The 57,671-nt window shown below is 45.0% G+C and carries 54 protein-coding genes and 3 pseudogenes (2 of these 57 cut by a window edge); 28 read left to right on the top strand and 29 right to left on the bottom strand.

Translation table 11 applies throughout. The features are described 5' to 3' along the window. The 4 genes from NDI42_RS00855 to rppA all read right to left on the bottom strand — a co-directional run. Positions 1 to 279 carry the start of a Uma2 family endonuclease gene (locus NDI42_RS00855; RefSeq protein WP_190454168.1) on the bottom strand. Its footprint begins 420 nt before the window's first position, so only the first 279 of its 699 coding nucleotides appear in the window; the start codon lies at positions 277 to 279; its stop codon lies off the left edge, out of view. Between the two features lie 71 nt (positions 280 to 350). Continuing rightward, entirely contained in the window at positions 351 to 1,955 is a 1,605-nt protein-coding gene (locus NDI42_RS00850) for an efflux RND transporter periplasmic adaptor subunit (RefSeq protein ID WP_190454165.1), read from the bottom strand. Positions 1,956 to 2,108: 153 nt separating this feature from the next. Then, entirely contained in the window at positions 2,109 to 3,458 is a 1,350-nt protein-coding gene (gene rppB / locus NDI42_RS00845; RefSeq protein ID WP_190454426.1) for a two-component system sensor histidine kinase RppB, read from the bottom strand. Between the two features lie 68 nt (positions 3,459 to 3,526). Further along, on the bottom strand, positions 3,527 to 4,207 hold the full coding sequence (gene rppA, locus NDI42_RS00840) for a two-component system response regulator RppA (RefSeq protein ID WP_190427931.1): 681 nt from the start codon (positions 4,205 to 4,207) through the stop codon (positions 3,527 to 3,529). A 264-nt stretch (positions 4,208 to 4,471) separates the two neighbouring features. Here rppA and NDI42_RS00835 point away from each other — a divergent pair, with 264 nt between their 5' ends. Beyond that, on the top strand, positions 4,472 to 5,302 hold the full coding sequence (locus NDI42_RS00835) for a DUF1206 domain-containing protein (RefSeq protein WP_190454162.1): 831 nt from the start codon (positions 4,472 to 4,474) through the stop codon (positions 5,300 to 5,302). A gap of 251 nt (positions 5,303 to 5,553) precedes the next feature. Beyond that, a complete protein-coding gene (locus tag NDI42_RS00830) occupies positions 5,554 to 5,790 on the top strand; it encodes a hypothetical protein (protein WP_190427927.1) in 237 nt (78 codons plus the stop codon). Positions 5,791 to 5,951: 161 nt separating this feature from the next. Here the strand turns inward: NDI42_RS00830 and NDI42_RS00825 are convergent, their stop codons facing one another. The 8 genes from NDI42_RS00825 to NDI42_RS00790 all read right to left on the bottom strand — a co-directional run bounded on the left by NDI42_RS00825 (position 5,952) and on the right by NDI42_RS00790 (position 11,546). Beyond that, the gene (locus NDI42_RS00825; RefSeq protein WP_190454161.1) at positions 5,952 to 6,593 is read right to left on the bottom strand and encodes a HesA/MoeB/ThiF family protein; all 642 of its coding nucleotides are present in this window, start codon (positions 6,591 to 6,593) and stop codon (positions 5,952 to 5,954) included. A 41-nt stretch (positions 6,594 to 6,634) separates the two neighbouring features. Beyond that, the gene (locus tag NDI42_RS00820; RefSeq protein ID WP_190454158.1) at positions 6,635 to 7,564 is read right to left on the bottom strand and encodes a hypothetical protein; all 930 of its coding nucleotides are present in this window, start codon (positions 7,562 to 7,564) and stop codon (positions 6,635 to 6,637) included. 120 nt (positions 7,565 to 7,684) lie between these two features. Continuing rightward, a complete protein-coding gene (locus NDI42_RS00815; RefSeq protein WP_199311105.1) occupies positions 7,685 to 8,191 on the bottom strand; it encodes a bis(5'-nucleosyl)-tetraphosphatase in 507 nt (168 codons plus the stop codon). Positions 8,192 to 8,201: 10 nt separating this feature from the next. Then, the gene (locus NDI42_RS00810) at positions 8,202 to 8,549 is read right to left on the bottom strand and encodes a hypothetical protein (RefSeq protein ID WP_190454155.1); all 348 of its coding nucleotides are present in this window, start codon (positions 8,547 to 8,549) and stop codon (positions 8,202 to 8,204) included. A gap of 93 nt (positions 8,550 to 8,642) precedes the next feature. Next, positions 8,643 to 9,851, bottom strand: coding sequence for an AAA family ATPase (locus NDI42_RS00805; protein ID WP_190454152.1), 1,209 nt, complete (start codon positions 9,849 to 9,851; stop codon positions 8,643 to 8,645). A gap of 86 nt (positions 9,852 to 9,937) precedes the next feature. Then, on the bottom strand, positions 9,938 to 10,498 hold the full coding sequence (locus NDI42_RS00800; RefSeq protein ID WP_190454148.1) for an RNA 2'-phosphotransferase: 561 nt from the start codon (positions 10,496 to 10,498) through the stop codon (positions 9,938 to 9,940). An 18-nt stretch (positions 10,499 to 10,516) separates the two neighbouring features. Then, positions 10,517 to 11,065 carry a DUF6939 family protein gene (locus NDI42_RS00795; protein ID WP_190454146.1) on the bottom strand — a complete coding sequence of 183 codons (549 nt, stop codon included), beginning with the start codon at positions 11,063 to 11,065 and terminating at the stop codon, positions 10,517 to 10,519. Positions 11,066 to 11,381: 316 nt separating this feature from the next. Next, positions 11,382 to 11,546 carry a hypothetical protein gene (locus tag NDI42_RS00790; RefSeq protein ID WP_190427913.1) on the bottom strand — a complete coding sequence of 55 codons (165 nt, stop codon included), beginning with the start codon at positions 11,544 to 11,546 and terminating at the stop codon, positions 11,382 to 11,384. A gap of 140 nt (positions 11,547 to 11,686) precedes the next feature. Between NDI42_RS00790 and NDI42_RS00785 the strand changes: the two genes are divergently transcribed. Further along, the gene (locus tag NDI42_RS00785; RefSeq protein ID WP_190427911.1) at positions 11,687 to 12,037 is read left to right on the top strand and encodes a hypothetical protein; all 351 of its coding nucleotides are present in this window, start codon (positions 11,687 to 11,689) and stop codon (positions 12,035 to 12,037) included. A 76-nt stretch (positions 12,038 to 12,113) separates the two neighbouring features. On the opposite strand, the gene NDI42_RS00780 is transcribed toward NDI42_RS00785, so the two are convergent. The 3 genes from NDI42_RS00780 to NDI42_RS00770 form a co-directional block, all read right to left on the bottom strand. Continuing rightward, positions 12,114 to 12,365 (bottom strand): hypothetical protein, encoded by a 252-nt coding sequence (locus NDI42_RS00780; protein ID WP_199300854.1) that lies wholly within the window; start codon positions 12,363 to 12,365, stop codon positions 12,114 to 12,116. Between the two features lie 67 nt (positions 12,366 to 12,432). Next, positions 12,433 to 12,984, bottom strand: coding sequence for an NYN domain-containing protein (locus NDI42_RS00775; protein ID WP_190437330.1), 552 nt, complete (start codon positions 12,982 to 12,984; stop codon positions 12,433 to 12,435). 186 nt (positions 12,985 to 13,170) lie between these two features. Next, positions 13,171 to 14,604, bottom strand: a complete 1,434-nt coding sequence (locus tag NDI42_RS00770) for a vWA domain-containing protein (RefSeq protein ID WP_190454144.1) — start codon at positions 14,602 to 14,604, stop codon at positions 13,171 to 13,173. Between the two features lie 496 nt (positions 14,605 to 15,100). On the opposite strand from NDI42_RS00770, the gene NDI42_RS00765 reads away from it, so the two are divergent. After that, on the top strand, positions 15,101 to 16,372 hold the full coding sequence (locus tag NDI42_RS00765) for a DNA cytosine methyltransferase (protein WP_190454142.1): 1,272 nt from the start codon (positions 15,101 to 15,103) through the stop codon (positions 16,370 to 16,372). Positions 16,373 to 16,455: 83 nt separating this feature from the next. On the opposite strand, the gene NDI42_RS00760 is transcribed toward NDI42_RS00765, so the two are convergent. Next, positions 16,456 to 17,004 carry a rhodanese-like domain-containing protein gene (locus NDI42_RS00760; RefSeq protein WP_190427905.1) on the bottom strand — a complete coding sequence of 183 codons (549 nt, stop codon included), beginning with the start codon at positions 17,002 to 17,004 and terminating at the stop codon, positions 16,456 to 16,458. Between the two features lie 497 nt (positions 17,005 to 17,501). Between NDI42_RS00760 and mutL the strand changes: the two genes are divergently transcribed. Both mutL and NDI42_RS00750 read left to right on the top strand, forming a co-directional pair. Then, a complete protein-coding gene (gene mutL, locus NDI42_RS00755; protein ID WP_190454139.1) occupies positions 17,502 to 19,226 on the top strand; it encodes a DNA mismatch repair endonuclease MutL in 1,725 nt (574 codons plus the stop codon). A gap of 52 nt (positions 19,227 to 19,278) precedes the next feature. After that, on the top strand, positions 19,279 to 19,620 hold the full coding sequence (locus NDI42_RS00750) for a hypothetical protein (RefSeq protein ID WP_190454134.1): 342 nt from the start codon (positions 19,279 to 19,281) through the stop codon (positions 19,618 to 19,620). Here NDI42_RS00750 and NDI42_RS00745 read toward each other — a convergent pair. After that, complete coding sequence (locus tag NDI42_RS00745) at positions 19,601 to 20,479, bottom strand: IS630 family transposase (RefSeq protein ID WP_190454131.1); 879 nt, start codon at positions 20,477 to 20,479, stop codon at positions 19,601 to 19,603. The genes NDI42_RS00750 and NDI42_RS00745 overlap by 20 nt on opposite strands. Before the next feature lie 228 nt (positions 20,480 to 20,707). After that, positions 20,708 to 22,015 carry a cation:proton antiporter gene (locus tag NDI42_RS00740; protein WP_242017598.1) on the bottom strand — a complete coding sequence of 436 codons (1,308 nt, stop codon included), beginning with the start codon at positions 22,013 to 22,015 and terminating at the stop codon, positions 20,708 to 20,710. A 127-nt stretch (positions 22,016 to 22,142) separates the two neighbouring features. Here NDI42_RS00740 and NDI42_RS00735 point away from each other — a divergent pair. The 5 genes and pseudogenes from NDI42_RS00735 to NDI42_RS00715 all read left to right on the top strand — a co-directional run. After that, a pseudogene (locus NDI42_RS00735) lies at positions 22,143 to 23,522 on the top strand (cytochrome P450). Between the two features lie 313 nt (positions 23,523 to 23,835). Then, positions 23,836 to 24,069 carry a hypothetical protein gene (locus NDI42_RS00730; RefSeq protein WP_348231350.1) on the top strand — a complete coding sequence of 78 codons (234 nt, stop codon included), beginning with the start codon at positions 23,836 to 23,838 and terminating at the stop codon, positions 24,067 to 24,069. 225 nt (positions 24,070 to 24,294) lie between these two features. Continuing rightward, positions 24,295 to 24,666: a hypothetical protein gene (locus NDI42_RS00725; RefSeq protein WP_348231349.1), complete on the top strand. Its 372-nt coding sequence runs from the start codon at positions 24,295 to 24,297 to the stop codon at positions 24,664 to 24,666. Positions 24,667 to 24,752: 86 nt separating this feature from the next. Further along, on the top strand, positions 24,753 to 25,787 hold the full coding sequence (locus tag NDI42_RS00720) for a glycosyltransferase family 4 protein (protein ID WP_190454125.1): 1,035 nt from the start codon (positions 24,753 to 24,755) through the stop codon (positions 25,785 to 25,787). A gap of 65 nt (positions 25,788 to 25,852) precedes the next feature. Continuing rightward, positions 25,853 to 25,999, top strand: a pseudogene (locus NDI42_RS00715) (glycosyltransferase family 4 protein); the annotation flags it as partial. A 200-nt stretch (positions 26,000 to 26,199) separates the two neighbouring features. Here the strand turns inward: NDI42_RS00715 and NDI42_RS00710 are convergent. Beyond that, positions 26,200 to 27,699 (bottom strand): glycoside hydrolase 100 family protein, encoded by a 1,500-nt coding sequence (locus NDI42_RS00710; protein ID WP_190454122.1) that lies wholly within the window; start codon positions 27,697 to 27,699, stop codon positions 26,200 to 26,202. Between the two features lie 146 nt (positions 27,700 to 27,845). Beyond that, positions 27,846 to 27,968, bottom strand: a complete 123-nt coding sequence (locus tag NDI42_RS00705; protein ID WP_348231348.1) for a hypothetical protein — start codon at positions 27,966 to 27,968, stop codon at positions 27,846 to 27,848. 163 nt (positions 27,969 to 28,131) lie between these two features. On the opposite strand from NDI42_RS00705, the gene NDI42_RS00700 reads away from it, so the two are divergent. Beyond that, positions 28,132 to 30,429, top strand: coding sequence for an amylo-alpha-1,6-glucosidase (locus NDI42_RS00700; RefSeq protein ID WP_190454120.1), 2,298 nt, complete (start codon positions 28,132 to 28,134; stop codon positions 30,427 to 30,429). Between the two features lie 38 nt (positions 30,430 to 30,467). Here NDI42_RS00700 and NDI42_RS00695 read toward each other — a convergent pair whose 3' ends face one another. After that, entirely contained in the window at positions 30,468 to 30,776 is a 309-nt protein-coding gene (locus tag NDI42_RS00695) for a DUF2973 domain-containing protein (RefSeq protein ID WP_190427891.1), read from the bottom strand. A 43-nt stretch (positions 30,777 to 30,819) separates the two neighbouring features. Beyond that, entirely contained in the window at positions 30,820 to 31,149 is a 330-nt protein-coding gene (locus NDI42_RS00690; RefSeq protein ID WP_190427890.1) for a DUF2605 domain-containing protein, read from the bottom strand. Positions 31,150 to 31,390: 241 nt separating this feature from the next. Here NDI42_RS00690 and thrS point away from each other — a divergent pair, with 241 nt between their 5' ends. The 4 genes from thrS to NDI42_RS00670 all read left to right on the top strand — a co-directional run bounded on the left by thrS (position 31,391) and on the right by NDI42_RS00670 (position 35,547). Further along, on the top strand, positions 31,391 to 33,244 hold the full coding sequence (gene thrS, locus NDI42_RS00685; protein ID WP_190454117.1) for a threonine--tRNA ligase: 1,854 nt from the start codon (positions 31,391 to 31,393) through the stop codon (positions 33,242 to 33,244). Between the two features lie 163 nt (positions 33,245 to 33,407). Further along, on the top strand, positions 33,408 to 33,989 hold the full coding sequence (locus NDI42_RS00680) for a hypothetical protein (RefSeq protein ID WP_190454114.1): 582 nt from the start codon (positions 33,408 to 33,410) through the stop codon (positions 33,987 to 33,989). A 59-nt stretch (positions 33,990 to 34,048) separates the two neighbouring features. Further along, a complete protein-coding gene (thrB, locus tag NDI42_RS00675; protein ID WP_190454111.1) occupies positions 34,049 to 35,014 on the top strand; it encodes a homoserine kinase in 966 nt (321 codons plus the stop codon). 23 nt (positions 35,015 to 35,037) lie between these two features. Continuing rightward, positions 35,038 to 35,547, top strand: coding sequence for a hypothetical protein (locus NDI42_RS00670; RefSeq protein WP_190454108.1), 510 nt, complete (start codon positions 35,038 to 35,040; stop codon positions 35,545 to 35,547). Between the two features lie 51 nt (positions 35,548 to 35,598). Here NDI42_RS00670 and NDI42_RS00665 read toward each other — a convergent pair whose 3' ends face one another. From NDI42_RS00665 to NDI42_RS00650, 4 genes are all read right to left on the bottom strand, one after another. Then, a complete protein-coding gene (locus NDI42_RS00665; RefSeq protein WP_190454105.1) occupies positions 35,599 to 36,432 on the bottom strand; it encodes a M48 family metallopeptidase in 834 nt (277 codons plus the stop codon). A gap of 176 nt (positions 36,433 to 36,608) precedes the next feature. After that, the gene (locus NDI42_RS00660; RefSeq protein WP_190454102.1) at positions 36,609 to 37,304 is read right to left on the bottom strand and encodes a TIGR00266 family protein; all 696 of its coding nucleotides are present in this window, start codon (positions 37,302 to 37,304) and stop codon (positions 36,609 to 36,611) included. A 47-nt stretch (positions 37,305 to 37,351) separates the two neighbouring features. Then, complete coding sequence (locus NDI42_RS00655) at positions 37,352 to 38,029, bottom strand: TIGR00266 family protein (protein ID WP_190454099.1); 678 nt, start codon at positions 38,027 to 38,029, stop codon at positions 37,352 to 37,354. Positions 38,030 to 38,112: 83 nt separating this feature from the next. Further along, positions 38,113 to 38,778 (bottom strand): TIGR00266 family protein, encoded by a 666-nt coding sequence (locus NDI42_RS00650; protein WP_190454096.1) that lies wholly within the window; start codon positions 38,776 to 38,778, stop codon positions 38,113 to 38,115. 144 nt (positions 38,779 to 38,922) lie between these two features. Here NDI42_RS00650 and rsmA point away from each other — a divergent pair, with 144 nt between their 5' ends. The 7 genes from rsmA (at position 38,923) to pth (ending at position 45,379) form a co-directional block, all read left to right on the top strand. Then, positions 38,923 to 39,738 carry a 16S rRNA (adenine(1518)-N(6)/adenine(1519)-N(6))-dimethyltransferase RsmA gene (rsmA, locus tag NDI42_RS00645; protein WP_190454094.1) on the top strand — a complete coding sequence of 272 codons (816 nt, stop codon included), beginning with the start codon at positions 38,923 to 38,925 and terminating at the stop codon, positions 39,736 to 39,738. Between the two features lie 55 nt (positions 39,739 to 39,793). Next, complete coding sequence (ispE, locus tag NDI42_RS00640) at positions 39,794 to 40,738, top strand: 4-(cytidine 5'-diphospho)-2-C-methyl-D-erythritol kinase (RefSeq protein ID WP_190454091.1); 945 nt, start codon at positions 39,794 to 39,796, stop codon at positions 40,736 to 40,738. A gap of 5 nt (positions 40,739 to 40,743) precedes the next feature. Further along, positions 40,744 to 41,079 carry a DUF3082 domain-containing protein gene (locus NDI42_RS00635; RefSeq protein ID WP_190454087.1) on the top strand — a complete coding sequence of 112 codons (336 nt, stop codon included), beginning with the start codon at positions 40,744 to 40,746 and terminating at the stop codon, positions 41,077 to 41,079. Between the two features lie 511 nt (positions 41,080 to 41,590). After that, positions 41,591 to 43,255 carry an HD family phosphohydrolase gene (locus tag NDI42_RS00630; RefSeq protein ID WP_190454083.1) on the top strand — a complete coding sequence of 555 codons (1,665 nt, stop codon included), beginning with the start codon at positions 41,591 to 41,593 and terminating at the stop codon, positions 43,253 to 43,255. 551 nt (positions 43,256 to 43,806) lie between these two features. Beyond that, positions 43,807 to 44,031 (top strand): DUF2811 domain-containing protein, encoded by a 225-nt coding sequence (locus tag NDI42_RS00625; protein WP_190427856.1) that lies wholly within the window; start codon positions 43,807 to 43,809, stop codon positions 44,029 to 44,031. A 66-nt stretch (positions 44,032 to 44,097) separates the two neighbouring features. Continuing rightward, positions 44,098 to 44,685, top strand: coding sequence for a protoporphyrinogen oxidase HemJ (gene hemJ, locus NDI42_RS00620; protein ID WP_190437436.1), 588 nt, complete (start codon positions 44,098 to 44,100; stop codon positions 44,683 to 44,685). A gap of 46 nt (positions 44,686 to 44,731) precedes the next feature. Beyond that, positions 44,732 to 45,379 carry an aminoacyl-tRNA hydrolase gene (gene pth / locus NDI42_RS00615; protein ID WP_242017595.1) on the top strand — a complete coding sequence of 216 codons (648 nt, stop codon included), beginning with the start codon at positions 44,732 to 44,734 and terminating at the stop codon, positions 45,377 to 45,379. Between the two features lie 91 nt (positions 45,380 to 45,470). Here the strand turns inward: pth and rpsU are convergent, their stop codons facing one another. The 3 genes from rpsU to NDI42_RS00600 all read right to left on the bottom strand — a co-directional run bounded on the left by rpsU (position 45,471) and on the right by NDI42_RS00600 (position 48,026). Then, positions 45,471 to 45,653 (bottom strand): 30S ribosomal protein S21, encoded by a 183-nt coding sequence (gene rpsU, locus NDI42_RS00610; RefSeq protein WP_190427852.1) that lies wholly within the window; start codon positions 45,651 to 45,653, stop codon positions 45,471 to 45,473. Between the two features lie 530 nt (positions 45,654 to 46,183). Further along, on the bottom strand, positions 46,184 to 46,501 hold the full coding sequence (rbp, locus tag NDI42_RS00605; protein ID WP_190454081.1) for an RNA-binding regulator: 318 nt from the start codon (positions 46,499 to 46,501) through the stop codon (positions 46,184 to 46,186). A 244-nt stretch (positions 46,502 to 46,745) separates the two neighbouring features. Continuing rightward, entirely contained in the window at positions 46,746 to 48,026 is a 1,281-nt protein-coding gene (locus tag NDI42_RS00600; RefSeq protein WP_190454078.1) for a hypothetical protein, read from the bottom strand. A gap of 433 nt (positions 48,027 to 48,459) precedes the next feature. Between NDI42_RS00600 and NDI42_RS00595 the strand changes: the two genes are divergently transcribed. The 5 genes and pseudogenes from NDI42_RS00595 to NDI42_RS00575 form a co-directional block, all read left to right on the top strand. Further along, on the top strand, positions 48,460 to 49,815 hold the full coding sequence (locus tag NDI42_RS00595) for a UDP-N-acetylmuramoyl-tripeptide--D-alanyl-D-alanine ligase (protein WP_190454075.1): 1,356 nt from the start codon (positions 48,460 to 48,462) through the stop codon (positions 49,813 to 49,815). Positions 49,816 to 49,888: 73 nt separating this feature from the next. Beyond that, positions 49,889 to 50,448, top strand: a pseudogene (locus NDI42_RS00590) (3'-5' exonuclease). Positions 50,449 to 50,743: 295 nt separating this feature from the next. Next, positions 50,744 to 51,745 carry a BMP family protein gene (locus NDI42_RS00585; RefSeq protein ID WP_242017594.1) on the top strand — a complete coding sequence of 334 codons (1,002 nt, stop codon included), beginning with the start codon at positions 50,744 to 50,746 and terminating at the stop codon, positions 51,743 to 51,745. Between the two features lie 63 nt (positions 51,746 to 51,808). Then, positions 51,809 to 55,021: a PAS domain S-box protein gene (locus tag NDI42_RS00580; protein ID WP_190454068.1), complete on the top strand. Its 3,213-nt coding sequence runs from the start codon at positions 51,809 to 51,811 to the stop codon at positions 55,019 to 55,021. 188 nt (positions 55,022 to 55,209) lie between these two features. After that, positions 55,210 to 57,671: the 5' portion of a sensor histidine kinase gene (locus tag NDI42_RS00575; protein WP_199311100.1), read on the top strand. It continues 10 nt past the right edge of the window; 2,462 of the gene's 2,472 nt are visible here — the first part of the coding sequence; its start codon is at positions 55,210 to 55,212; the stop codon falls past the right edge of the window.

Raw genomic sequence — 57,671 nt, 5'->3', positions numbered from 1 at the left:
GATGTAACTTGGTCGTAACTTACCATTCTTGAGCCGCGGTACTCCCAAACTCAGGAAACTATCGGGAACTATGGCAATTCTGGGATTTGTCCCAGATGTATGGTAAATGCCCATATTTACGCCGAAAAACCAGTCGTTACGACTAGCCCACAGCAAATTTAAAATTATCCTCAGTAAGGTGGGGATTAGGATTTGCAATTCATGATCCACTGGAGTGTCGTCAGAATCTGGTAGTTCGTCACTTGAGGGTAGATTTTGCAGCGGATTGTAGTTTACCATAATCGCTCTTTTAGCGCCTTCATGTCTGGATCTTAGCTTGCTCAGGCGTTCAGGCTAGAGATAGGCATAATCTACCGTTTTGGGGTTAGTTGCTGGGGATCGGAATCCTGAGTTTTCGGCATTTCGGGAATTGAGAATTCTACCAAACTGACGGCTTTTTTGGTGCGACGACCTAACCAAAAAGCACCAGATGCGATCGCTCCCCCACCACCTACAACCCACAACCAGGGAAGGAAATTTTGGATTATTGACTCTTTTTCTTCACTTTTCCCTTTTTCCGCCCCCCGAATTGCGCCCTGTTGTTGGGAGCGATTGCCTTTTAAAGATTCGGCGTAAAGTTGAATTGCGCCTTGGGTGACGATGCGATCGCCATCAAACAAGCCACTCTTAATTTCAACCAAGTCTCCCAAAGTTCTGCCCAAAGCGATTTCAGCAGGCTCGAAAGTTGTACCATTTTCCACATAAACTAGCTGCCTGCCATTGGCTTCTACTACAGCTGAAGTTGGCATCACTAACACAGCAGTTGGTGTCTTATCAGTCAAAACTTCTAATTGGGCAAACATTCCCGGTTTCAACTGTCCATCAGCATTATCCAGTTCGGCTTTGACTGGTACAACCCGCGTTTCACCTTCTACAACCGAGCCAATTACGGCAATCTTGCCTGTAAAAGTACGATTCGGCAAACTAGCAACCTTTGCGATCGCTTGTTGCCCAATTTTCACTTTTTCTAAATCTTTTTCGTAGATATTCGCCGTAGCCCAAACCCGACTATTATTGAGGATAGTCATCAACTTTTCCCCCGCCTCTTCCACCGATTGACCAAGGGTGATTTCCCGATCAGCAACAGTTCCAGAAATCGGTGCAGTCACCGTCACCAGTCCTTTGTCATTAGCGCGAGTTCCCAACTGTTGCAGTCGAGTTTGATAAGTGGCGTTACTCAGGCGGATACGAGATTTTGCCACTTCTACCGCTGATTTAGCGCGTTTAAGTTGCGCTTCAGCTTCCAGAACTTCCCGGCGGCTAGTGGCTTTGGTAACTGTCGCCAAAGCTTCTGCCAGTTCGGTTTCGTCTTCCAGCACCTGGCGGCGCGGAATTGCTCCCTGTGATGAGAGTTCCCGATCTCGGTTATACCGTTCCTCAGCCAATGCTAACTGGCTGCGGGCTTGTTTTATGTCTGCTGCGGCTATCTGCAAGTATCTCTGATAATTTTGTTCGGCTAACTTTAAATCAGCTTCAGCTTGTTGCAAATCTGCCTCTGCTTCTGCCCGTTTTTCCTGAGAATTGACGCGCAATTCTACTAAGTCAGGTGCGGCGATGACGGCGATAACTTTGCCTGCTTGGACAACGGCACCAGGTTCTACTAAAAGTTCAACAATTTTACCTGGAGTTGGTGAAGTAACTTCTACTTTTTGGCTGGGCAAAGTTTCAATTTGACCTGTAGTTTTAATGCCAAAATTCATCTGCTGCTTCGTGACAGGTTTAACTTCAATTCCCATCCGCTTTACTGTTTGAGCATCCACCTGAATTCCCTGTTGAGTCCCCGGATTTGCTTCTGTTTCTTGATGAAATTCGTCTCCATGTCCACCATGAGCTAAAACAAACTTTGGCGTTATAAGTAACAACAAAAATAGAAATATTCCTGAAACAGAACGCATGGCCATAAGGTGGAAGCGCATGGCTAGAAATTCCTTATATCACAGCATTTAACAAGTTTTGCAAAAGATAATGAAATCAGGATGAAATCACTACTGCCGACACCCTGTAGGGTACGGTTACACGAGCGAAACCTGCCAACGCGGGCTTCGTGGGCAATGGCAAAAGCTTGATATTTAGGCTGAATTGTGCATAGGCAGTTTAACGGTAAAAGTGCTGCCTTTGCCCAATTTGCTCTCAACGTGTATGCTGCCGTTGTGGGCAGTAGCGATCGCTAGCGCAATCGGCAATCCCAAGCCAGAACCGCCACTGTTTCGGGAGCGATCGCTATTCACGCGATAGAATCGGTTAAAAATCAGCTTTTGTTGTTGCGCTGTAATGCCGATGCCTGTATCTTTTATGTGAATCAGCGCAGTGCGATCGCTACTTTCTAAAGTAACCATCACCTCTTCCCCGACGGGCGTGTATTGAATAGCGTTAATAACTAAGTTACAAAGCAGACGATACAGCTGTTCCTCGTCACCATTTACATACAAAGGCTCGCCTACATTGCCGTTGTCAGCCATAAGATTAACATCAGATGCGATCGCCAGCGCTGCCAATTCTTCTGTCACATCACTGACTAAATCATTGAGACAGGTGAGACGAACTTTTATAGGCGAAACCTGCTGATCCATGCGAGATAGTAATAACAAATCCTTAACAAGTTCAGATAGGCGGTGATTCTGACGCTCAAGAGTTATAAGGGTGTCTCTCGCCTCTCTTCCACTTAGTTTATTTATTCTCAATGAAGATTCTACCGTCGCTTGGATTGCAGCTAGAGGTGTCCGTAACTCATGGGCAGCATCCGCTGTAAATTGTTGAATCTGGCGATAAGATTGGTAAATTGGTTGCATCGCTAGTCCAGCCAACAACCAACTAGAACCGCCTACCAAAATCATTGCCACTGGCAAGCCTAATAATAAGATAAATTTCAAGACAGCAAGTTGATTGTCAAGGTCTTTAAGACTTCGCCCCACCTGAATGTATCCCCAAGAGTGATTATCTTGGGTATGCAGAGACAGAGAAATTTGATGGTAGCGAGTACCTTGGCGATCCTTGTGAATTTGCCACAATTCCCGTTTTGATGTTTGATATAATCCCTCTGGCTGAAGTCCTGCCAAAGCAATTAAGCGTCCTGAACGATCCAATAAACGCACGTAGTAGTCGCCTTGGTGAATTGCGCCTATTGCGTGACGCTGTGTATTTTCTAATTGGGTAACGCAGCCGTTAAGAGCAAGACAAATATCTGGTAAGAGTTTTTGAGTAATTGGTTCCAAGCGTCCAGGCTGCTTCAAAGTTGGTTCAATGCTATCGTGTAGCGTTCCGGCGACAGATTCTAATTCTCGATCGAGTGCGTTCCAATTAGCATGAGCGATCGCGCGGTAAACAGCAAATCCACACAAACTCAGAATCAAGCCCATGATGCCAACATACCAGCCAGCCAGTCGCCAGCGCGTTAGCTGAAATAGTTTATTTTGATTCACGTTAATAGTTGCTAAGGTCAGGATGGCTAATTGTTTATTGATATTAGCCATTAGTTATTAACTAATGACTAATGACTATTTAAACGATATCCCACACCATAGACAGTTTCGAGGACGCGATCGCATCCATATTCAGCTAATTTACGACGCAGCAGCCGCATCTGAGCCGCCACCACATTACTCATCGGTTCTGCGCCCAATTCCCAAAGCTGATTTAGAAGTTGGTCGCGAGTAACAATCTGCGTCGGATGCTTCATAAAATACTCTAACAGTTGAAATTCCTTAATAGTCAGAGGAATAGCTTGCTTATTCTGATAACAAACCGTATGAGTAGTGTAATCTAAAGTCAAACTGCCAACTTGCAGAGCTGGGGCTTGAAGTTGAGGCGATCGCCTTTGCAATGCCCGCAGCCTCGCTAACAGTTCTGCCATGCCGAACGGCTTGATTAAATAATCATCAGCACCAGCATCCAACCCAGCAACTTTATCTTCCATACTGTCTTTAGCAGTTAGCATCAAAACTGGTAGAGGATTATTTTGCTGCCGTAGCTTTACACATAACTCGATTCCTGATAATCCTGGTAGTAACCAATCGAAAATAGCCAGCGTATATTGCGTCCACTGGCTTTCTAAAAATTCCCATGCTTGCGTGCCATCCAGAACCCAATCAACTATATACGCTTCCTGGCTTAAGGTTCGTTTAATTGCCGCACCCAAATCAGGCTCATCTTCGACTAAAAGTATCCGCATCAGATGTTTTACTAAGTTGTATAAACGACTGGTGAGAGAGAGAAAAGTCGCTTAAGTTTATTCAGCACTCAGCACTTTTCAAAATATTAGTTAAGCACTTAGATAGATGTGGTAAAAAGTGATTTTTGTTAAAAAATGGTTGGAACACCATTTTGGTTTATCTTTGCAAAACTTAAAATTTTATGACTGATTAAAGGCAAGAGTTTCAAAATCCAAAATGGCATAACCCACCAATTACTGATAGCCAAGCAGAGACATAATATTATGAACACCGGACAAAAAGACCCCATAACTGGCGCTAATTCTTCTGAGTGGGTGGAGAGACTGGCACGTTTGGGCTTTGGAGCTAGAGGAGTGGTTTACGCCACCGTGGGAGTGCTGGCGGCGCAGGCGGCGTTTGGTGCAGGCGGCAAAACCACTGATACTAAGGGTGCGCTGCAAAGCATTGTGACGCAGCCGTTTGGGAAATTCTTACTAGCTATAGTAGCTTTCGGCTTGCTTGGTTACGTGCTGTGGCGTTTCGTGGAAGCGATCGCCGATCCAGAAAACAAAGGCACCGATGCCAAAGGTCTTGCGCTGCGTCTGGGATACGCTGGTAGCGGCTTGATCTATGCTGGGTTAGCCTGGAGTGCAATTAAGCTGATCCTGGGTTCGGGAGGCGGGGGTAATAGTAATTCTTCCCAAGACTGGACAGCACGCTTATTAGCGCAACCCTTCGGTCAATTTCTAACTGGGCTTGTGGGAGCCGCCGTGATCGGCATGGGCTTCTATCAATTTTACAGAGCTTACAAAGCCAAATTCCGCAAAAAGTGGAAAATCAGCGAGATGAGCCAACAAGAGGAGAAATGGGCGACACTCGCTAGCAGATTTGGTATTGCTTCTCGTGGTGTCGTTTTTAGCATTATCGGTCTTTTTCTACTCCAAGCGGCGCGGCAGTCCGATGCCACTCAAGTTGAGGGACTAGGTGGTGCCTTGGCAGCACTAGCACGACAGCCTTTTGGCCCTTGGCTTTTAGGAATTGTTGCCTTCGGTCTAATCGCTTATGGTATTTATAATTTCGTAGAAGCGCGGTATCGGCGGATTCAGACTAGGTAAATTAATGTAAACAGCTCGGCTCTTCCGAGTTTATCTCGTTCCCAGGCCGCAGCCCAGGAACGAGATTTTAATGCAGAGGTAATGGCAATAGGCTTTAAGGTGGTTCAATAGATAGTTAGGTGTTTTTCTATAGCAATTCGAGGGTTGGGTGCGATACATCTGTAGGGACATGGCATTGCCATTTCCCGTTAGAACCGCGATATATTCCACCCAACTGAGAAACACTATAAATTCAGCTATTTGTAAAAGCTATGCTCAACAAACATGATGAGTTGTTACTAAAGGATCTAAAGCTTCAACCACTTTGGCTGCTCCAGTTATATGTAGTTCTAGGAGTGGTTGCAGCAATTTCTGGATTCGTTATTGAGAGCGGAAATCTCTCAAAAGCTGCTTGCCTAGGAGGTGGTTTCCTGATCGCTTTGGGAGCTGAAAAATTGGTAACGCACCGAATCAGAAAAGCTGCACTTTCTCTGGTTAATAGAAATTAACGCTGTTTTTCATGCTCAGGACTTACGCAGTTAATTAGTGAATGCCTGGTTCTGTCGTGGGGGCATGGCATTGCCATGCCCCTACAGCGTGTTGACGTGCGTAAGCCCTAATGCTTTTTCTCGCACTTCTCGACCTAAGTGCAATATCAAAGCTGTAAAATTCAAAAGTTATCAAATGGTTTGACGGCAAAATCTCCCAGCGTCACTGTGAAACTTTCTTTATTCCCACTAACAACAAAAGTGACAATAACTTCGCAAGCCACCGCCACAGTTAACATTACCAAATTTCTTGCCAGGGGGTAGTCGCAAACATCATCATTTGCTGGGGAAGGAACGCGATAAATTTCGTTCCAGATAACCTCAGCATAGTCGGAAGCTAAGCCGACGTGTAGGCAAGGAATATTTGCATTGGTGCAATAATCTTTGACAACTTGACGACTGGTGCTGTTGTCAAAAGTATCAATGACAATACCGCTACCAGCAAGCAATTGGGCGACGTTTGCCGATGTTAATTCTTTGGAACGCCCATCGACTGCGACACCCAAGGCGCGATAAATAGTATTGGTGAGAATTTTCACTTTGTACGCACCAACGTCTGAACGGTAGTAAGGCTGGGTGGAGAGGTTGCGTTCTTCAATGCGATCGCGATCGATTGTCACCAGTTTACCAAAACCCGAACGCGCCAGATTTTCCGTAATATTTGCACCCAGCGCCCCCGCACCGCAAATAGTCACCGGGAAATCGCGCAACTGTGCCATTAATGCGGGTGTTCTGTGGAGTTGTTCGTGAAAGAAAATAGACATATTGGTAATGGCTAATGGCTAATTGCTAATTGCTAATAACTTCAGAAATCCCAGTTATCTCGTGCTTCGATGACACCTACCAGAGATTGCAAGTCAAAATCGCGATCGCGTCCGCTCAAGCAAATGCCAGAACTGATAACTGTAAGCTCCTTTTTGTCAATAGCAGAAGTGTGCCACTCACCGTTGCTAGTAGTCCACTCGATCTGCCAATAGTCACCGCGATCGCGGAATTCCCGCAAATCGCCTCCACCCATCCGCAGCGCTTCCTGCAAGCGTCCTTCATCACCGTCCGCCTTACGTCGCGGTCTTTCCACGCGCCGCGCCTGTTTTGTAGTTTGTCGCGTCCGTCGCTGACGTTCCATTGATTGCTGTTGCTGTCTTCGGCGCTGGTATTCTTCCGTCTGCTGCAACGCCAAATCATACACAGTACGCATCTCTGGAGTCATCCCAGCAAAGCGAATATTTTGATCCGACAAAGAGCGCAGATGCGATCGCAGTTGTTCCCCAACCAGCGGATCGCCACGTCGATCGACTTCATCAAACCACCAGACACCACCATCCCAACGCGCAATTATCGGCTCAAAAACCCCTCCCTCCGTCACCAAATGCACTATTGCTGGCTTAGCGACACCCAAACGCTGCTGCATATCAGATTCATTCACAGGATAAGCCAGCCACGTCTGCCCTTGCAAAACATAAGCCAGACGCAAACGTAGCGGCTTTAGCAACTTGAGATATTCCGCCACCTGCACAAGGCTGGGTTCCTCCACCATTTCGGCAGTTTTTTCATTTACTGGCTGAAAAATGCCCCATCCTTCAAAGTCTTGTGGCTGAGGGGAGAAAGTGTAGATAATGTTTGCAACACGCGATCGCACCTTTCCCCCACGCACACACGGCGCGAAAAACTCAGTATCGCGCAACTGCACTTCCTGTGCAGCTATTTCATTTATCAGTTTGCGGATATCTGCCATAGTCTTGCCTTCTTTAGTATTAAATTGGGTAAATTTTGTTGGCTGGGTTGAGAAACGAAACTCAGCACACTACAAATTTAGTCATTTTTGAGCCGTAAGAAAGTAAGTTTACTGATACTTTTACCTAAAAATTCTAGATTCATCCTCCATAAAATACAAATTCAACTGTTCCAGCAAAGGGTCGATAGTTTGTTTCTGAATTGCATGAGGCGGATTCCATTCCACCCAGGTAAAATTGCCGTGTTCGCTACAAATTACATTTACTTCGTGTTTCAGCCATCCTAAAAAAATCACCACCGTCTTATTAACTGTTTCACCACCGTATCTCTTGTAGCGGAGTTGATAACTATGGCTGAAGCGAAATTGCGGATCAAAATCTAAGTCGCTGGCTGCAATACCCGTTTCCTCATATAGTTCGCGTATAGCACAACCCCACTCATCCTCGCCAAATTCAATATGACCTTTTGGCAAATCATAACGATGGGTATGCTGCATCAGCAGAAAACTTAAACGCGGCTCCCTTCTCATTACGATTACGCCGCAGGACTTGACTTGTCGCATATTTAGGATGTTTTTACTTTTGAGAGTATGCTGTGCGCGATCGCTCACAGCGTAAACTTGGGCCACAGCCTCCAAATTATATTTTCAATACTTTTTCTGCACTTTCGATAACAAAATTCTTTCCAATTTCTTTAGGATTCCATCCTTGGCTTTGAGCATAGTTTATGACGTGCTTTACAATCTTCGGAGTTATAGAAACTGTTTGCTCATCATCAGCCCACAAAAAGCCGAATAAAACTTTTGCCTCAAATAAGGCGGAAATTTTCTTTCCTCTGCATTCGCGATGCTCAATAGTCAGAGATATTGCTATGTCTACATCTTCGGAAGACCGAGAGAATTTCCCAAACCTTACCCGCTTCGCTGTCCAATAATACTCCCCATTTTCTACATATATTTTTCGCCTTCCCTTCTTTGATAGAGTCATAGTTAGTATCAGAACTATTTACTTCTGTCAAATATTGAGATGTTGTATACAACGTCTCTACACCTCTGCGTTCTCTGTACCTGAAGTGGTTCGTTACACAAATCTGTGAATAAATTCATGAGTTAAATCAACCCTTCCCTTGCGTAAAACGGCGGGATCTAATCTTTCCGTCGTGTTGCAAGTCATCAAAATCACCAGCTTTTGTTTAGCCTGAATACCAGATTCATCAATTACACTTTGATACAAAGTTCCATCCAGCAAACTCAAAATATGCTCAGTTTTATTATTATTCTGAGCAGCATCTAAGGCTCTATTTTTAGCTAAATTGTCAGCTTCATTGATAATGATACAAATTCGCTCCAAGTAACTTGGTGGAACAAAATTCTCAACCGCGTCGTGATCCAGAATAAAAATGACATATCCTAGAGGCGCGAGAATTTCCTTAGCTACAGCTTGCGTCCAAGCAGTTTTACCCGTACCAGGATCTCCATTTACTAACACAGCCAACTGATTTTGGTCGAGAATCGCCTGCTGTACTGTATCAGTAAAGCCTTGAATATCCTCTGGAAAAGACCGAATTGGAAACTGACTGTGAATCTGTCCCACGCGGCTTTGGTAGCCACTCAGCATCACCGCCAAATTATAAGTTGCTTTATTAATCAGTGGCGCTAGTTCTTTAGCCATCAAGGTATAGCGTCGCCGTCCCCTGTCTAAGTTTTCGATTTCTAGCCAAACTTGTTGCTTAGACCAGAAAGCATAAACTGTGTTAATAATGTCGAGGCGTTCCCAATTAACAAACCGATCTACAGGATAATAAAAATGTCTGTCTAGATAATATTGGGTAATCATATCCGGACGATCCACTAAATCCAGAATTTTGAAAATAGTAATCTCCTGTAGTCGGTTCAAAACGTAATCAATGGGAATACTATTGCGGCTTACGAATTGGATGACAGGTGCATCAACCCATAAAACATCTTTATACCGATAATCTGGGGTAGGAGGTTCCGGAGTGATGTAGTTCCAAAACTCATCCACTTCGTATCGCGTATTCTCAGAAAAGACATTTAATATATTTGCCCACCAGGTATATTCGTTGCGTCCCATAGCATCAGCAATATCGCTGGCTAAGTCCAAACCTTTTTGTGTTAGCTCCTTAGAGTCGTTAAACAAAAGATGCCACAGAAACCCCCAGTCAAGCTGTCGGTTTAATGGTCGCCATCCAGCGCCCAATAAACCTTTCGCTTGCGGGTTTTTGGGTGTAGAATTGTCTTCTTGATTTCCAAAATATCCTGAGCCCATAGTTTCAGTTATTCTCGCTTTGTGATGTATTTATGGGGAAGCGATCGCTAGTTTTACGCTAGTTTTACTAAAACACTTTCTTGTATTTATCCAACAGCCTTTAATATCTGTTGCAGATATTCGGGTGAAACGCTATCCACTAGCCAAACCCCATTCTCAGAACAATAAAATTCATATCCTGCTTTGTGCATTGCAGCAGCATCTACCGCAAAAACTACTGGGCGGCCATGACGTTTACCTACAGCTTCTGCTGTCGCAATATCCGGCGATAGATGGACGTGATGCCGTGACATTTTCCGAAGACCATTCTGTATAATTGATTCGACTGATTTGTGTCCTGTACCGTGGTATAGCACATCTGGAGGTACAGCGGGTTCCAATTGCAAATTAATTTCTACACTATGTCCTTGGTTAGCACGAATTAAGGTACCTGTAGAGTCATAAGAAAAGCGTTTTTTATCATTTTGTGCGACTACCTCATCTAATTCGGCGCGGGTAATGGGAAATCTGTGCTTTTTACAGGCTGTTAAAAGTTCATCTACCGAAATCCAGCCTCCAAGCGCAAGTTCAAGACCAATCTCCCCAGGATTGTGCCGCAGAATATAACTGAGATATTTGCTGATTTTAACTTGGCGTGAATTGTTCATTCAATAAATCTTTTCATTTTAACAATGCCAGTTACCTTCCAGGTATCGCTTGACTAAACCTGCGTGTGATAAAGGACTAGATAAGTCGTCTAAGTCGCAGTTGGTTTCATAATCTAATAACAAAACTGTTTGTTCTGCACTAAGTTGTTTCAGTTCGTCAAGTTGGTTCCCAAGACAATTTTCTAGCACCCATTTATATGAAGGTAGGTAAATAACACAACGTGCGTCTGCATAGGAAAAAAGTTTGTCTCCTGTTAACCCTGCACGATGTCCTAATACTTTTCCATAAATTCTTGTCGTGCGCTTGATACCCTTCATATTAGTTATGCTGAGTTTGCTCTTGTCTACGTCAGCAGACTCAAAAACTTTCAACCCTTGCCAAATCCCTTCTACACTCATGCTGAAGTGTCCCGGCGAAAAAGGAACGGGAATTCCACCATGCGGGTAAAAAGGGCTGAAGCGCAGCCAAGGTTCTGAACCACGCGAGGTAAGGTCAACGATAGCGGCTTCCCTATAGCGTTGACGCAAATCGCGGGAGGTGCGGCGACTTTTTACAAAAAGCGGCATTGTAAAGTGCCTAGGCTTAGAGTGGAAGAGGATACGAGTATTTGTATTATAAGGTACTACAGAAAAACCGGACAGATTCCCGATGTCTATGGTTACTCTCGTTCCCAATCTCGGACTGGTAACGCAATTTTGGAGGCAAAGCCTCCCTTCCAAAGTTCTAGAAAACTTACTTATGGGGCTTTACTTAACTTCTACCATTCCCAGTCAGAAATTGGGAACGAGAAACGCCGAATCAATCCAAAATCGTCAATCTAAAATCCAATCGATTGACGACTTGTACTTTAAAGACATTCATAAATCACCTATTGTAATTTTTTCAATACCACAGAATTTGCTTTTGAAACAAAGTTTGGAGTTTTTTGCCCTTTCCCTTAACACGACAAGTGCGTTTTAGCACCGCCAAATCCTCCGGATGCTTTTCCAGCACCTGCTCCCACACGGCAAGGGCTACCTCTTTGTAGGCTGTTTGTAAGTCACTCATGCTGTATCCCTCATAACATCTTGACCAACACATCTACCAAAGGTTAGATTGAAAAAAATGTGTTCTTCTGACCCACCTAAAGATGTGTGCCTTATTGAGTGACGTTGCTAGAGGACTATTTGTTGAGGAGAAATTACAAAATGTTTCATAAGTCGTTTCGTAATGCTATGGTGGCTGTTGCTCTATCGCTACCAGTAGTTTCGCTGACAGCCCATAATGCCTTAGCTGACCAGCGCGACTTCACAGTTATCAATAAAACCAGTAGTCCCATCCGTCACCTGTACGTCTCATATACTGGCGAGGACAAATGGGGTGAAGATATCCTGGGTAAGGATCTTCTAGCCGTTGGCGAGTCTACGTTGATATACTTCACTGGCGATGATAAGGTATGCAGCTATGACATCAAAGCTGTATTCGAGGATGGAGAAGAGGCGGAAGACTATAAGGTGAATCTTTGCGAGACTGAGACTTATAGCTTTACTGAGAATTAAGGAAGTTGGTAGGGTGGGCTTCTTCCCACCCAACACAGCTGCAACGCCAGTAAAGTTCCGCTACTCGTGAGATTGGCTAATGCAACTCAGTACCGTCCTTGCGGAGTAAGTAGCGACGCTGCTTTGCAGCCGCTTCGCTAACGCTAATTAATTTCAGCACCACTCGCCCAATTTCAGGATGCGTTCTCTCCACCATCGGCTGTACGACAACGCTTTCCATCATGCAATCTGGGCTAATTACACTGTCAGCATTGTTAAACTGAGACACCGCTTCCCAACTGTAAGCACCGATATAGAGGACTGGCACTCTGGCTAAAGAAAAAGACAAATTTCATCTGAATAAGCCGTACATTATTTGAAACATTGTGTTGTTGAATATCTCGGTATAACTGGTTTTACTCTCTAATCATTGCCCAATTTTTTTCAAGCATTGTTTCTTTAGTTAGGATTTTAGGTTCATCACAAGCCTCGCGCAGTCTATCGGGCAAATCGCCGCACACGGCTAACACTCCTGTTCTGCAACCAAAGTCTTCAATCCGCTGTAAAGCTTTGACAAAATCAGTGTCTGTACTAACTACTAGGGCGTAATCATAATTTTTAACCGCTGCATGATAAACGATATCTGCTACCAGTAAAGCATCAACTCCTTTTTCTTTGATATTGCCATCCTTAGTTGGAATCCCTTCACCATAAACTATTCGTATCCCCTCGGTAATATGGGAACCGTGAAAATCCTTAGCTTTTTTCAGGTGTTGTTCAATGGTATAGAGATAGACCCGAACAATTTGGCGACTATCTGTAAAATGAGTAAAGATTTCTGCAAGGTTTTGATTTAAGCTCAATTTAGCAGCTTCTAAACGGTAAAAGAGGTTTGTACCGTCAATAAACACCATAGCCTTTTGAAACTGTATAGGTGGAATAGGAGTCGAAAGATTGTAAATTCCCATACTACTAAGACTCTTTCAAAACTAGGTTAGGACTTGTATTCATCTAGATTTATACCGTAATTCAGTAATTGAATATTTGACTATTTGTTGAATGCACTTAACAGAGCCTATAAAGCAGGCTGAAATCAGATTTGACCCCAATCCCAGCCTACCCCAGCCTGTCTGTTAGGGGTTGGTTTCCAACCCCTACTGGTCATCCCGTACTGGCAATGGTGTCTCCAGAATTTCCATCAGCAACTCTAGCCGCGAAGGACGAGACAGGAGCGGGATAAGATTCGGCAACGAGTAGTAGTCACCCGCAAAGGTGAAAGTATCTACCTGCGCGTGTCTTTCCTGCAATCTGCGTTCCATCCAGTCATAGGGATAACCTACTTTGATGATGAGGACGCTTGGCTCTACTTTCAGGTCGCGCTTGTAAGCTTCATAAGTTTCCACAAAGTGGGGCGCTTTGTTTTCCCCTTCGTCTGTCACTAGGATGATTTGCTCGACACGTTGCTTTCTTAGGCGCATCGCTTCCAACGCGCAACCGATGCTGGTAGCACCGCTGGCTTTGATGTGCTGGAATGCACGTTCCCAGTCGCTTAACTGCTTCCCCGCCGCTTTGATGGGGTATGGCATGGTGTCAAAGGCGTAGACGAACAAATCTGCCGCAGCAATGCCGGAAATTAGGGCGGCGATGCGCTTACCAACTTCGATGGCATTTTCCATTGAGCTAGATTTATCGACTAGGAGAGCAGTTGGCTGGGAAATTTTGCCGCGCTTTTTTACCTGTTCGTCCATGACGCGCTCTAACTTGGCGGCTGTATCTGCGTCTAGGTTGGCGACATCTGCCGCAACGCGCCCTTTTAAGGCAGCTACTCGCCCATCAGTTTGCGCTTTCTCCAGTTTCTCGTCGATGAGTGCTTTTACCTGGGGGTTTTCCATCGCACCGCGAGTTTGGAGTGACTTGAGGTTGTTTATTACCTCTTGGGGTGTCATGGAGTTAATTAGGGCGACTAGAACGGTGGGGGTCATCTGTTTGATGGCTCCCACTGCAACTGTGTAGGGGATTTTGTGTTCTACAATCAGCTGCGCTTGCTCTAGGGGTGAGGATGCGATCGCCATCAGCTTTAGCGCAAAGGCTAAACTATCTTCTGGCGGGTTGTCTTTGAACAACACCGCATCAGCGCGATCGCTAGGGCGTATATGCAAGCTAGCATAAAGATGCTTCATCGCCTGACGCGCTCGTAGTGCCGCACGGTCAAAGAACGCAGGATTTTTTTCCCGTTCCTTTAAATAGCGTCGCACAGCAGTACGAGTAGAACGCGGCAATTTACCCCGATACTGCTTCAAAAAGTCTACAATCCGCGCTACCTGATAAGGCGGAAACTCTTGCAACAGCACAAACCCCGCATCCCGGTGTTCGGTCAACTTGCTGGTGAGTAAATTGCCAACAAATACCTCTTTGTGGTCGCGGACATCACCTTGGCGTTGATACCATACTGCTAAATGTCCATAAAAAATCGGGTCGCCCTCCACCATATTCTGATGAACTTCAGCTACTTTCTCTAGCTCCCGGTGGGGTGTGGTGAGCAGACTATTTAGCATATCTAAACGCACGTCGCGCTCTGTTGCTTGCACAGGAATCACCTCTATATAAGTCACCCCGTACAAGTTGAGAAAGCTCTTAGCTACTTTGTAAATAAGTATGTAAGCTTTCTCGGTTTGGATACGGGGCGAACGCTTGAAAAATTGGAAATTATATGCTTTGCGCCAGGAGAGTAAAGCTGTTCACTTTCTCTGATGCTCTACCACTGAGCTACATCTCCAATTGGAGATAATGGGATTTGAACCCATGACAACCAGAACCCTAGGTGTGTATGCTTCACTCGTTAGGGCGCAAAGCGGTAAATAATAAGCTGCGAATTAGCTGATGTCGCTTTTAGGCGGCTACTCGCAGATGAGTTCAAATTTAACTACTCTTTTATACTACATAAATACTACAAAATCGTCAAGGGACTGGAAAAAATAATTTTCACTCTCGTCGGCAAAAAAAGTCCCAAGTCAGAATATATATATAGACAGGCGGTAAAATACAAATTCCCTGGCTTTGCCAGAACTCCTTCATGGGAATAGTATGCTTGATTTCTGTCGCCGCCCAGTTGCCGTCGATTTATTTGCTGGTGCGGGGGGATTTTCCCTGGGAATTGAGCAGGCTGGGTTTGATGTGGCGGTGGCGGTTGAGGTTGACCCGATTCACGCCGCAACTCATGCTTATAACTTTCCCCACACCAAAGTTTTGTGTACAGACGCGAGGAAGTTATCAGGTAAGGCAATTAAAGAAGCGGCGATACAAGCTAGTGGGGAGATTGACTTAGTAATCGGGGGGCCACCTTGCCAAGGTTTCTCTTTGATGGGGAAGCGGTGTCTGGAAGATGAGCGCAACGACTTGGTATTTGAGTTCTGTAGATTAGTAGTAGAACTGCAACCCCGCTATTTTGTCATGGAGAATGTACCGGGGATTGCTCAGAAGGAACACGCGATTTATCTGGATTTGATTAATAGTGAGTTGGAAGCAGCGGGATACTACATCACGCAACCTGTGAAGGTGTTAAAAACGGCAGAGTTTGGAGTACCGCAGAATCGGAAACGTTTGATTTTATTGGGTTCTCGTGCTGGAGAACGCCAGCTTGAATATCCTAAACCCCTAATTCCTAATCCCCAATCTCTATTTACCACAGTCAGGGATGCGATCGCAGACTTGCCCAACCTGGATGAGTTTCCCGAACTCCTGACAAGCGATGAAGTCTTGCTTGAACGGCGACAGCTTAAAAAAATGCGCTCCCTAGCCAGCCTCTATGCACAGCAGCTAATGGAAGCTTCCCCCGACGTTAATAATTTTGCCTATCGTCGGCTAAGTTGTGGGAATCTGTTGACGGGATCTCTGCGAACCCAGCACTCTACTACCTCAATTGAGCGTTTCCAGAAAACTCTACCTGGTGAGTTGGAATCTGTAAGCAGATTTAGACGCTTGCATTGGGATAAACTTTCACATACTTTAAGAGCCGGAACTGGCTCTGGAGGCGGTCGCTACACCTCTCCCCGTCCGATTCATCCGGATTACCACAGAGTTATTTCTGTACGTGAAGCGGCGAGATTGCATTCTTTTCCAGACTGGTTTCGCTTTCACACAACAAAATGGCACGGGTTCCGACAAATTGGGAACTCCGTGCCACCATTGTTGGCAAGGGCTGTGGGTCGTCAAGTTATTGCCTCGCTGGGCATTATCCCACCCAAGCCAAAAGAGCCTATAGAATTAGGGAACACTCAACTACTCCGGTTTAATCCGTGGGAAGCTGCTCGGTATTGGTCAGTCAGTAGTCAGGGAATTGTCAAGTTGGAAAGCTGAAACGTTCTCAGGTTCTAACAACGCCTCCAACCTACCCTTTGAGCTACAAACCTGCAAAGACCAATCAATCCAACCAGCCAAACTTACATATTTGCTTTCGGCTTATTTGCCTCATTTTTTACTTCAGATAGAACATTGTATCCTTCTGGCCCTGGAGGATTTGTAGATTCAGCAACACCTTCTGTAGGGCCGCCGACTGCTTTCCATGCAGGAAAACCGCCTTTGAGTTCAGAAACGCACTGGAACCCAGCAGAGCGCATTTGGGAAGCTGCTTGAGCGGTTTGCTCGTCAGATTCGCCATAGACATAAATATCGCGAGTGGGCTGAAGACTTGTTTTGGCGCGGTCTACCAATTCCTCTAGGGGCATGGGCATGGCTCCCATGATGTGACCGTTGTTAAAAGTATCGCGATCGCGCACATCTAAAATTGTTAGAGCAGGCTCGCCCCATTCTAAACGGGCTTTCAGGTCGCTTACGCTCGATTGGGGTTTCAGTCCCGGTGGGGTGGGCGTAACTTCTGGTAGGGCATCTTTCGCTTTTAAAATGGTTTCTTCAACCTTGTTGGTAGCACTTTCCACAGTATCTGCAACTTTTTTTGAAGCATCTTCAATTTTATTTTGAATATTGTCCATGAGAAAATTTAACCAATCACATCAATAGAAATGTAATAGGAAGTTAACTTTTTATTTATCCTTCTCCAGAAAGAAGGTTAAAATAATCTTTCTTTAGACAGAGTTGACTATTAATTTCTCTGTTGTTGTAACCTACCAAATCTTTAGTTTTGTTAATCTGGCCTGACGCAGTTGGTCTATATTTTTACGAATTGTAACAGTTTGGGGATCATGTGTTCCAAGGATGCGATCGCTCAGTTCTTAAACTTGGAGATACAGCAGTTTCGCTTGGGTGTAGTCTCGTTGAGAAAGGTAGAGAGTTGCCAGATTATCCAGACTGGAGGCTAATTATGTTTCTAAACGGATCAGTCTTGCCTGAGTAGAGAAGACTACAAAAGGCAGCAAAAAATCTAAATTTCTCTAAGCTGCGGGAAATGATTCTAATAACTCGCTAGACATCGCGCTATGCTGTATTGGGTGCTAACTACTTACGTCATGGCGCATTCCCAAGTTGTCCGGTGTCTGTTATTCAACCTTTACCCACAGAAGTAGTCCATTTGATAGCAGCTGGAGAGGTAATTGACTCTCTGGCTGCTGTAGTGCGGGAACTGGTGGAAAATTCTTTAGATGCTGGTGCAACGCGCATCAGTGTTTCCCTGTCGCCGGAACAATGGCGAGTGCGGGTGGCAGACAATGGCTGCGGCATGAATTTGGTAGACTTGAAACAAGCAGCAGCTGCCCATAGTACCAGTAAGATCCGCGACTGCGAAGACCTCTGGAAGATTACCAGTCTGGGGTTTCGCGGGGAAGCGTTGCACAGTTTGGCAGCTTTGGCAGAATTGGAGATTTACAGCCGTTGTGCGGGAAGCACTGAAGGTTGGCGAGTGGTTTATAACTCGCAGGGGGAAGCGGTGCAGGTGGAGACAGTTGCGATCGCTCCCGGTACAGTTGTCACCGTAGCAAATCTGTTTGGCAACTGGTTGGCGCGTCGTCAGGCAATGCCAACACAAGCACAACAGCTAAGAATAGTACAAGCTACAATTCAACAAATCGCCATTTGTCATCCCCACATCACCTGGCAAATACAACAAAGCGATCGCCCTTGGTTCGCTCTCAGCCCAGGAACCAGCGCGAAACATATTCTGCCCCAAATTCTCCGAGAAGTGCGTTTGAACGATTTACAGCAACTCTCGGTTGAAGTTCCTACTCACTCAGAAAGTAGTGCACAGAGGGAGAAAACCAATCCCCAACCCCCAATCCCCAATCTAAAATCTAAAATCGACTTGGTGCTAGGATTACCAGACAGATGCCATCGCCGTCGTCCAGACTGGGTGCGGGTGGGGATGAATGGACGCTTGGTGAAATCTCAGGAACTAGAGCAAACTATATTGGGGGCTTTGGTGCGAATTGTGCCACGCGATCGCTACCCAATTTGTTTTCTCCATCTGAGGATTTGTGCTAGTCAAATTGACTGGAACCGTCACCCCGCCAAGTCAGAAATTTATTTACACCAGCTTTCTTACTGGCAAGATCAGGTGAAATCGGTAATTGAGCAAGCCTTACGCCTCAACGTGGAGGCAATTCCTGAAAAAACCCTCACGCAACGGGTAGGAAAATTGCTCAAAGCGTCGGAAGCGCATAGTAGCTATAATGCAAGCCGTTCCATTCAACCGACACCAACTCAAGCTAGTGAAATAGGGTTATTGCCACTAAAAGCCATTGCCCAAATTCACAACACCTATATTGTGGCAGAGCATCCCGCTGGGGTGTGGTTGGTAGAGCAGCACATCGCCCACGAACGGGTTTTATACGAGCAATTGTGCCAAACTTGGCAACTCGTACCCCTAGAACTACCAGCGATTTTAAATCAACTTTCACCCGCTCAGCTCGATCAACTTGAACGCATCGGTTTAGATGTAGAACCTTTTGGCGAACAACTTTGGGCGGTACGCACCGCACCCGCACCGTTGCGATCGCGCTCAGATTGTGCAGATGCTCTCTTGGAACTCAGTCTGGGAGGGGATTTGGAAGCTGCACAAGTGAGCATAGCCTGCCGTAGTGCTATCCGCAACGGTACGACTCTCAGCTTGCTTGAGATGCAAACCCTGTTAGAACAATGGCAGCAAACACGCCATCCTCGCACCTGTCCCCACGGGCGACCAATTTATTTATCACTAGATGAATCAGCCCTCGCCCGTTTCTTCCGCCGTCATTGGGTAATTGGCAAAAGTCACGGTATTTAGGAATATTTGGTAATTTATATTGCTTTTTTATTCCTCTAGTCAAAAAAACAATATGTATATTTTGTGTGATGGCAATTGGGACAGACCAGAAATAGAGATATCTGATTCATCACAAGACCTAATTAGACTTGGAGGGCTTCTCTTAAGCATCGATGGAGATTTTAAGTTACAGGCAAACCCAAGAAAGTCCGAATTCTATCCAGAGAATCTTGAAGCTGTCTCAATGAGGTTAATTACAAGCACAAATGCAGAACAATTAGATTTAATAAAAGTTTTTATCGATAACAAAAATCTTGTGATTGAAGGCTCTAAATTAGGCTTTTATAAGCTGGGCAGTTCTTTAATAAACTATTTTATAGCCATAGCCACTTTCATTAGGACGCTGCTTGCTTGAGAACGATTTCTATCGCATCGCGTAAATTATTCGATTTGGCTAACAGTTTGCGAATCCGGTTTTTTAACCATGCCCAAGACTTTTCAATCCGATTGAGGTCTGGCGAATAGGGTGGCAGATAGACCACCCGACACCCTGCGGCTTCAATCAATTGGACAATCCGACCGCCATGATGAAACGTCGCATTATCCACAATCACCCACTCCCCCGGACGCAAAACCGGAATCAAGCACGTCTCTAGCCAGGTTTCAAACACGGTGCGATTGCACGCGCCCTCGACCGTAAATGGCGCAATCAATCCACCATCCCGATATCCAGCGATCATGTTAATCCGTCCCTGCCGCCGACCCGATTTGAGGTCGTAGAAGCGTTCCCCGACGGCTGAGTATCCGTAACCGTAGTTATCCCGTTCATCCATGCCCGACTCATCGACATACACCAAGTGGGGGGCTTTCGGGTTCTCCAGTTCTACTAAGAAGGCTGCCCGTTTGGCTTCATCCCGTTGGCAATACCCATACGTTTTTTTTTTACGAGTGTGTCCAATCTTCCGTAACGCCCTCGAAATCGTGCGCTGACTGATCTCTCCCTCCCATAGCTGTGCCATCTCGGTTTGGGTTTTATCCCCATGCTCTTTGACGAAGACCCGAAACTTCTCCCAATCGCTGATTTTGCCTTTCTGTTGTGATGCTTGCCTTGGCTTTGGCTTAACATCTCCCGTTTCGGCTTGGCGCTGAAACCACAAGTTAATGGTATTGCGGCTGATATTGAACAGTTGGCTCGCCTCACTTTTCTTGAGACCGTCCAACTCAATCGCTTGCATTACTTTTTCCCGGAAGTCATCACTGTAAGGTTTAGCCATTGAAATAGGTAGACGCAATGGGAATCCTTCTAGCTTACGTCCTAACCTGCATGGCTATAGCTATACTAAAAATAGTCAAAACGGTAATCATTTTCATTTAGACTACGTCCAAGGAGATCCTCTACTAGCACCTACTAACTGCCATATAATATTTTTGTGTAATAGTCAATTTAATTAGCATACAAAGTTTCTCGTTACCAGGTCAAACCTGGTAACGAGGTCGAAGCTTTAACTGTTAGCTTCTACCTCCTCATTATTCTCTACTTTCTTGATTTTCCGCTCATACCAGTTCATCAAAGGAGTTGCGCTAATCCCATGTAGAAGTACAGAAATCACGATAACAATGTAAGTAATCCAGGCTATTTGTTCGCCCAAAGTGTCTTTTAATCCTTCGCCAAAGGCATAGGAAAGATAATACAAAGAGCCGACACCGCGAATGCCAAACCACCCAAATAGCGAGCTGGTTGCAGGGCCAAAGTTACGTCCGAGCAAGCTAATCCAAATTCCCAAAGGACGAATTGCAAATAATAACAATACTGCCACTAAGATTCCTTGACCCGCGTAGTCGCGCATTGGTGCATATCTTAGTATTGTCCCCAATATCAAAATTGTTGCTACCTCCAGCAGTTTTTCAATTTGCTCGGTAAATTCAAATCGAGATTTTTGCTTTTCTGAATCTTCGTAAGTGCGCTGAACCACCACTCCAGCAACAAAAACCGCGAGAAAGCCATAACCGTTAACAACTTCTGTGAAGGAATAGGTCAGCAAAATTGTACTCAGCGCCACGAAATCTTCCATCAAGTTATCGACAGGGCGGAATTTTTGCAGTCGCTTGTCAATCCAGCCAACGCTTTTTGCTACAACAATTCCCATCACGATGGCGGCGGCGATCGCCCAAAGTAAATCAACAACTACCCACTCTTTAAACCAATTTTCCCAGTTGTTATCTTTTAAGGAGTGAATGCCGAAATAAACAAAGGGAAAAGCTAAGGCATCATTCAACCCGCCTTCAGAAGTCAAACCAAAGCGCAGCTCATCCCGATCGTCCATATTTTCCATCTGGACTTCTGAGGCTAATACTGGATCTGTGGGGGCGAGAATTCCTCCCAATAAAATAGCAGGCCCCCAGGGAATTCCTAACAGCCAATGACCGACCCCAGCGATCGCAAAAATTGAAATCGGCATCAGCAACCCAATCAGCCGCGCCGTGATATTCCAAGACCACAAATTCAGCGGACGATTCATCTTCAGCCCGCAGCTAAATACTGAGACAATCACCACAAATTCCGCCAGTCGTTCCAGAAACTCGGCATCTGGTCGGATCTGAACCAACTTAGTCCCGTATGGCCCCAACAAAATACCTACAATCAGGTAAATGATGGCATAGGAGAGAGGTAAACGGGCAATCCAGCCCGAACCCAACGTCACCATAAGCAGGAGTAGACCAATAACCAGCAGGTCAAGAATATATATATCTACAGGAGGGAAAAGCGCTTGGAGCATACAGTTAGCGATCGCACGATTGGCAACAAACATCTGAGCTTACTGCGAAGTCTCCCCGCTCTAAATCATCCTGTGTGATTATTTGTTATCCAGGTTGTGTATACCGTTGTACTTATGCCAACTTAGTTGGTGATGGACAATCAATATATTCTTAAAAACTATTATGATGCCTCCTAGTCCGACGACTCCAAAAATACTACAGATGCTCCAGTGGCTGGCAAACCCGATGACGTTTATGGATGCTTGCGCCGCACGTTATGGAGATATTTTCACCTTGCCATTAGGCGCGAAACTTGCCCCAGTGGTGTTTACAAGCAATCCCCAAGCGCTTCAAGAGATTTTGACAGATTCAAAGCATTTTGAAGCCCCAGGTGATACTAACCAGCTTTTCCAGCCTTTTCTAGGAGATCGTTCCGTGATTACGGTGAGTGGCACGCGCTGACGCTGGTGGCGCCAGCTGTTAATGCCTCCCTTTCATGGGGAACGGATGCGAACCTACGGACAGGTGATGGGCAATGTCACAAAGCAAGTAATTAACCAGTGGAAAATTGGTCAACTGTTCTGCGTCCGTTCATCCACGCAAGCGATCGCTATGCGGGTGATTTTGAAGGCAGTGTTTGGTATAAATGAAGGATCACCCTGTCATTAGCTAGAGCAACTCCTCAGCGCTATGCTAGATGACATGAGTTCTCCCTTGAGTGTCGCTTTTCTTTATTTTCCGGCTCTGCAAAAGGATTGAGGTGCCTGGAGTCCGTGGGGAAAGTTTGTGCGCCGCAGACACCAAGTTGACAAACTCATCTACGATCAGATTCAGGAACACCGAGCGCACCCCGACCCATCTCGCACAGATATTCTCACCTTGCTAATGTCTGCTCGTGGCGAAGCGGGGGAGGCGATGACGGATGTGGAGTTACGCGATGAATTGATGACCTTGTTAGTGGCAGGTCACGAAACTACGGCAACTGCCTTGGCTTGGGCGTTGTACTGGATTCACAAGCTGCCATCGGTGCGCCAGAAGCTACTACAGGAACTCAATAGCCTTGGTGATGACCCAGACCCCAGCGCTATTTTTAAACTGCCCTATCTCAACGCTGTCTGCTGTGATCTGCGAATTTACCCGGTTGGGATGCTGCTCTTACCACGGGTGGTGAAAGCAGCGCGAACTCTTATGGGTTACGAACTCGCTCCGGGTACAGTGATAGTCGGTTCCATTTATCTGACGCACCGCCGCGAGGATTTATACCCGGAACCAGAGCAGTTTAAGCCAGAACGCTTTCTGGAACGTCAATTTTCACCTTATGAATACCTGCCCTTTGGCGGAGGCAGTCGGCGCTGTATTGGTTTAAGTTTTGCCCAGTTTGAAATGAAAGTGGTACTCGCCGAGATGCTTTCACGCTTTGATCTGGCACTGGCAGATAATCGTGAGGTGAAACCTGTACGCCGTGGTTTAGTTTCAGCTCCCAATGGCAGTGTGCGGATGATGGTCACGGGCGAACGTCTTCATTCTCCAACGCCCCAATTAACTTCTAGTAGCGTATAAGTTTGTGAAAGCAATTTGTATTTGAGCATAAAAGAGCGATCGCTATCCGTAAATGCACTCACGATACTTGTAGTTATAGTCGTCGGGTGTGCAATGCAGTTTTCTCGGAAACGTTGCGGATTTATCCCGTAGCGATGCTGGCTTTGGCTCAAAGTGTAAGATCGCCCCTTAGCTTAATTGGCGATCAGTTTGATGTGGATACATGGCTTTCTCCCTGTATTTATCTTTTCCCCATTGGGAAGATATATACGCATAACCGAAGCGTTTCAAACTGGAGGGTTTTCTAAAAAGACAATTTTCTCCTAATAAATATTTGCCTTTGGGTCGCAGCAACTACTGCTGTATTAACATCGCATTTGCCATCTTGGAAATAAAACTGATTCTCGTTACAATTGGGTCGCTTTATCAATTGGCTCTTAGCGATAGTCCAGTAAAGCCTCTACCCTGTGGTGTCGCCTTAGCGCCCCTAGCCAGTATGCGAATGTTTGTGACTTCCAAAGGTTATGACAAATCCCCAACTTTTCATAGTAGCGCTACTTCTGCATAAACTACGGCGCGATCGCATCCTCTTTTCAACCCTCTTTTGTAGAGACGGCGATTTACCTCAAGTCTTCTACTGACTTTCCCCTAGCTAGACTTGAAATTGCGCCTTGCTCCCGATCTAAGTTTTAGCTAAACTTTTACCGTAACTTTGCAAATTCTTTGTATCTTCTTCATTTTCCCCCCTAGTCAAGCACAGTATGTTTAATGTAGGAGTAACAGGTCAAGGGTGATGTGGATAATTAATACAGTTTTAATTTTTGCAGGGATAGCTTTTATAAGTTTGTTCTGGGGAAAATTTGCTGAAGAAGTAATTAGGGCTATGAGCTTTTTCTTCTCAGGATTCCAATCAATATTAATTGTAATTTTCCAATTGTTACGTCATGCCCTTGTTGGAGCAATCATTGGAGCAGTAGGCGGTATAGTTTTTTCTGCAATATTTCATATTTCTGGCGCTCCAATGAATGTGGTATGGCAAGTTGCTGTTGCAGTAGCATTAGGCTCTTTTTCAGTGTGGATGCTCAAAGCTTTGGTAGAAGAGTGGAGTAACTTGTATTGGAGTATTCGTAATGCCAGACGCAACACCTATCGCCAGCGGCGATAGAAGTTGATTGCACTCATGGCTTCTGGCGTTTCTAAAGATAAGCAATTTAAGCTAAGATTGGAAATCGCCAACTTCCTGTTTGTATTATGAGAATTGCCCAAATTGCTCCACTGTGGGAACGAGTACCACCCTTTCGCTATGGAGGAATTGAGCTAATTGTCAGTTTATTGACAGATGAATTAGTTCAACGCGGTCATGAAGTCACATTATTTGCCTCTGGAGATTCCCTCACGACTGCTCAGCTTAAATCAGTGCATGAGCAGGCACTGCGGTTAGATCCCAAAATTAAGGAGCATGGACTTTATGAGCAAATGATACTTTCTCAGGTCTATCAACAGGCGCATCACTTTGATATTATTCATTCCCACGTCGGTTGTGCAGCCCTACCTTATACTGCTTTTGTAACAACACCAACCGTACACACTACCCACGGCATCTTTACGCCGGATAACGAGAAAATATTCCGGCAATTTAGATGGCAGCCTTATATCAGCATCAGCGAAGCGCAGCGAGAACCCAAACTAGGTTTAAATTACATCCACACGGTCTACAACGGCATTGACCCAGATGTCTATTACTTCCAAGAAAAGCCTTCTCAACCAACTTATCTAGCCTTTGTTGGTCGCCTCTCACCGGAAAAAGGGCCAGAAGGAGCGATTAAAATTGCCCGTGCCATCGGCTTACCTCTGAAAATGGCTGGCAAAATTGATGTAGTCGATAGGGAATATTATAAGGAAATTCTGGAACCGCTGATTGACGGCGAACAAATCCAGTATTTGGGGGAAGTGTCCCACGAGGAAAAGGTGCAGCTACTGGGAGGCGCTACAGTGACGCTATTCCCGATTACTTGGCGCGAACCATTTGGCTTAGTGATGATTGAATCGATGGCAACTGGTACGCCGGTGATTGGTATCGCAATGGGTTCGGTGCCAGAAGTCATCGCGCATGGTAAAACTGGGTTTGTTTGCCACTCCATAGAAGACATGATTTCAGCAATTCCAGAGGCAATGAAGTTAAATCGGCAGACTTGCCGAGACTACGTTTTAAGCCGTTTTAGCGTTCAAAAAATGGTGGACGAGTACGAAAAAACTTACCAGATGGCACTGCTGGGGAATGGCTGATGAAATTACGGATTGCACAAATTTCCCCGGTCTTGGAACGAGTTGCATCGTAGGATTAAGGTGGTATTGAGTTAATACTTAGCTATCTGGCAGATGAGTTGGTGCGTCGAGGTCATGATGTCACCTTATTTGCCTATAGAGATTCTCAAACTTTGGCTCAGTTAGAGTCAGTTTACCCGGTAGTGCGCTTAGATCCATACAAAGCTGCTTATCAACAAGTCCTCGCTTGAAGTGATAACTTCTCGTTCCCAGGCTGAGCCTGGGAATGCTACAATAGGTGGCTCTGCCTCCGGCTATACTATTAACTCGTCAGCCATTTCTTTACAATCTCCTTGACACTTCAAGCACTCTTTTTCTTCAAAATATTTAAGATGAGGCAGAGCCTCTAGATGTGTCTTTCCAACGGGAATACCTACAATCTTGATGATAACGGCTTGCTCTTAGGCTCTATATAGTCATCAAAGCCAATTAACTTTAAATGCTTTGAACCATCCTTACCAATCAGTTCTTTTGCTAATAAGTAACCAGCACAAGTCCAAGTTTGATTTCTTCTAGCTTCTCTGCCAATTAAATGTCCGGTATGCCCATCATAGTATTCTGGCCATTCATCTTTTTGCAAACGTTTTCCAGCAAGTTCAATGGCTGAACTTGCAAAGTTTAAATATTCCTGTTCGCCAACTTTTTGAGCAGCTGCTGCCCACATCCACATCAGAACAGGCCAGCTGCCACCATTATGATAAGACCAAGGACTATTTTTTGGATCGCAGCCCGTGACAATTTTCCACTCTTGACCGTCTATAGCTGCATAACAGATTTTAAAGGGCATCTGTCCAAGAAGCTCTTTTTTGCGTTCTTTGATCAGCTTCATAATTTTTTCTGACATATCCTTGGTGGCTAGAGAAGATACAATTGCCATCAAGTTGCCTAGAGAAAAGAAACGGAAATCCATTTGCGAAGGGCCAATATTACCAATTAGATAACCACCATCTTCTGGTATCCAATCATCTAAATTAGCATAGGGAATGGAGTTAGCATATATATTGTACTTATTGATAGCTGTTTCTCCATATTCCTCGACATTGTACTGATAGGTTTTATTCAATTCTTCCATATCCATCCAATATTCATCCCGCATATGGTTAGCGAGATCGATTAATCGTTTCTTGATTTCTGGAATAAGTTCTTTATTACTGTGATTTTTCCGATCTAGTAGCTCATCAGCAGCACGCAAGGCAGCATAAAATAGCACTTGGATTTCTAAAGGATAACCATAGATACCCATCCGACGGTCAATCATACAAGCACCATCGGGTACTAAGATAGTTGGCTCTCGATCGAAGCGATCGCTAAAGCAGAGTTCCAAAATTAACCTGATGCCTTCTTGGAAGTCAATTCGATGGACTAAAGCAGTTTTTCCGGTTGCTTTCCAATACGCCCGCAACAGGATAATCCACCAGAGGCTAGAATCAACAGGCGTGACTCTAGCGATCGCGTGTTGACCAAAATCAGGTTCCAGCTTTTCTTTCCCCTGCTTTTTAAGAATTTTGAAGCTTGCAGGCATCAAAACTCGCCCGGTGTTTAAAAAAGTGCTTGACCTTTCTTGCTGATGCAGTTCTAATGTTACTTCAAGAAAGTTTTTAACAATTTCTTTGCCCTTGATTAACTGTAATTTTCCATTAATAGTAATTTCAAAGTCACCTTTTATAAGAAACAGAAGTGCTACAGGAATAAAATCCCGAATAAAAACTTGATCATAATTGAGCATGTCCTTACTAACTTTGGTACGCTCATTTTCTTTCCGATTTTTTTTAGCAGTATAGGCTGCTGGCGTGCCTACCAAACTTCCTTTATAGGAAATTAGCGACTCAACAAGTATCCTCATTGCTTCTATTTCCAGTGCATTTTCTTCCATAGGACGCAAACCTCTACAATTTTCATATCAACTATAGCAAGATGCAGCTTTCTCTTCGCCGCTCGTAATGAGGAGAATTGGACAACAACTTTAAAATAGAGCTTAATAGAGCTTAGGATAGAAAGTGGGTGTATAATTAAAAGTTTTTATAATGCTCCCAGGCAACAAACGGCACGAGTGACTTGGGAAGCCAGGGGGAACAAGCGATCGCTTGCTCTGGCGGCATGACAAAACAGAAAATTGGGTTGCGTGGGAATAGTTAGGCACATAGTTGATTAAATTTGTAGAAGTGTGAAAAAGGCGCATATCTTGCAACCTTGACATCTAGTAGGATGTCAGGGAGTTTTGTGGGTCAAACTTCTACCATGATGATAGTGCGACCCAAATAAAGCCCTCACAAACAAGCTGTATTCTTGAGCAGAAACCTGATTCATGGCACCAGATACTCTTGAACTGGAAGGAAAAACCTATATTCGGGCTGACGAACTACCCATCCCGGAATGGCCTTGCGTTTTGGGCGATCGCCCCCAGCCGACTCTTACCATTAAAGATAATGACCTATTTTTAGTTACCGACACGCTGGGCAACATTTCTGGGTGTTTAGGCGATGACATGAACTCCAGCATGGGGTTGTTCTGCGCTGATACCCGCTTCCTCAGCCGCCTGGAGTTGCAAATTAACGAACGTCCTCCGGTATTGCTCAGCAGCACAGCTGATAAAGGGTTTGCCCTTTCAGTTTTGTGTACCAATCCGAGTATGGACGGAGGAGTGCGATTAGAAGGAGGAGATAAATTAGAACCAGAGGGGCAAATAGATGGCGGGGCGATGTTTGATTTTGCTCCCCTACGCGCCGACACCATAGGGATTGCGCGGGAAATTGTTCTCAATGGAGCGCTGTTTGAAGAATTAACAGTCTCCAACTACAGCACCAATTCAATTAGCTTTCAACTCAGTCTCAGCTTTGATGCGGATTTTGTGGACTTATTTGTAGTCCGAGGCTACGCTCGAAAACATCGGGGACAGCTCTTACGAGCAGTGCCGAAAGGTGAAACCGCAGAAAAAGAAAATCTTGAGCTGAAATTAGCTTATCAAGGGCTGGATGGCTCTTTGATGGAATCTCACATCGAGTTTGTTCATCTCCAACCAGACTCACTGAGAGGTTACACGGCAGTTTGGCAGCTAGAGCTGGATTCCCACGAAACCCAGAAACTGGGCTATCGGCTGCAAATGCGGATAAAAAATCGGCCCGCTTCGAGTGTACCTGCACCAGTAACTCTAGTACAAGCGAGAGCCGCAGAGTTATCAGAGCAGCAAGATTGGCGCAATCACGTTACGCGGATTCGTTCGGACAAAAATACCTTTAATCGGGTGATTGAACGGGCTGAACAGGATGTTTATTTGCTGCGGCAATCTTTCGGTAAGGGCAAGGTACTCTCAGCTGGGGTGCCGTGGTTTTCCACGCTGTTTGGACGCGACTCGATCATTGCGGCATCGCAAACCTTGATGCTCGATCCGACCATTGCCCGCGAAACTCTAACTATTTTGGCTGACTACCAAGGTAAGAATGAGGATGATTGGCGCGACGAGCAGCCGGGGAAGATTTTGCACGAGTTGCGAATGGGGGAAATGGCTCGTTGTCAAGAAATTCCTCATACGCCTTATTACGGGACTGTGGATGCTACGCCGTTGTGGTTAATGCTGTATGCGGAATATTTTGCCTGGACAGCGGATCGGGAAACTCTTGAACTACTGTGGCCTAATGCTTTGGCGGCGATGGATTGGATTGACCGCAGCTGCCAGGAAACGGGCTATCTGAGTTACCAACGTCAATCGAAGCGGGGTTTGGCGAATCAGGGTTGGAAAGACTCTGGTGATTGTATTGTGAATCGCAAGGGGCAGCTGGCGATGGGCGCGATCGCTTTGTCGGAAGTGCAGGCATATGTCTATTCTGCTAAACTCCGCCTTGCAGAAATCGCCCGGATGAAGAAGCGGTTAGACCTGTCGGATCGATGGCAAGACGAGGCGAGAGACTTGAAGAACCGCTTTAATCGCGATTTTTGGATGGCAGAGGAAGGCTTCTGCGCTCTGGCTTTGGATGGCGACGGCAATCAGGTTGATAGTATTACTTCTAATCCCGGCCACTGTCTGAATTTAGGCATTTTCTTGCCGGAAAAAGCTTATAGCGTAGCGGAACGGCTGCAAGCGCCGGATATGTTCAACGGCTGGGGGATTCGCACTTTGAGCAGTTTGTCCCCAGCATACAATCCGATGGGCTACCATGTAGGGTCGGTTTGGCCTCACGATAATGCTCTGATTGCGATGGGAGTGCGATCGCTAGGGCTTATCGATCAAGCTCTGGAACTTGCCAAAGCTTTGTTTGATATGGCCATACAGCAGCCTTATCAGCGACCGCCAGAACTATTTTGCGGCTACGACCGAACAGAGGATAACGCACCAGTCAAATATCCCGTAGCTTGTTCTCCGCAAGCTTGGGCAACTGGCAGCATCTTTCAGCTGCTGCAAATGATGGTTAATTTGGTGCCAGATGCTCCTAATAACTGCTTACGGATTATTGACCCAGCTTTGCCTGAGTCGATTAATCGTCTGGAGTTACACAACTTGAGAGTTGGAGCAACGCTGCTGGATCTGGAATTTGAGCGTTCTGGCAGTACCACCGCTTGTCGGGTCGCCAAGAAGCGGGGGAACCTCCGAGTCGTGATTGAAGCCTGATTTCTTCATTCCCAGGCGATCGCCTGGGAATGAGAGAATTAATCTTCTTGAGGTTCGCTGCTATTGCCGGGAGACGATTTGTAAAGCGCATCCAATTGTTCGCGGGCATCTTCTACGGACATAGAACGCATCACCAGCAGCGGCTCATTAATTGGGTTCCCGGCATCATCTAACAGTTCCGGGTGCGGTACGGTTCGATAACCAGTGGCGGAAGTCATGTAGGGACCCGATGGTGGGTAACGCCGTGGAGTATCCATACTGCTGATAGTCAACAAGCTGCGGATCATATTCGCGATCGCTAAAAATGCCAAAATGGTAAAGACAACAAGATAAAGCAGGTGTAACATACGATTTTCCTCCAGGCCACACAGTCTAAGTAGGTGTTAGTTTTTATTTGTTATTGCTAGTCGCTTGCTCGGTACGGAACCGCATCCCCACCTGCCAGCACTCCGTTACTAGCTGGTGCCACGGCACCAAAGCAGACGTTTCGATACCAACTTGAGCGCCAGTTGCTAAGAAAAGCATCTGAGCTGTGCTGACTTCAGCTTGAGCTTGCTTTACCCGTTCGAGCAGGTCTGATTGCTGATTTTCACTTAAAAAGGGAATTTCTTCAGTTTCTAAGAGCAGGCGCGATCGCGCAAACCAATACTGAAAATCTTCTAACAACGGTTGTAATACCGTTTTGAGCAATTCGTTTTCCGGCAGGTTGGAAAGGGGCATGATAAAAGCCGAATACTATCCTACTCTAATCTTAACTTACTTTACAATTCTTAATGTTATTTAAAACTTTTTTAATAAAGTCTAGATCCAGGGGGCTTGGGAGGAGGGAAAAATTATTCCCTTTTTCCCTCCTCCCAAGCCCCCCAATCCAAAATTCAAAATTGACTGACCCTTTGTCTTTCAACAACCTGGGTATCATAGAAGCAGTGCTATCACAACAATTCTGTCTATTTTCGCTCTTATGGTTCAGCAGCCAATGCCCCCCGAAGAATCTTCAGCTTCCCAGGATGTGCCAGCAAAGATAAATTTGCCCCGTACCAGTGAATCTGAATCCTTGAAGAAAATCCGTCACACGGCATCCCACGTTATGGCGATGGCGGTGCAAAAGCTGTTTCCTAAGGCACAGGTGACTATCGGCCCGTGGATTGAAAACGGATTTTACTATGACTTTGACAATCCAGAGCCATTTACAGAAAAAGACTTAAAAACCATCCAGAAAGAGATGGTCAAGATTGTCAATCGCAAATTGCCAGTAATTCGGGAAGAAGTCAGCCGCGAGGAAGCCGAAAGCCGAATTAAGGCAATTAATGAGCCTTACAAACTAGAAATATTAGAAGACCTACAAGAACCCATTACCATCTATCATTTGGGAGATCAGTGGTGGGATTTGTGTGCTGGGCCTCATGTAGAAAACACCAGCGAGTTGAATCCAAAAGCTTTTGAATTGGAAAGCGTCGCTGGAGCTTACTGGCGCGGCGATGAAACCAAAGCACAGCTACAGCGAATTTATGCCACGGCTTGGGAATCGCCGGAACAGCTGGCTGAGTACAAGCGACGCAAGGAAGAAGCGCTGCGGCGAGATCACCGCAAGCTAGGCAAAGAACTGGGATTGTTTATTTTTGCCGATCAGGTGGGGCCAGGGTTGCCCCTGTGGACACCAAAAGGAACGGTGTTGCGGAGCGTTCTGGAAGATTTCCTCAAGCAGGAACAGCTCAAACGCGGATACCAGCAGGTAGTAACGCCCCACATCGCCAGAGTTGATTTATTTAAAACCTCTGGACACTGGCAGAAATACAAAGAAGATATGTTCCCGATGATGGCGGAGGATGAGCAAGCGGCGGCGATGGAACAAGGGTTCGCACTCAAGCCGATGAATTGCCCTTTCCACATCCAAATCTATAAGAGCCAGTTGCGCTCTTACCGGGAACTACCGATGCGACTGGCGGAGTTTGGCACCGTCTACCGTTACGAACAATCTGGGGAACTCGGTGGATTAACGCGAGTGCGCGGTTTCACCGTGGATGATTCTCACTTATTTGTAACGCCAGAACAACTTGAGAGCGAATTTCTCAACGTGGTGGATTTGATTCTGTCGGTGTTTAAGAGTCTGCAACTGAAGAACTTTAAGGCGCGTCTGAGTTTCCGCGATCCAAATTCAGACAAGTATATCGGTTCCGATGAAGCTTGGGAAAAAGCTCAAGGTGCGATTCGCCGCGCCGTGGAAACGCTGGGAATGAATTACTTTGAGGGAATTGGGGAAGCAGCATTTTATGGACCTAAACTGGATTTTATCTTCAGCGATGCTCTAGAGCGGGAGTGGCAGCTGGGTACGGTGCAAGTAGACTACAATTTGCCAGAACGTTTTGATTTGGAGTACGTTGCGGCGGATGGTTCCCGCCAACGTCCTGTGATGATTCACCGCGCTCCTTTTGGCTCTTTAGAAAGGTTAATTGGGATTTTAATTGAGGAGTATGCTGGGGATTTCCCGTTGTGGTTAGCGCCAGTACAAGCGCGACTGCTGACAGTAAGCGACGATCAGTTGCCGTTTGCTCAGGAAGTGGTAAACCAAATGCTACGCTGCGGTATTCGCGCCGAAGTTGACACCAGTGGCGAACACCTCAAGAAACAGATTCGCAATGGTGAAAAGGAAAAAATCCCAGTGATGGCAGTTGTGGGAGCGAAAGAGGTGGAAGCTAATAGTTTGAGTATTCGCCTCCGCACTTCAGGTAAGCCAACTCAAGAGTTAGGAGCGATGCCTGTTAGTGAGGTAATTGAGAGAATCAAAGACGCTAAGCTCAACTACGGCAGCTTTTAGAATGTAGGGTGGGTTTTTTCCCACCTTACTGATTATTCCAGAGGATGAAGGAAGCGATCGCTTCCTTTTTCCATTTTTAAGCTCTTTTTCTAACCAATACGGAATCCATAACATTTCTGGTGAAGGGTAAGTATACAAACTTTTATCCTAAACACCAGCCAAAATGGAAAAATTACACGTTTTAGGAACAAGCATTTTTCTAGTAGCATCTATTGGATTTAGTACGTCTCAAGCTGCTGTAAAAAGTGAAAATATTTTGACAGCCGAATCCAACACAATTGAACTAGCCCAAAGTAACTCTAGATTTCGCCCAGATCCAGATTATCCGAATGTCCTTCGCGACTATGGTTGGACTACGCGGCTACCAAAAACTGGTAAAGTAACGGTTCGTGGCAATATTAAACAACTAAATTCAAATCGGCTGTTTACTCGTTGCCCTGCTAATACGGTGGTGGTTGCATTTGCAGAAAGTACAAATTACTTGACGCAAATTTGTTCTAAAGAATATGATTTATCACTTCCTAAGTATTACTTTGGACGTGACAAGAAAAGTGGCAGCAGTCTGAAGATTGTAAATAATGATGGAGATGAAGCTAACCAACTGATTTTTCACAATCGCGGCTACACCTACTTGATTTATGCAGATGGTTCGCGTCCCGAAGGATCGAACGCATATCTAGAGGTGACGCAGCCGAATGGGAAAACTTACGCTGAAGCGCTGCTTTACTTGTACGATCGAAGATAATTTGTAACCCTCACTCTATAAACGGTGCGGGGCTGCTGCTACCAACGCCTAATTTAAAGATGCCCTCTGTTTCTTGCGTAACCGTTACCGTTCCTGCTACGACTGCGAATTTGGGACCTGGATTTGATTGCATTGGGGCAGCTTTGACGCTGTACAATCAGTTCAAGTTCACCCGGCTCGACTCAGCTAAACCGGAATTGAAAATAACTGTCACTGGTGCGGAAGCCGAACGGGTTAACACCAGTGCTGATAATCTGGTTTACGACTCGTTTGTGAAGTTATATCAGCATATCGGTGAAATGCGGCCGTCAGTGGAGATTGAGATTGATTTGGGTGTTCCTCTGGCGCGGGGTTTGGGCAGTTCGGCAACAGCGATCGCGGGTGGGTTGGTTGGTGCTAATCTGTTGGCTGGTTCGCCTTTGAGTCAGGCTGAGGTGATGGAATTAGCGATCGCTATGGAAGGACATCCTGATAATGTGGTTCCGGCGTTGTTGGGGGGTTGTCGTCTGGCGGCTACGGGTTTAAACGAACCGCAGCGCCCAGAACCCAGAGAAGAGGGATGGGAGATTTGTGAGATTCCCTGGCATTCTGATGTTGTTCCGGTGGTGGCAATTCCGGATTTTGAGCTTTCGACTTCTGAGGCGCGACGGGTTTTGCCAAATCAGTACAGTCGTGCTGATGCGATTTTTAATACGGCGCATTTGGGTTTGCTGTTGCGGGGGTTGGAAACTGGACGGGAGGATTGGTTAAGGGCGGCGCTGCAAGACCGCATTCATCAGCCTTATCGGAAAGCTTTGATTCCCGGTTATGATGCTGTACGCGAGGCTGCAATGGCGGCGGGTGCTTTAGGTATGGTGATTAGTGGTGCGGGGCCAACTCTTTTGGCTCTTGTACGCCGTGAGTTGTGTGTGTCTGTGGAAGAAGCGATCGCTACAACTTGGCAACAGGAAGGAATTAAGGCTCAAGTGCGATCGCTCTCAATTGATTTGCACGGCGCAAGCAGCTCCACAGAAGCATTACCATGAATAGATAATCAACTTAAGTAATTATGGAGCCATTGCAGGCAGAAATTGACGCGATTCGCTCTCAACTTGAAGCTTTAAAGCAAGAACGCGAGTCATTGAAAGTAGATCCAGTATTGCCAAGCTATGACTCACCAGAGGCGATTGTTGAGGCTTATCGTCGTCATGCTAGAGAGACATCACAAATGTCTGCTGAAATCAAGGGGATAGATGATGCGATCGCTGCTCTGGAAGCTAAATTAAAGCAGCTGGTCGGGCAACCTCTAGAATTGTTACAAAGGCAGCGCAAACAAAACTCTCTGGAGCAGCAGTTAGATGAGGACAAACAACGCGCTCAGGGTCATGCTGAACGCATTAACGACCTCGCCGCAGAACTGGCAGAAGAAGTACAGGCGCTCAAAGCGATCGCTGACGAAATTAGTACGGATTATTGGCAGTTGCACGGGAAGCCTTTTATTACTGGGTTTAGCCGGGTGACGGTTCCCCATGTCCGTTCAGATGGGGCTGTTTGGACGATTGTGAATAAAGTTGTTTAAGAACCCCTCCCCAACCTCTGCCCGTTGACGGGGAGGGGTTAAGTTTAACGGCTATTCTTTCAAGTTGGAGAGCGTTTCTGGAAAGGGCGATCGCTCTTTTACAGGATAATTTTTCTGCTCGATCAAGCGCTGCAATTCTTTAACACGCCTACCGGGTGCTGGATGGGTAGTTAAGAAATCAAAATTCACACCTTTTTGACGACTCATTCGGGCAAAAAAGTCGGTTGCTCCTGCTACATGACCATAAGTATTTTGTAGCAAAGTAAGTCCAAACTCATCGGCTTGAGATTCTTGAGACTGAGAAAATTGGGATTTGCTGACCGCTTCAACTCCAGAAGCAGCAACTGATGATAGTCCACCCGCATCGCCAAAAATGGTAGCGATCGCGATCGGGAAAATCAGCTGGCGCACTAAACTGCGTAAATGATCGCGATGGGCAAAATGTCCCAACTCATGTCCCAACACCATCATCAGCTCATTTTCAGATTCGATTTGCTTGAGCAAACCCGCGTAGATGATCATGCGATCGCCCGGTAAAGCTAGAGCATTCACCGTATCACCTGGCAAATATAGCACTCGGTAATCCCGCTCTTGTCTCACCTCTTGCGGCAATTTTGTTTCCAGCTTATCTAACAATTGATTCAATGTCTCTTGAGTAGGTGACGGTTTAGCCAACTGTTCGTAAGCCGGAACAATTACAGCACCCAGTTGTTTTTCCACACTGGGAGGAATCACCCATACCAGGCTATTAATCAGCAACCCAAACAGCCAAATAACACCGACAATAAAGCCAATAAACAGCCCCAGAATCATGAGCAGTTGGCGGTTACTTGGGGGCGGATTGCGATTAATAGATGTTGCTGTTGAAGGAATTTCAGAAGACATGATATTAATTATTAGTACCGTGCAATGGCACTTACAAAAGCCGAAAATTAACTTTTAGGTCGGGTTGAACGATAGTGAACCCTACAACTCTCTTAGATTAGCTAGATGTTGGGTGAGGCTCCAAGAGCGCAACCTACGTTTTTAAGTAAGTGCTGCATCCACACAGTATTTTTTTATCAATTACTACTCTTAACTGGACGAAACGGATTCAAGAAATTAATCAGCGCATAAAGCTCCCGCGACTGAATCCATAAACGTCCGTTACCCTGAAAGCGACATACTAATCCTTCACCACCTAAAATTCCAGTCCTCAACCCTTTAAATGACAAACCACCTAACATCTCAACTTTGTATTGTAACGAATCTTCAAACGCTACAATGTAGCCAGTATCTACTACATAATCACCTGCCACTGGAATTTCTACAATTGCTCCATAAGAACTAAACCAGATATCACCTTGTCCAGTTGCACGAAGTAAAAACAAGGACTCTCCACTAAAGAAGCCTTTAAAGCCTTGAAACTTAGTATCGAGTTGAACTGTGGGACTAGCAGCAACAAATCCAGAAGATTGCACCATTAAACCATTACCATTCAGGTAGTAATGCTGAATTTCTCCAGGGACTCCAGGTGAAACATACAGTTCTCCTGCTCTACCTTCAGCGGTGAATTCACTGATAAATAAAGATTCCCCACCCAGCATTCTACCAAGACCTTTCATTAAACCACCTTGCACCTTAGATTTCATTTTGATGCAAGAGTCCATCGCCGCCATTGCTCCTGATTCAACTAACACTGTTTGATTTGTCCTCAAGTCGAACCGTAGGGAAGCATATGCAGGAGAATGTTCGATTTCGTATTTTATTTCATTCATATTTTTAAATTGTTAATTATTTGTTCTCCGTGAAAAATGGCTAATGCTTATCGTGCCGGAAGCTGAGCGCCGACCAGCATACCAAAGGCACCAGGATTGTGAGTTTGGCAAAACACTTTACCTTGTCCTTTAAACCGACAAATGAAACCTTCACCGCCTAAGAAAGAACCGATCAAACTAGAACTTGCTTTTTTTATTTCAAATGTCAGGCTTTTTTCAAAGGCAACAATATGTCCGGTGTCAACAATATATTCACCGTTTACTGATATTTCATAAATTGCCCCGAAGGAACTGAGAAGAACAGAACCCTTACCAGTGACATCTAACCAAAAGATTGATTCCCCAGAAAATAAAGATTTTAAGCCTTGAAATCCCAAGTTAATATCAACATCTGATTCACTGGCTAGGTAAGAAGCAGACTGCACTACTAAACCATCTCCGGTCATTTTATAGGGCAAAATATCGCCCATCAATTTTGGAGCCAGAAATATTTCACCCCCAGCAGTGGGAGAACGGAAGACACTTAAAAATAATGACTCGCCAGCCACCATGCGCTTGAGTCCGCCTAGTATTCCGCCACCTTTTCCTTGGCGTAAAGTGGTACTGGCATTGATGTAACCACTCATGGCAATCATTCTGCCAGCTTCTGCAACTAATTCTTCACCAGCACTTAAAGTAACACGAGCGATCGCGCTGTCTGGTTGATGTAAAATTTCCACATTCATTTGGACAAAATCTCCTAAAATAGTTTTGAAGGTTAAATTTTATTTTTTAAAAACTCAAATAGCCTTCAAAATTAAAAACTTTATTACCGTAATTTTGGGCTTAAATACTTCACTAATCCCCCAACACTGCGAGACTGTAAATAAATCTCCCCTTGACCAGTCAGACGGTTTACTAATCCTTCCCCCGACGTGACAGAACCAATCAATCCGCCAGCCAACCCAATATTCATTTTGATTCCTGGTTCATAAGCAACTAAATGACCGCTATCTACTACAAATTCGCCAGAAATACGTTTTTGAGTAATGCCACCATAAGCCCCAAAAAACACTTGTCCCTGACCGTTTAACTTCAGCTTAAACAGTCCTTCTCCTGATACCCAGCTCTTGAAACCTGCCCACTGTACTCCCATATTTACGCCTGGAGTATGGGCAATATAAGCACCGGGCTGGAAGCAAATTTCCCGTCCACCCCGTAAATCAATACAAACTATATCGCCAATGGTGGATTGAGTTAAAACTAACTGCAATGGTTGCTGTGAATTGTTAGTAAAAACATTAACAAAGAATGATTCTCCACCAAAGAATTTCTTTAACAGTCCTGAGATGAAACCACCGGAAAACTCTGTTTTTATGGACAGTTGAGCATCCATACTGGTCATAGCTCCCGCCTCAGCCGTGAGGCTATCACCCGGATTCAAGGTGACAAAAACAGAGGCAAAGGCTGGTTTGTAACGAATTTCGTACTTCACCGATAAATCTCCTGCTTTTGGTGGATGCAGATATATACAAGCTTGACAGAAGTTTTTCCGGTGTCCAGATTTCTTAAGGAAAATAGATACATCTTAAAACAGGTTAAACGTGTAGCTGGTATCGCTCCCCAGTACAATCAAGTTATGACCCCTCAACCTAGAAAACAATTTGCTCAACACTGGCTGCGAAGCGACAAGGCGCTGAATCAAATTGTCGCCGCAGCTGCTTTATCGAAATGCGATCGCGTTCTGGAAATCGGCCCCGGTACTGGTATCCTGACTCGTCGCTTATTGCCCCTGGCTGAATCGGTTGTCGCTGTCGAAATTGACCGCGATTTATGCCAACTGCTGGCTAAACAACTCGGTAAGGTGGAAAATTTTCTCCTTCTACAAGGCGATTTTCTTTCCCTCGATTTAGACACTTCTTTAACTTCATTCCCAGCCTTCCAAAATCCAAATAAAGTTGTTGCCAATATCCCCTACAACATCACTGGCCCAATTTTGGAAAAATTGTTAGGTACAATTTCCCAACCCGCAGCCAAACCGTTTGATTCCATTGTGCTGCTGGTGCAGAAGGAAGTAGCACAAAGGCTGTATGCTAAACCAGGCTCGAAAGCATTTGGAGCTTTATCGGTGCGGGTGCAATATCTAGCAGAGTGCGAGTTAATTTGTATTGTGCCAGCAGGGGCGTTTCATCCGCCGCCCAAGGTTGATTCAGCGGTGGTGCGTCTGCGTCCGCGAATGACGGAACCACCAGCTGATGACCCCAAGCACCTAGAGACTTTGTTAAAGTTAGGCTTTGCCGAAAAGCGCAAAATGTTGCGAAATAATTTGAAAGGCATAGTAGAACGCGATCGCCTCACCCAATTACTGGAACAATTAGAAGTAAACCCCCAAGCCCGCGCCGAAGACTTAAGCGTTGCTCAATGGGTAGCCTTGAGTAACTTGGATCTTGCCTAACAACTAAAGTCGCCGCCACCCTTCCTGGGTGCGGGCATCCCTTACCGACTACACTATGCGTTCCTACTCCCTGATTTCCCCAGCCAAAATTAATCTGTACCTGGAAATTATCGGCGATCGCCCGGATGGTTATCACGAACTGGTAATGGTGCTGCAAAGCATCGGCTTAAGCGATCGCATAAATTTGCGATCGCTTAGCACCGAAATCATCCGCGTCCAATGCGATCATCCCGAAGTGCCGCAAGACAAAAGTAATCTTGCTTACCGCGCGGCAGAGTTGATGGCAGTAAAATTTCCCGAAGCCTTTGCCCAGTATGGCGGCGTTGAAATTGCCATAGAAAAACAAATTCCCGTGGGGGCTGGACTCGCTGGCGGATCTAGCAATGCCGCAGCTGTTATCGTCGGGATAGATTTGCTGTGGCATCTGGGACTCACTCAGTCGGAATTGCAAGAATTGGCTGCAAAAATTGGCTCAGATGTTCCTTTTTGTATCGCAGGCGGCACAGCACTGGCAACTGGGCGGGGTGAGGAACTTTCTCCTCTGCCTAATTTGGATCGTCTCTATGTCGTCTTGGGCAAGTACCGCAATCTTGCGGTTTACACTCCGTGGGCTTACCAAACTTACCGACAGCAATATCTCAGTTCCTACGTTAGGGATGCTGATAGTTTGGAAGCACGCAGGGAACGAGTACATTCTGGGCCAATGGTGCGAGCTATCTACAATAAAGATGGAGCAAAAATCGGTCAACTGCTGCACAATGACCTAGAGAAAGTCGTATTGCCAGAGTATCCCCAAGTATTGCGACTGCGGGAAGCTTTCATCAGTGCTGGTGTCTTGGGAACCATGATGTCGGGTTCCGGGCCAACAGTATTTGCACTCTGCGAAACAGAAGCCCAAGCACAACAGGTACAGCAGCAAGTTAGACAGTCAATTCTTGACCCCAATTTAGACTTGTGGGTGACTGGGGTAACAACTAACGGTATTCATGTTTCAACTTAAAATTTATGACTGACCCTACTCCTACACAAAATCCAGTTGTCCAACCAGCCGAAACACCAACGACTCCTCTACGCTGTTTGACTGGGGCGTTGATTGCAGGAGGAATGGCATATTGCCTCTACTTGCTCACCGTCTCGATTTCTCAAACTTTTGCCGCTAAGCCTATTTCATCAGATAACGTTACTGCGATCAATATTGCGATCGCTGTTCGTACTCTCGTTGTTGGTATGAGCGCACTGGGAACATGTATCTTTGGTTTAGTAACTCTTGGTCTTCTTGCCTTAGCTATTCAAATTACGTTTCAACGCCTGACAAACCGGACACCACCACCAACTCAATAGTATAAGTAGGTAGACATAATTCAACTTGAATAGCAAGGAGTCCCCTACCATATCTGTACTCGGATTGGTGGAGGGAGGCATAGCGCGTAAATTACGAAACGTCCTCCAACTAATATTCGCGCCCCGGCGGATCAGGAAAGGAAGACAGTTAAGTAATTTACAATTTTCATATATTGAAATATCCTGAGAGGATAAAGTTTTCCTTTCCCTAATTTTACTTGTTCTTTTTTGCGCCCCTTAAAAAAATATTTATTCTTTATAATTAATTGTTAATGTTTCATCATTTCTTTAAAAATTATGCTAACAGATGATGGCTAATAGCAGATGATAGTAATATAAGAAGCATTGAGTGCTTAACGCGGAAAATCAAGCTGAGATATTAGTAGGTTAACAGATGAAATCAAAGACGGCAAAAATAAACCGATCTTTGCCCATCGCTTAGCTAGAAGTTGAGCAGGGGAAAATTTTTATAAGTAAAATAACTTGACTGTAATCAAAGGGTGCAATAATTATGATAATTTCCCATTGCCAGACGACAGCTAAAAACCAGATGTATCTGCCCCAAATAGAGCAACCAGCAGAGCTAATCGAGCAACTTTTGGCGATAGGGACAGCACTTTCGGGCAGTCAAGATTTAGGAGAATTACTAAATCTGATTTTATCTAAGAGTCGCGAGATTACTTGTAGCGATGCGGGAAGTGTTTATTTAATAGATCGAACTGAAGACACTCCCAAGTTGGTATTTAAGGTAGCACAGAATGATTCTCGATCGAGCGATTCCTTTCGAGAGTTCTGCGTGCCGTTAACTCCAAAAAGTTTGGCAGGGTACGTGGCGCTGACGGGTGAAAGCTTAAATTTGCCAGATGCTTATAATTTACCTCCAGATGTTCCCTACCAGCTGGATCGCAGTTTTGACCTGAGCATTCCCTACCACACGCGCTCAGTGTTGGTGCTGCCAATGCAAGACGCTGAAGGAGAAATTATCGGGGTGCTTCAGCTGATCAATCGCAAGATTAATATTAATGCGGTTGTAACTCCGGAAAATGTGCGGGATGTTACTCAACCTTATTCGGCGTGGGAAGAATACGTTGTGCGAAGTCTTGCTTCTCAGGCGGCGATCTCTATTGAACGCAATCAATTACAAAAGAGTATTGAAAATCTCTTCGAGGGCTTTGTTAGAGCTTCTGTTCAGATTATTGAAGCGCGAGATCCCACAACATCGGGGCATTCTGAGCGAGTTGCAGACTTGGTGGTGCGTCTGGCTCAAGAAGCGAGTACAGTCACCACAGGGCCATTGCGGTTGATTTATTTTAGCGATCGCCAAATCCAAGAAATTCGTTATGCAGCACTGTTGCATGACTTTGGCAAAGTAAGTACACCAGAAGCTATTTTAGGCAAGCAGAAAAAACTTTATCCAGCGCAGCTGGAGGTGATTCGGAACCGCTTTGCGGTAGCGCAGCGCACCTTAGAAATGGAATGCGCCCAGAGTAAGTTTAAATATTTAATTGAGCATCCCAGCCACCGCCACAATGATTCGGAAAACGTCTGTTCCCACTGCCAACAACTGCAACAATTAGATAGCCAAGTTGAAGATGCGATCGCTAAACTCAATGAATATTGGCAGCTATTACTAGAGGCAAACGAACCCCATATTCTAGCCCAAGAGCTTCCAGAACGACTCAGAGAGTTGTCTGAATACACCTATCAAGATGTTGATGGTGACATGAAGCCGCTGATGTCACCTCAAGAATTGTCTCAACTTATGGTGCCTAGAGGTAATTTGACAACCGCAGAGCGCTCGATAATCGAAGCCCACGTCACCCACACCTACGAATTTCTCAAGCGAATTCCCTGGACAAAGCATCTAAAAAACGTTCCCCTAATTGCTGCTTTGCATCACGAAAAACTCGATGGTAGTGGCTATCCCCAAGCCTTAACACAGGCAGAAATTCCCATTCAAACCCAGATTTTGACGATTGCAGATATTTACGATGCACTCACAGCAAGCGATCGCCCTTATAAACGTCGATTGCCTGTTGAAAACGCGATCGCCATTCTCAGAGCAGAAGCAGCTCAAAGCAAAATCAACACCGATCTAGTCACCCTGTTCGAGCAACGCCATGTTTTTGCTGCTTTGGGTCACACCCTCTCAATTGAAGCTCATTCAGCAGCTTAGGGGCGAACACGGCGGTATTCAGCCTGAATATGGCTCTCACGCCCCGAATCGCCATTTGGCAATTTTTGTCACATTTTCGCCCTAATTACCGAAAACTTGTTAATAACTAATGCCACAGACATCGCGCCTGTGCTACAGACTAATAATAATTGATGACTTTGCAATTCTTATCTTTAACCCAAATTTTCCCCACCTATTCCCCAACGTTTCCACAAAGCCGTTCAACTTTTTCCACAGGTTAAGAGAAGTTTTCCACAGGGTTTAACGGTCGGATCGGGTCTTGCTGTTCTAGTGGGGATTTTTAAAAAGATACTGACTCGCCTGGGATGGACTGAGTTTTAGTAAAGATAGGTAACAAAAAGCGGCCGAAAAAGCTGATTCTCTCGTGAATATTTTTTTTGCGTACAGGTGACTGTAACATTTCGCAGCATTGACAGGGTGGGGAAGAGAAGCCGACAATGATGCGACAGTCAGTTGTCCGTAAGCGTTGAAACGTTTCAACTTTCCAACTCTTAGCTGACCACAGGCCACAGACCACAGAAAGGAGTTCTATGAACGCAACAATCAGTATCCTGGCAGAAATCCCTGAAGAACTACACGAATCTCTCAAAAACTACCTAGAAACTCATCCTGATTGGGATCACGATCGCGTTTTTGCCGCAGCGCTGTCCCTATTCTTGCTGCAAAATGGTAATGGCAACAGCCCAGAAGCTTCGCAAAGTTATCGCAAAGCAGCACGGGTTTATCTGGAAACCCTTTTCCAGCATACAGTTTGAGAAATAGCGCTGGATCTAACAAAAACTTGTTGATATTGTCGGATTTGACTGTAGAGGACACGATAAATGGCTTATTTCTGGTATAAGGCTTTTCACATTGTCGGCTTTGTGGTCTGGTTTGCAGGCTTGTTTTACCTGGTACGTCTCTTTATCTATCACGTAGAGGCGGGTGAGCAGCCAGAACCTGCCCAAACGATTCTGAAGAATCAGTATCAGATTATGGAAAAACGCCTTTACAAAATCATCACGACACCAGGAATGATAGTGACGGTAGCGATGGCGATTGGTATCGTTACTACTGAACCTGAAGTTCTCAAGCAAACTTGGTTGCATATCAAACTCGGTTTGGTGGTTGTTTTAATTGGCTACCATCATTATTGTGGTCGTCTCCTCAAACAGTTAGCCGAAGATCGATGCACTTGGAGTAGTCAGCAGTTACGGGCTTTGAATGAAGCCCCTACTTTACTGCTAGTTGTAATTGTTTTGCTGGCTGTGTTTAAAAATAGTCTGCCTTTAGATATCACCACTTGGACGGTCGTGGGTTTAATTATTACTATGGCAGCTACTATTCAGTTGTATGCGAAAAAGCGTAAGCGGGATCAAGAAAAACTCCAGAATGAGGTTCCCCAACAAGAGGCGCAACAAACAATATAAAACGAGGGTGCGATCGCTACCGTTTAGTGATTACTAGCAATTGACAATGAACAATAGACAAATGACCGCTGATAACCCAGATGCAACACCCGCTTTAGTAATTCCCCAGTTGATTGTTGGTTTGGGGAATCCAGAACCTAAGTATGACAAAACGCGGCACAACATTGGTTTTGATGCGGTTGATGTCCTGGCCCGTTCTTGGCAAATTCCTTTGAGTGAAAATCGCAAGTTCCAGGCGCAGTTTGGCGAAGGGCGCGGATTACACGGAGACAAGATAAGATTACTTAAGCCCCTCACTTACATGAATCTCTCAGGACAGGCAATTCGCGCTTGTGTTGATTGGTATAAGATTCCCCCAGAGTCGGTGCTGGTGATTTACGACGATATGGATTTACCTCTAGGGAAGATTCGCCTGCGCCTTTCGGGTTCGGCTGGCGGACACAACGGGATGAAGTCAGCGATCGCCCATCTCGGTAGTCAAGATTTCCCCCGTCTGCGGATCGGTATTGGCAAAACCAAAGCAGAACAGGACACGGTTGCTCACGTCCTGGGTAAATTTTCCTCTGCTGAAAATCAAGTTTTGTCTGATGTCCTGCAACTGGTAACTCAGTCAGTGGAAGTAAGCCTCAAGCAAGGGGTTGAGAAGGCTATGAGTCTTTTCAATAACCGCTCTGTTATCCCCAATTCGCCTTAGAAAAGAATACGGTTCACGAAGAAGTTAAAATCCAAAACCTGTAACTATTCTTCAATGAACCGTATTGGTTTTTGCCTTAAAAGGAGTCGCCTTAACGAAAACGTCTTGTTTTGCGGCGCGCAGTAGTTGCCTTGCGCTTACGCTTCTCTAGGGGAGTTTCAAAGTGCCGCCGATACCTTGCATCTGCTAATATTCCCGCTTTGGAGACTTGCCGCTTAAAGCGCCGCAGTGCTGATTCTATTCCTTCATTTTCGCCTAAAACCACTTGGGTCATTCTTGTTGATTCCTCGCTAATGTTGATTGATTGACTGTTAGTGTGAGTGTCACCCACGACCACTTGTTCTATGTTGTAATACTTGGATCGCGGTTTTTGCTCCCTAGAGCAGCTTAGCGAAGCTACTCTTAGTAGCCATCTTCCATTCTTCGGGTAAATCCGGCAGTGCCGTCTCCCGACTTTCCTACATACTTGCAGAGCATTTCTGTAGTGTAGCTATTGATTTGAAGCTTTTTGCCTACTCTTTCTTTTACCGTACAAAGCGTTTAGCTCTAGCTTTGTAGCGGGTCTAGGACTTACAGGAGCAGCCCTACCATTATTCAGTCGGTTTTATCCTAAGATATCTCCACCCCCCAAAGGGCGATCGCACTTTAATCCAATCCGCCCTGAATTGCATTAATTTTACCACGAGCGCCCAGCATCCCATTTCACACCACATCTAGTGTTGTCGCCGAATGACAGGCATATCTTTACACAATTTTGACTCAAAAGGGGGCTGGCTTATTTGTGATCCCCAGTCCCCTTTCAAGTCAAAAGCGCCGGGAAGAGAATTTTCCGCCCCCTGGGCCGCCCCGGCTTCCCGCAGGACGGCCGCCGCCCCCATCTTCACGGGGTTTGGCTTTATTCACTTTCAGGGTGCGGCCCATCCATTCTGCTCCATCTAAAGCTTCAATCGCAGCTTCTTCTTCAGGATCTGTTGCCATTTCAACAAACCCAAAGCCACGCATCCGCCCTGTTTCGTGATCCGTAGGCAATTGAACCCGTTTAACGGTTCCGTAGTCTGTAAATACAGATGTGAGGTCGTCTTGCGTAACTTCGTAGGATAGGTTCCCTACATATATCGACACGGAAATAACTCCAACATTCACTATTTTGAGAGACTCAGTTTCGGAGGTTTGCCTGCCGACACAGATAAATAAACTTGCTGTGCATTAAACAAAGCTTTCCGCCGATCCAGATTCACGAGCGATATTATAACACAAACTATTTTATTACAATAAACTTAACCTGCCTACTTTGCAGGATTTAACAAAAGTGGCGATCGCTTCGTGCGCCCGACCGAATAAAAAAAATAACAAATCTGATTTTAAATTACATAATGTGGCTCAGACAGGAAACATCAGCATCACCAAAGTGAAGACTCAAAGCCACATTCATATTTTCTAGAGATTTGACTAACCACGGTACACCATCCCTGGCGTAAGCTTCATAGTGGTTAAAAAGAATTGAAAATCGCTTTTCTAAATAGGGCTTGACTTTGCGGCACAGTAGCACGATTTTCAAAAGCATACCGATTGTGCAAGTTGCCCCCAAGTTGGTAATCAGATCCACAAACACATAGTGATTCGGTCGCTGCGGACTTTCCACTACTAAGAAGTTCAAAATCTGGCTGCAAGTACGCACGATCAGAAATTCGCTGGGTCTTTGACAATCGCTACTTGGCAAAGTGTTCTTCAGTTGGGCATACAATCGGTCATTAAACTGACGTTTGCCATATTCAGGGTCAATAGAAGATGTCAAGTATTCGTATAAATCCCATTTAAAAGCTCTATACGAGGGTGTCTGGCTAGTATGGGTAATGAAGCTTTGGGATAAATCCCGATAGCTATGGGAGCCTTCGACTTTGCCGACAAATTGCTTGAGAGCAACACCCAGTTCGCGATCGCTTAGTAACGTTGGATTATGTACTGGCTGTATAATTCGCTCAGCTCCGACTGGGGAAGTCTTACGTGACATTTGCGCTCGTCGCACTTGATAAGTCACATACTGAGACAGATCAACTTCAAAATCTCGCTGAATCCGAGACTGAATTGCCCTGACGGTTTGCTGATGTTCGTAAGAACTATCTTCACTCAGCAGGCAATGTTCGTATAAGTAGGGATACCTGCGAATTAAGCTACCCAAAGGCTTAGAGCCATTGCCACTCGCCTCTGCCGCTTCAGTCATAACTTGAGCTAGGCGGCGCAGCGTCAGATATTGCTCCGTCTGGTTAAAAATCCTCACCAGTTCTCGGAAGCGTCTTGCTGAACGAGAGCGAACTGTTCCCACGCTTGGAGGATGCTCAAATATATCTACCAAATCGGGGATAGACGCTTGGAGTTGCGGGTGCATCTGCCAGCGATTGATCAGAATGTGGCAGCAGCGATTGATAATAAACCGAAATTCCTGCTCAGCCTGCTTGGAACTAGCAATCCTCTCCAGAGCCATCCAAATTCTTGGCTCGGAGTATCCCACTCCATCCATAAATAGCTGACGAAATCGCTCGATCATCCGACTGGGTGACTCTTCTTGTACCCAGTGAAGCAGATGCTCGTAAAGCTGCTGCTCTTCAATGCTAGTTTGTCGATGGTAACAGTCTGTCCAGGTAGTCACGTCAAGAAAGCCCCCCTACGTGCAAATGTTAGGGCTAAGTGTATATTAGTTTCGTTAAGTCAGTGTAGATTGCAAATTGAACTGTGATGTAGTAGACGCTAGATAACAAGAGGCACCCTAGACAAAACCCTGATTTTGGGGGCTATACTCTATACTCCTATAAGCTAAGAGATTTTCGCCCAATTAGAGCATATCTTGACTAACTCTTTAAATGGCTCAGCAAATTTGCGGCAATATTGTGAATTTTTTGTGAAGTAACTGTATAGCTTCGGCAAAGCATCAAGTTAACCTCTCAAAAATCTATATCTACGGTAGGTAGACCCAATAGTGGCTGAATGTGATGTAAGTCACTGATAAAAATGCCTATTTTGTTGTGGTGCTGGGATTGGTGCATGATTAGGATTAATCTGATTGAAGTTTGAATTTAAGCTGTATGTCTTTTCACGTCCTCCTCTCGCAACTGGCTGAAATTATAGCGGCAGGTTCAGTAAACTTATCTGACGATCTCTTAACGGCAGATGTTGCAGGGATTACAACCGACACACGCACTCTAAAGGCGGGAGAAGTGTTTGTGGCACTGCGTGGAGAGAACTTTGATGGACATGAATTTGTGGAAACTGCCTTTAGAAAAGGTGCGATTGCTGTCATTACAGACTACAAAATGCCAGGGGCTATTCCGCAATTACACGTAAAAGACACGTTGACAGCATATCAGGAGATAGCTCGGTGGTGGCGATCGCAATTTAAAATACCAGTAATTGGCATAACTGGCTCCTGCGGTAAAACTACTACTAAAGAATTAGTTTCGGCAGTTTTGTCCTCTACCAAAGGGAATACTCATAAAACTTTATTCAATTACAACAATGAAATTGGTGTTCCCAAAACTTTGTTAAAAATGTCACCGATTCATGACTATGCCGTAATTGAAATGGCAATGCGGGCAAAAGGTGAAATTGCGCTGTTAACACAGATTGCGTGTCCGACAATTGGGGTAATTACTAATGTGGGTACAGCCCATATTGGGCGGCTGGGTTCAAAAGAAGCGATCGCACAAGCAAAATGTGAATTACTCGCCGAAATGCCCTCCAGCAGCATCGCTGTTCTTAACCACGATGATCGCCGCCTAATGGAAACAGCCGCCGGGGTTTGGCAAGGGCAAACCATCACCTACGGTTTGGAAGGCGGAGACGTGCGTGGCGAGTTAATTGATAACGAGACATTATTGGTTGAGGGGATGCGGCTACCTTTACCGCTACCGGGGCGACACAATGCGTCTAATTTCCTAGCAGCCTTAGCGGTGGCTAAAATTCTCCAACTAGACTGGACACCGTTTAAGGCTGGTTTGGCGGTTAATTTGCCTTCTGGGAGGGCGCAGCGCTACAATTTGCCCAACGACGTTGTAATTCTTGATGAAACTTACAATGCTGGCTTAGAATCTATGCTGGCAGCGCTGCAATTGTTGGCAGAGACACCGGGGAAAAGGCATATTGCAGTTTTGGGGACGATGAAGGAATTGGGAGAGCAAAGTCCCGAATTTCACTTCGCAGTGGGAGAGGCGGCGCGAAAGCTCAATCTCGACGCTTTGCTGATTTTGGTAGACGATAAAGAAGCAGAAGCGATCGCGCTTGGTGCTGCACCTTTACCAGCAGAGTGCTTTACAACACATCAAGCTATTGTAGAGCGTTTGAAAGAAATGGTAGAAGAAAGCGATCGCATCCTCTTCAAAGCCTCCCATTCCGTAGCACTCGATCGAGTTGTAAATCAGTTTTGTGCTGAATTTACTGCCTAATTAATATCATCCACCAAAATACCGTAACGACACCCATAAGGGGTATCCGTCCCAAGCAAGGAGTCAATCCAAAGTGGCTAAGAAATTAGATCAAATAATTGTGGTTGATATTGAATCAACTTGCTGGGAAAAAAAACCACCAGAAGGGCAAGAAAGCGAAATCATCGAAATTGGTATTTGTCCGCTTGATGTCCCTTCTGGAGAAAGACTGGAAAAAGAAAGTATACTCGTGAAACCCGAACGCTCCCAAATAAGTTAATTTTGCACCAATTTAACAACTTTAACCCAAGAACAAGTTAATCAAGGGCTACCCTTTGCAGAGGCTTGTTCAATTCTAAAAAAAAATACCTAACTCAGCAGCGAGTTTGGGCAAGCTACGGGGACTACGATAGAAACCAATTTCAAAAACAGTGCCAATCTCATTCTATAAAATATCCTTTTGGTTCCAGACACATCAATGTAAAAACACTTTTTAGCCTTATTCATACCTTGCCTGAAGAAGTAGGGATGGACATGTCCTTAGAAATATTGAAATTACCCCTTGAAGGAACTCATCATAGAGGAGGCGATGATGCTTGGAATATAGCCGCTATCTTGTCAAGATTAGTATTACAAAGAAGAAATGTTAATTAGCATTTTGATACACCACATTTGAAGAGTGAATTCTCGTTCCCAGACTGAGCCTGCGAACGCCGATATGGAGGTCGAGCCTCCAACAACGTTTCAAAAAACACAGACATGAGGCAGAACCTCATATATAGCGTTCCCAGGCTCAGTATAGGAACAAAAATAGACGATATAAGAAATCATAGGCATAATAGCATTTGATCCATTACAAAGCAGTGCACCCGGTTGGGCTATCTGGAGATAAAGTCCAAAGTTGCCAGCTGTCTATTATGGATGGCTAATAACTAATAACCAATGACTAATGACTAAGAAAATTATTTGTCTGCTTTTAACCTTGCTGCTCGTAGCCTGCGGTACAACTGCAAGCGACATTACACGAACCGCCCAAGTGAAACCGGGTGCTTTTAAGGTAGCGGCGATTTTTCCCGGAGCTGTGGATGACAAAGCTTGGAATCAATCAGGTTATGAAGGATTAAAGCTAATTGAAAAAGAACTTGGCGCTGAGGTGGCTTATGCTGACAGTGTGCCAGGAGCCGATGCTGAAAAACTTTTTCGTCAATATGCTAAAAAAGGTTTTGATTTTATCATCGGTCATGGTGGGGAATATATCGCAACAGCTAAAGCTGTATCCGCAAAATTTCCACGCAATAAATTTGCGGTTATGAGTAGTGATGCTGGCAACAATAAAAATTTTGGCGCTTTGGCGTTTCGGGCTGGGGAATTAGGGTATTTAACAGGAGTAGTAGCAGCCCTGAAAACAAAAACTAATAAAGTTGCTTACATTGGCGGTCAAAAATATGCAAGTTTGGAAGAGGAAGCTACCTTATTTGAACGAGGTGTCAAGCAAATTAACCCCTCAGCCGAAGTATTCATCGATTGGGTGGGAAGTTGGACAGATGCAGACAAAGCCAGCCGAATTTCTCAAAAGTTAGTGGCGGCAGGCGTTGATATCATAACGGTCAATGCTGATACTGCTTATAAAGGTGTTATAAAAGTTGTTGCTGAAAATAAAGGGGTTTATGCTATTAGATGGAATCATGCCATTCCTGGGCTTCCAGAGCAACAAAAACCACCCCCAAAAATAATTTTAACTAATGCCATGCAGCAGGTTCCTATGGTAATGCTCGAAGGAGCAACTTTGGTAGAGCAAGGGCGTTGGGAGGGCAAGCAGTATAAATTCGGGTTGCAAGAGGAAATCCAAGATTTGACTCCTTTCTATGGTTCGCTTACGCCAGAACAAGAAGAATTTATAAACTCCCTGAAGGAAGATATTATTACTGGAAAAATCGATGCTACACATTAGTTATTAGCCATTACTTAAATTTAAAGGAATTAGTGGGTGAAAGAGATTTCTAAAGGAGGCACGATGAACCAACGAACTATAGGTAGTGGTTCACGGCTAGGGGCAAGTCATGAATTGCCTCTAAGAATGGATAGAGGTTCGCCACGTTCTGGTGTGTTTTCTATTGCCAATCAACTTAGATATGGTTTGGTACTGCTAGTAGTTTTAGCTTTATTAATCACATCAGGAATGTTAATTTCTTTGAGCTTCCAGGCTCAAATAGAACAGGTAGAAGTCGCCCAGCAAGAGCGAAGTTTGGTTGCTGCTGGCGAGATTAATGCTTACTTGGATGACTTGCAGCGTAAACTGAGTTACCTTGCTAGAGTGCAAGGCTTGACGGATTTTTCACCGGAAATTCAGCAAACTTTGTTGGAAGCGCTGACGCGCCATAATAGTGCTTATGAAAAAGTGGCGATTTTCAATAAAAATGGTGAGGTTGTTTCTGAGTATTCTCCTTATGATGATTCAAAATTCTCTCACCCGGATGATTACCGCTCATTTGGGCGAGCTTTTAAACAAAAAGAAGACATTGTTAGCCCAGTTAGAATGGACGCTGCTACAAAACTTCCAGTTGTTACCTTAGCGTTACCAATTCGCAACCAGCAGGATCTAGTAGATGGCGTTTTGATGGCGCGGATTAATTTAAACTTTCTCTGGTTTATTGTATCTCAAATTGATGTTGGTAAAACTGGTTACACTTATGTAATTGATAACCGCAAGTATTTAATTGCTGAAAAAGGGATAGCACCTAATAATTATAAGTTACACGACATTTCAAACTACACTTTTATCAAAAAATTAACAAAATTGAAGGGTGCGAAAACTCTAAAGAATTATCAGGGGTTGAAAGGGGTGGAAGTGGTGGGTGCGATCGCGCCCATTCGCAGTGTACGCTGGAAGGTGGTGGTAGAACTTCCTACGGCTGAAGCTTACGCTCCTGTGCAGAGAATGCTTTTCGTGATGGGTATAGCCTTGAGCGTGGCGATGCTGCTTGCGGCTGAGTTAGGTTGGTTCTTCTCTCGGCAAATTGTATCACCTTTGCAGCGTTTGACGCAGGCAGCAGCCAAAATTAGCGCGGGAAATTTGGATACCCAGGTGACAGTTAACCGCCACAACGAAATGGGAGTATTAGCAACAACTTTTAATGAAATGACAGCTCAGCTGCGCGGACTGATTAAAGAGTTGCGTAAGGAGCGAAATTTCGTTTCCGCAATTTTGGATACAGCGGGTGCTTTGATGATTGTGGTTGATAGACAAGGGCGAATTATTCGGTTTAATACAGCTTGTGAAGAAATAACTAATTACTCGTTTGCAGAGGTAAAAGATCAGCCTTTTTGGGATATTTTTCTAATTCCAGAGGAAGCAAAATCTATTAAAGATATTTTCGATCAGTTGCACACTGGTAAGTTTCCCAAAACCTATGATAATTATTGGACTACAAGGGATGGAACGCGGCGGCTAATTAGTTGGTCAACTACTGTTCTACTCGATGCTGATAGTTCGATTAAGTATATGATTGGCACCGGAATTGACATTACTGAACGTAAACGTGCGGAAGAGGCGTTGTTACTTTCAGAAGAAAAGTTTTCTAAAGCTTTTCTTTCTAGTCCGGATTCGATTGCTATCAGTACGATCAAAGATGGACGTTATGTAGAAATTAATGAAAGTCTTTTACGAACGACTGGTTACACTCGTGAAGAGCTAATTGGACATACCGCCATTGAATTAAATATATGGAACAATCCGGAAGACCGTCTTAAGATGATAGATATGTTGCAAGAGGCGGGAAATATTCGCAATTTAGAATGTGAGTTTCGCAAAAAGTCTGGTGAGGTGGCTATAGGATTACTCTCAGCAGAAATTATTAATTTTGGCGATGAATTATGCGTGTTGGCTGTTGTTAACGACATCACCGAACGCAAAGCTGCGGACGCGCAACTACGCGACGCTTTAGAACGCGATCGCTTACTTGGTGTCATTGCTCTGCGGATTCGTCAATCCCTCGATCTCCAGCAAATTTTAGATACTACTGTCAGCGAAGTCCGAAATTTTCTTTCAGCAGATCGGGTTTTTATCAGTCGTATCTATGACGATTTTCAGGTTGTTGCTGAGTCGGTTATTCCGCCGTGGCGACCTATTCAAGAATGGACTCCCAAAAATGAAGAACATTATCAAGCAATTAGGAAAGTTTTTGAAAATAAATCTGTCCATGTTGTCAAAGATACCTCTCAAATAGAGATTTCTTCAGTTGTTGCAGAGGATTTCAATAATTATCAAATTAGAGCTTTCTTGGCTGTACCAATTATTCTGGATGAGGAACCTTGGGGACTGTTGATAGTCGATCAGTGTACGTCACCGCGTGATTGGCAGCAATCTGAAATTGATTTGCTATCATCATTGGGAACGCAAGTGACTATAGCTATTAAACAAGCAAAACTCTACCAAGAGGTACAGGACTTAAATGCTCGGTTAGAACGTAAAGTGGAGGAACGTACTGCTCAACTTTCTCAAAAAATGCAGGAACTCAAAGAGCTAAATGAACTCAAAGATGAGTTTTTACACGCAGTTTCTCACGATTTGCGTACCCCGATTATGGGTATGTCTTTAGTGGTAAATAATTTATTAAATAAATCAGGGGAAACAATCCCGATTTCTCGCTCAATTTTAGAGCGAATGATCCAGAGTAGCGATCGCCAACTGAGTTTGATTAACTCTCTCCTCGAAACCCACTCCAGCGAAGTTCGAGGCGTTATCCTCAATTACCAGCTAGTACAACTGGGTCAGCTAACTTCAGCGATCGCTCAAGATATGGAACCACTGCTCCTGAAAAATCAAGCTACCCTGAACAACTTAGTTCCAGCTTCTTTACCAGGCGTGACAGCAGATCCATTGCAGCTGAGACGAGTATTTGAAAATCTGCTCACCAATGCCCTAAATCATAACCCGCCCGGACTTATTCTCACCCTGCAAGCCACAGTTGAGGAAGAAATGGTTCATTGCACCGTTGCGGATAACGGCGTGGGAATGAACCCCGAAGCGTGCGATCACCTGTTCGAGCGTTATGTTCGCGGTTCCCGCGCCCGTTCAACTGGCATCGGTCTAGGGTTATATCTTTGTCGGCAAATCATCACAGCTCATGGCGGACAAATTGGTGCTATTAGCGCCCCCGGAGCCGGAGCAACTTTTTGGTTCACATTACCCCTGTTCGCGTCTCCTACTGAAGAAGTAGGTAATTAGTAGGGGCGAAGCATTCGCGCAGATAGATTATCAGTAAGTTGTAAATTGTTATACGCAAATGCTTTGGCCTTGCAAGTTATGAGTGACTGGCTAAAAATCACCCAATCGGGTGAGTCAGCAGCACGAAGCGCGATCGCGACCTCTTCTCTTAACTTGGAAGAGTAGAAGTGTACGTGCAGGAAAATTCCATGTTTAAAAAAAAAGTTGTGACTAATGAAACTGCGCCACTTGCTGCTCATCTGTCACTCATTAAATGCTATCGAGAAAATATGATTTCTAATTTAGAGTATTTACAAGCTTTACGGAATTGTTGCCGAAATGAAGCTGCTTTTGAAGAACTTAAACACCTCCTAACTTTGGCTGGGCAAAGTATTGAGGAAATAGCTATACCAAATCAGCTTCATGAACCATCTGCGAACAACCTCACCCCGCCTCCGGCTCCCCTCTCCGCTTGTCTAGAGGGACTGGGGGCGCGGTGTTTTAATGATGGGCTAACCGGGCTAGATATCAGTGTGCCATCAACACAAATTAATACAGATTTTCAGTCACAAAATGTTGCTCATTCTTGGGATTTTCTCCCAACAGAAGCCTCAATCTCCCAATCTGTCCCAGAATTAAACAAAATTGCCGCCAACAAGCTCGGAATAATTTTTAAACTTATAGAGCGTAACGATAACTCTCGATGGTTACTATTTGCCCATGCAAGCTGTGAAGAATTATTAGAATTAACGTCCCATTCAGCTCGCTCTAACCTAATTTTGTTTAGGAATCTGGTTCACCCTGAAGATCGGGAATCTTATGAACAATCGCTGATTGATTCGGCGGATAACTTACAGCCGTGGATTTGGGAAGGTCGGGTAATTACCAAATCAGGTAAGTTGAAATGGTTGCAAGGCGCTACCCGCCCTATTGTGCAGGCGAATGGCGATATATTTTGGAATGGTTTGCTGATAGATATTACCGAGCGGAAAGCGTCGGAAGAAGCGCTTTTGCTCTCAGAAGAAAAATTTTCTATAGCCTTTCGTCATAGTCCTGATTGTATCAGTATTACTACATTTAAAGAGGGACGCTATCTGGAGGTTAATGATAACTTTCTGGAGCTTAGTGGTTATCTTCGGGAAGAGGTAATTGGGCATACTGTAGCTGAGATAAATGCCTGGGTAAATCCAGAAGAACGTATAAAAATGCAACAAATGTTGCTAGAACAAGGTGCAGTTCACAACCTAGAATGTCAGTTTCGCAAAAAGTGTGGCGAAGTTGTAGCAGCCCTCTTGTCAGCAGAACTTGTTAATATTAACGGCGAGTCATCCGTGCTTGCTGTAGTTACTGATATAACTGAGCGCAAAGCTGCTGAAGCTCTGGTTAGAGTCGCAGCCGAGCGCGATCGCTTACTTTATGAGATTGCTTTAAAAATTAGGCGATCGCTGGATCTAAATGAAATTCTGAACACTACTGTAGCGGAAGTCCGACAATTTTTGCAAGCTGATCGCGTCTTCATCAGTTACTTTGATGAAGATGGACACGCACGAGCCGTAGCCGAATCTGTAGATCCCAATTTTAATTCAATTTTGGGATGGGTTACGGATGACATGGCTTTTAAGGAAGTTAAGGAAATTTTTGGTGGCAATTCCATTCGAGTTATCAACGATACAACCCCAATAAACAAATCTCCCTTTTTAGCAGAATACTATCACCGCTGTCAAGTAAAAGCTGGTATTGGTGTACCGATTATGCTAGGTGAAAAACTGTTTGGGTTATTGATTGCCAATCAATGCTCTGCACCTCGTGAATGGCAGCAATTTGAAATTGATTTGATAGATCAACTGGGAATTCAGGTAGCGATCGCTATTCAGCAATCTTCTCTTTTCCAACAAGTACAAACCCTCAATACTAATCTGGAACGCCAAGTAGAAGAACGCACTAATCAGTTACAGCAAAAAATGCAGGAATTGCAAGAGCTAAACCGCATTAAAGATGTTGTTTTACATACAATTTCTCACGACCTCCGCACATCTGTCCAAGGAACTGTAATGGTTTTCAAAAACTTGCTTTGTTCGCCGGAAGAGAAATTAACCATTTCTCGCTCTATTGTAGAACGAATGATTCAAGGCAACGAGCGCCAACTATGTATGATTAACTCCTTGCTTGAAAGCAATTCTACGGAAGTTCAGGGAGTTGTAATTCAGCGAAATTTTGTCCAGTTAAATACAATTTTACCAGCAATTCTCATAGACTTAGAACCACTGCTGGCGCAAAACCAAGCAACTCTGACCAATTTGGTAAATTGGGATTTACCATTAGTTATGGCAGATCCAACTCAGCTACAGCGAGTTTTAGAAACCCTCTTCACTACCACCTTAAAACACAACCCACCGGGACTGAATCTGACTCTCAAAGCTACAGTAGAGCATCAGACAATCCGCTGCACCCTGGAAGATGACGGTGTAGGGATGAGTCAGCTAGAGTGCGATCGCTTATTCGATCTCTACGTGCGCGATCCCCAATCTCGCTGCTCAACAGGCACTGGTTTAAAACTACATCTGTGTCGGCAAATTATTACTGCTCACGGTGGACAAATTGGCGTAACAAGTCGCCCAAATAGGGGGACAACTTTCTGGTTCACCTTACCCTTGGCAACCCTAGAACGACA

The sequence above is a fragment of the Funiculus sociatus GB2-C1 genome (genome assembly GCF_039962115.1).
GTDB lineage: Bacteria > Cyanobacteriota > Cyanobacteriia > Cyanobacteriales > FACHB-T130 > Funiculus > Funiculus sociatus.
Note: the sequence above shows the minus strand (reverse complement) of the source record. Positions and strands in the feature narration are given on the sequence as shown.

Coding starts and splice junctions, on each gene's coding strand:
- NDI42_RS00850 (WP_190454165.1), bottom strand. CDS start 1,955: ATGCGCTTCCACCTTATGGCCATGCGTTCTGTTTCAGGAATATTTCTA.
- rppA (WP_190427931.1), bottom strand. CDS start 4,207: ATGCGGATACTTTTAGTCGAAGATGAGCCTGATTTGGGTGCGGCAATT.
- NDI42_RS00835 (WP_190454162.1), top strand. CDS start 4,472: ATGAACACCGGACAAAAAGACCCCATAACTGGCGCTAATTCTTCTGAG.
- NDI42_RS00830 (WP_190427927.1), top strand. CDS start 5,554: ATGCTCAACAAACATGATGAGTTGTTACTAAAGGATCTAAAGCTTCAA.
- NDI42_RS00825 (WP_190454161.1), bottom strand. CDS start 6,593: ATGTCTATTTTCTTTCACGAACAACTCCACAGAACACCCGCATTAATG.
- NDI42_RS00820 (WP_190454158.1), bottom strand. CDS start 7,564: ATGGCAGATATCCGCAAACTGATAAATGAAATAGCTGCACAGGAAGTG.
- NDI42_RS00810 (WP_190454155.1), bottom strand. CDS start 8,549: ATGACTCTATCAAAGAAGGGAAGGCGAAAAATATATGTAGAAAATGGG.
- NDI42_RS00805 (WP_190454152.1), bottom strand. CDS start 9,851: ATGGGCTCAGGATATTTTGGAAATCAAGAAGACAATTCTACACCCAAA.
- NDI42_RS00800 (WP_190454148.1), bottom strand. CDS start 10,498: ATGAACAATTCACGCCAAGTTAAAATCAGCAAATATCTCAGTTATATT.
- NDI42_RS00795 (WP_190454146.1), bottom strand. CDS start 11,065: ATGCCGCTTTTTGTAAAAAGTCGCCGCACCTCCCGCGATTTGCGTCAA.
- NDI42_RS00790 (WP_190427913.1), bottom strand. CDS start 11,546: ATGAGTGACTTACAAACAGCCTACAAAGAGGTAGCCCTTGCCGTGTGG.
- NDI42_RS00785 (WP_190427911.1), top strand. CDS start 11,687: ATGTTTCATAAGTCGTTTCGTAATGCTATGGTGGCTGTTGCTCTATCG.
- NDI42_RS00775 (WP_190437330.1), bottom strand. CDS start 12,984: ATGGGAATTTACAATCTTTCGACTCCTATTCCACCTATACAGTTTCAA.
- NDI42_RS00765 (WP_190454142.1), top strand. CDS start 15,101: ATGCTTGATTTCTGTCGCCGCCCAGTTGCCGTCGATTTATTTGCTGGT.
- NDI42_RS00760 (WP_190427905.1), bottom strand. CDS start 17,004: ATGGACAATATTCAAAATAAAATTGAAGATGCTTCAAAAAAAGTTGCA.
- NDI42_RS00750 (WP_190454134.1), top strand. CDS start 19,279: ATGTATATTTTGTGTGATGGCAATTGGGACAGACCAGAAATAGAGATA.
- NDI42_RS00745 (WP_190454131.1), bottom strand. CDS start 20,479: ATGGCTAAACCTTACAGTGATGACTTCCGGGAAAAAGTAATGCAAGCG.
- NDI42_RS00740 (WP_242017598.1), bottom strand. CDS start 22,015: ATGTTTGTTGCCAATCGTGCGATCGCTAACTGTATGCTCCAAGCGCTT.
- NDI42_RS00725 (WP_348231349.1), top strand. CDS start 24,295: ATGTGGATAATTAATACAGTTTTAATTTTTGCAGGGATAGCTTTTATA.
- NDI42_RS00720 (WP_190454125.1), top strand. CDS start 24,753: ATGAGAATTGCCCAAATTGCTCCACTGTGGGAACGAGTACCACCCTTT.
- NDI42_RS00710 (WP_190454122.1), bottom strand. CDS start 27,699: ATGGAAGAAAATGCACTGGAAATAGAAGCAATGAGGATACTTGTTGAG.
- NDI42_RS00705 (WP_348231348.1), bottom strand. CDS start 27,968: ATGTGCCTAACTATTCCCACGCAACCCAATTTTCTGTTTTGTCATGCC.
- NDI42_RS00700 (WP_190454120.1), top strand. CDS start 28,132: ATGGCACCAGATACTCTTGAACTGGAAGGAAAAACCTATATTCGGGCT.
- NDI42_RS00695 (WP_190427891.1), bottom strand. CDS start 30,776: ATGTTACACCTGCTTTATCTTGTTGTCTTTACCATTTTGGCATTTTTA.
- NDI42_RS00690 (WP_190427890.1), bottom strand. CDS start 31,149: ATGCCCCTTTCCAACCTGCCGGAAAACGAATTGCTCAAAACGGTATTA.
- thrS (WP_190454117.1), top strand. CDS start 31,391: ATGGTTCAGCAGCCAATGCCCCCCGAAGAATCTTCAGCTTCCCAGGAT.
- NDI42_RS00680 (WP_190454114.1), top strand. CDS start 33,408: ATGGAAAAATTACACGTTTTAGGAACAAGCATTTTTCTAGTAGCATCT.
- thrB (WP_190454111.1), top strand. CDS start 34,049: ATGCCCTCTGTTTCTTGCGTAACCGTTACCGTTCCTGCTACGACTGCG.
- NDI42_RS00670 (WP_190454108.1), top strand. CDS start 35,038: ATGGAGCCATTGCAGGCAGAAATTGACGCGATTCGCTCTCAACTTGAA.
- NDI42_RS00665 (WP_190454105.1), bottom strand. CDS start 36,432: ATGTCTTCTGAAATTCCTTCAACAGCAACATCTATTAATCGCAATCCG.
- NDI42_RS00660 (WP_190454102.1), bottom strand. CDS start 37,304: ATGAATGAAATAAAATACGAAATCGAACATTCTCCTGCATATGCTTCC.
- NDI42_RS00655 (WP_190454099.1), bottom strand. CDS start 38,029: ATGAATGTGGAAATTTTACATCAACCAGACAGCGCGATCGCTCGTGTT.
- rsmA (WP_190454094.1), top strand. CDS start 38,923: ATGACCCCTCAACCTAGAAAACAATTTGCTCAACACTGGCTGCGAAGC.
- ispE (WP_190454091.1), top strand. CDS start 39,794: ATGCGTTCCTACTCCCTGATTTCCCCAGCCAAAATTAATCTGTACCTG.
- NDI42_RS00635 (WP_190454087.1), top strand. CDS start 40,744: ATGACTGACCCTACTCCTACACAAAATCCAGTTGTCCAACCAGCCGAA.
- NDI42_RS00630 (WP_190454083.1), top strand. CDS start 41,591: ATGATAATTTCCCATTGCCAGACGACAGCTAAAAACCAGATGTATCTG.
- NDI42_RS00625 (WP_190427856.1), top strand. CDS start 43,807: ATGAACGCAACAATCAGTATCCTGGCAGAAATCCCTGAAGAACTACAC.
- hemJ (WP_190437436.1), top strand. CDS start 44,098: ATGGCTTATTTCTGGTATAAGGCTTTTCACATTGTCGGCTTTGTGGTC.
- pth (WP_242017595.1), top strand. CDS start 44,732: ATGAACAATAGACAAATGACCGCTGATAACCCAGATGCAACACCCGCT.
- rpsU (WP_190427852.1), bottom strand. CDS start 45,653: ATGACCCAAGTGGTTTTAGGCGAAAATGAAGGAATAGAATCAGCACTG.
- NDI42_RS00595 (WP_190454075.1), top strand. CDS start 48,460: ATGTCTTTTCACGTCCTCCTCTCGCAACTGGCTGAAATTATAGCGGCA.
- NDI42_RS00585 (WP_242017594.1), top strand. CDS start 50,744: ATGACTAAGAAAATTATTTGTCTGCTTTTAACCTTGCTGCTCGTAGCC.
- NDI42_RS00580 (WP_190454068.1), top strand. CDS start 51,809: ATGAACCAACGAACTATAGGTAGTGGTTCACGGCTAGGGGCAAGTCAT.